This is a genomic window from Martelella sp. AMO21009 (assembly GCF_053484295.1).
On sequence record NZ_JBAKFR010000015.1, the window covers coordinates 1 to 57,671 of the forward strand.

Consider the following 57,671-nt stretch of genomic DNA (forward strand, 5'->3'; position numbering starts at 1 on the left):
CTCAAAGCGGTTGGGAATCAACCAACGGACTCCTTTGATCCGATCAATCCACTAGATCCATGCGAATTTTCCAGGGCGCGTTTTCCGGGCAGGAGCAGACGTACCCAGCCTCCTTGATATTTGTTGGCTCCTCCGCGGAACCGTTCTTTGCGGGAAAGTGAAGGCTGCGGCCCTGAGGGCCGCAGCGCATGCCGTGGAAAGAGAAACAGACAGCGTGACTACTGCCCCACGAATTGATCGCGATTGTCTTCGATTACCTGACGAACTTGCGCGAAATCCTTGTTGAGATAGGACTCGATGGCGGCCTGGCCGCGATAGAGCGGAACCTCGTTGATCTTGCGCAACGCTTCCGGAAGCGGTCCCTCAGCGATCGCATCAAAAGCCGCGACATATTTCTGGACGACGTCGTCCGGAACACCCTTGGGAAGGAAGAAAATCCGGGTGATCTCACCGGAAAAATCGAAACCCTGCTCCTTGAAGGTCGGCACATCGGGGATCGATTCGATCCGTTCGTCGCTCGCCACGCCCAGGACGGGCATGTTCTGGTCGGCCGCCGTTTCCGCGAACTGTGCGGTCAGTACGCCGGTATTGATGGTGTCGCCAAGGACGGCGGTGAGCGTTTCGCTGCCGCCCTTGAAACGCAGCGGCGTCAGATTGACGTCGAGCGCATTCTGCGCGAGCACGTAGGTCACCAGCGGACCAATGCCCGGCACGCCGACGAGCACCTCGCCGGGATGTTCCTGGGCGTAGCCGACGAGTTCCTTCGCATTGGTGAACGGGCTTCCTGGCGAGGCGATCAGCAGATCGGCGGTGACATTCACGCCGGCCAGATACTCGAACGAGTTCTCGTCGAACTTTACCCCCTGGCCGAGCATGACGCTGGTGATCATGCCGCGATTGCTCCATATTCCCATCGTGTAGCCGTCGGGTTTGGCTTCCGCGATCTGGTTGAGGCCGATCGTGCCGGAACCACCGGGCACGTTTTCGATCACGATCGAGACGCCGAGTTCCTTCTCCAGCAATTGCGCGACCGTGCGGGCGACCAGATCGGTGCCACCGCCGGCGCTGACCGGAACAATCATCTTGATATCGTGGTCGGGAAACGCATCGGCCGCTACAGCGTCAAGCTGGCTGGTCGCCAAAAGCAGCGCCGGCAAGGTGGAAAGCAGCACTGTACGTCGGGAAATCTTTGACATTTTCTCCTCCTAGATATGGTCAAGATTGAATGCGTGTTCGCGGGGCCCTCCATTCTCAGGGCAGGTGGATCCTCAGGATCAGCACGAACACCAGATAGACAAGAGCGAACACGACGGTCGCCACAAAGGCAGCCCCGAGAGCGCTGCGAAGCGTGAACTGCGACGTCCCAAGCCAAACCCGATAGGCATAAAGGGCAAAAACGAACAACCAGGACGCCGCGAGAAACCCGATGAACGGCGTTATCGCAAGCATCAGCAGGACCATCGCGCCGAAAACCCATTCCGGATTGGAAATCACGATCGATTTGCGGGCGTTCGCTATGGGGCCGATCAGGCCGTAAAGCACCGAGCAGACCGCCATCAGGATTCCGACGGCGAGCGGCAGGCGGGAACTGTTGCCGCCCATCTGGATCGAAAGCGCGATGACGATGAGTGACGCGATGCCCATCAGGGCGACAACGAGCGGTTCGCTCCTGATTGGTCGCAATTGTTTGTCGGCCATTTTACCTCCCAGTGACTAGCCCCAGCCTCCTCAGATCGCCTCGATCACCGAAATGCTCGTTCTCGGTGAGTCTGACCAAGAGCAACATATATCGAACCTTGCCGAAGCAGGCCGAGTTCCGTGACAGTGGCGTTCTCGCCAGCAGTTCCGCGCCGCCTTCAGTGTAAGGTCGGCAGGCTTCTTCCGTCGCATCCGACGTTATACCGCCACAGACGCGGCCCTAAGTAAAATGAATATTTAAGCCCCTTGATAGTCACTGAAGGACTATATTTTCGCGCTAGAAACCCTCGCCGCCTCCTCATGGGCTGTCATTCGGCATGGCACCGGGCCCCGTAGGCTTGTCTTATGAAGGAATCGGCTTTTCTGCGAAGAAAGGCCACTGACTGCCGCTTCCACGCGGCGGTCAGCGGCGGTGGTCGGATTGGTACGGGCTTGGTCATGAACCGCAAGAAACATGGACCGTTTTAGAGTGTGATCGGCCACCGTCTTCGCATGAGGTCTGAACGGATACGCAGCAGCTTCTGGCTCTGCACGACAAGCATAGGACGCGCGAAGATGATCGACGATAGCATCGGCATCGATATTTCAAAAGACCGGCTCGATGTCCTCGGGCGGGCAAGGCCCGACCCGGGGGACCTCGGTGCGCCGCTTGATCTCCTAATGGCTACACGTCGGCAAAAGTGCGTCAGAGCCATCGAGGCTTGAAAGGCGGGTGTCAAAGGGAGAGAGGCAATCGGTCCGACTGCCCTTCATGCGCCGTGCCGAACGGACCTTGCGCGTGGGAAATAACCTCGCGAAACTCGACGGATTCGGTGGTGAAAGACATAAGAAAGGCAGGCCTTCAGGAGGACAGTGCGAGGAGCAGCGGCCAACCCAAGGGGCAAATCAACCGCCTGACGACGCTGAAGCGTTGCGGCTGCGAGATAAAGCCGTCGCGGTAGAAGAACCCGGCGACCGGTTGAACAGATCTTTGGCGGATCATCCGCCGAAGTCCGGAACGATGACGCCAGCGCGGGGCGATCATAGCAGTGCGCCCCGCACCGGCAACGCTTGGCCTCAGCCGAGCGAGATGGTGATTTCCTCGACCTCTGCCTTGGACGCACCACGATAGGCGGTGACTTCGATCTCGACCTTGAAGTCCGGCGCGCCGAGCGGCGAGCAGGTGACGGTGCGCTGCGGATCGATGCCGCGGAAGCGCTCGCCGACATATTCCATCACCGCCTTGGCATCCTCGACGTAAGGGATGAAGATTTTCGACTGAACGACATCGGCAAGGCAGGAGTCGACCGACTTCAGCGCGCCTTCGATATTGTCGAAGCACTGGCGGGCCTGCTCCACCGGATCGGTCGACATTTCACGGGTCTTGTAGTTGCGGCCGGCGGTGTTGGAAACAAAGATCCAGTCGTCCACGCAGACGATGCGCGAATAGCTTTCCTTGGTTTCAAAGATGGAGCCGGATTTGACTTTGGTGATCTTGACCATGGTGTTTTCCTGTTCTGTTGGGGTTTGAGAGAGACAAAGGAAGAGTGTCCGCAGGCGCTGCCGCCTGCGACGAGGATGGAAATTGGATGAAAGGCCGGACGGGCGGTTACTGCTTGTAGAAGCGCTCCGCCGTGGCCCGGCTGATGCGCCCTTCGACGAGGTCGCGCCGGACGGCTGCCGGGTCGCGGGCCGCCGGATCGCCGTAACCACCGCCGCCGGGCGTGGTGATCGAGACGATCTGGCCGGGCTTCAGGTCGACCATGCCCGAGAAATCATTGCGGCCGTCGCCGAAGTCGAGCACGGTGCCTCGGGCGGAGGTGCCGCCATCGAGGCCCCAGGGCTCCGAGGCCACCCGCGAGCCCTCGACGGTGAACCGGCAGGCCTTTTCCGCGCGGTAGACCCGACGCACGCCCATGCCGCCGCGATAGGTTCCGGCGCCGGCGGAATCATCTACCAGTTCGTAGCGCAGCAACGTCAGCGGATATTCGAGCTCCAGCGATTCCACCGGCAGGTTCGAGGTGTTGGTGAGGCTGACATGGATGCCCGAAAGCCCGTCGGAAGATGGTCGCGCGCCGCCGCCGCCGCCGATGGTTTCGAGATAGACCCAGATCGAGCCGTCCTCATGGGTACCGTTGAAGATCGCGCCGGTGCAGCAGCCGTTTCCGGCCGCCATGACCTTGCCGGGCAACGCTTTCGCCAGCGCGCCGTAGACGAGGTCGCAGACCCGCTGGGCGGCGGCGATGCGCCCGTCGACGGCCGCCGGATGCTCGCAGTTGAGGATCGAACCCTTCGGCGCGGTCACCGTCAGCGGGCGGGCAAGACCGGCATTGGGCAGGATCGTCGGATCGACAACCGATTTCACCGCGAAATAGCTTGCAGCCAGCAGCGAGGTGTAGATCAGGTTCAGCCCGGCGCGCAGCTGCGGCGGACCGTCGAAGGCGAGCGTCATTTCCTCGCCGGCGATGGTGATCTCGACCGAAAGCCTGATCCGGTCGCCGCGCTGGTTCGAATCGAACTGGTCGGAGAAGCTGTAGGTTCCATCCGGAATGGCGGCAATGCCGGCGCGCATCTTGCGCTCGGCATAGTCCTGCAGCGCCTCGCCTGCGGCCAGCACCTTCTCGGTCGTGTATTTGACGCAGAGATCCTGCATCCGCTGAACGGCGAGCCGGTTGGCAGACATCTGGGCGCGCAGGTCGGACAGACGCTCGCGCGGAACCTGGCAGTTGAGCAGGAACATCTCCTGCAGATCCTGGTTCAGCACGCCCTCGCGATAAAGCCGGACCGGCGGAATGCGCAGGCCTTCCTGATAGATATGTTCGTGGCCGCGATCGGCGAAATCCGAATGGTGGGCGGTGTTGACCGCCCAGGCGACCAGCGTGCCCTCGACGAAGATCGGCTCGGCGAGCACGATATCCGGCAGGTGGGTCGCCCCGCCGGCATAGGCGTCATTGGTCATGAAAACATCGCCCGGCTTGATGTCGTCCAGCTTGAAGCGGCCATAGATCGCGCCGATGACGCCGAGGAAGGAGCCGAGATGCATCGGGATATGTTCGGCCTGGCAGAGCGTGTTGCCGTGGCGGTCGAACAGCGCGGTCGAGCAGTCGCGGCGCTCCTTGATGTTGGTGGAATAGGAGGCGCGCACCAGCGCCTCGCCCATCTCCTCGACGATGGACTGCAGCGCCGAGCCGATGACTTCTACCGTGATGGGATCAATCGTGGTCATCGTTCAAACCTCCAGGATGAGATTGAGATAAGGGTCAACCGTGCCGGTCATTTCCGGCAGCAGCACGGTGGTTGTGTCCATCTGCTCGACGATCGCCGGGCCGGCGATGACATTGCCGGCCTTCAGCAGGCTGCGTTCATAGACCGGGCAGTTGACGAACCCACCGGCCTCCGACATCCAGACCTCGCGTTCGCCGATCTTGGCGCCCGAGGCATCGGGACCGTGATCGTCCTGTTTCTGGAACTCGGCCTTGTCGACGATGCCAGCGGCCTCGACGCGGAGGGTGACGAGCTGGATCGGCTCGCCCTCGGCGATGAAACCGAAACGCTGGCGGTGCGCCGCCTCGAAGCCCTTTTCGAGCGCCGCGAAGGTTTCCGCCGTGATCGGTCCGGCCGGAACCGTGACGGAAAGCTCGTAATTCTGCCCGGCATAGCGCATGTCAACCGTGCGGGTGATGACGCGGCGATCTTCAGCAATGTTTTCTGCCGCGAACCAGACATCGGCCTGTTCGGCAAGCGTGGCGAAACCTTCCTCCACGGCCGGGCGTGCCGCGTCCGAAAGTTCCATCAGCCGTGACAAGGCGAAATCGGAGCGCAGGTCGGTAAGGAGAAGGCCAAGCGCGCAGAGCGTTCCGGGCGTCAGCGGTACGATCACCTTCGCCATGTCCAGTTCGCGCGCAAGGCGGGCGGCATGAAGCGGACCGGCGCCGCCGAAGGCCATCAGCGCATAGTCGCGCGGATCGTGGCCGCGCTGGACAGAGATCACCCGGATCGCCTTCGCCATATTGGCGGTGACGACGGAAATGATCCCCTGCGCGGTTTCCATCACATCGACGCCGAGCCGGTCGGCGAGCCGCTGGATCGAGGCCAGCGCCAGATCATGCCGCACCTTCATGCGGCCACCGAGAATTTCGACCGGGTTCAGCGTCTGTAGCACGATATTGGCATCGGTCACCGTCGGCTCCTCATTGCCAAGCCCGTAGCAGACCGGGCCCGGATGCGCGCCGGCCGAACGCGGCCCGACCTTCAGGAGGCCGCCGGTATCGACATGGGCGATCGAGCCGCCGCCGGCGCCGACCGTGTGGATATCGAGCATCGGAGCCTTGATCGGATAGCCATGGACATCGGCCTCGCCGGTGAGCTGGCAGGCGCCGTTCTGCAGCAGCGCCACATCGGAGGAGGTGCCGCCGACATCGAAGGTGATGATATTGTCGAAACCGGCCATCTTGCCGATCGCCTGCGCGCCGACCACGCCGGTCGAGGGACCGGAGAGCACGGTGCGCACCGGCAGGCTGCTCGCCTGATCGAAACCGATAACGCCGCCATTCGACTGGGTAAGCTGCGGGGCGACCTTGAGGCCGATGTCGGAAAGTCGGTCCTTCAGCCGGCGGATATAGCGCTGCATCACCGGGCCGAGATAGGCGTTGACGACGGTGGTCGACAGCCGTTCATATTCGCGGAATTCGGGCGCGACGGCATGGGAGGCGGAGACGAAGACATCCGGCAGTTCTTCCGCCGCAATCGCCAGAGCCCGTTCCTCATGCGCGGTATTGAGGAAGCCATAGAGGAAGCAGATCGCCAGCGCCTTGATATCCTCGGCGGCGAGCGCGCGGAAGGCCTCGCGCAGCGCATCCTCGTCGAGCGGCACGGCGACGCTGCCGTCCGCCTTCAGCCGCTCCGGTACTTCCCGGCGCAGGTCGCGGGTGACGAGCTGTTCCGGCTTTTCGGCGAACATGTCATAGAGGTTCGGACGTTTCTGGCGACCGATCTCGAGCAGGTCGCGAAAACCGTCGGAGACGACGAGGCCGGTCTTGACTCCGCGCAGCTCGATCAGCGCGTTGGTCGCCACGGTCGTGCCGTGGCCGAGAAAGGCGAGATCGGCGGCTTTCGCGCCGACCTTTTCCAGCCCCTCGACCACGCCTTGCGCGATCGCGCGCGACGGATCGTCCGGGGTGGAGGAGACCTTCCAGATCTCGATTGCTCCGGTCTCATCATTGAAGAGGCAGACGTCGGTGAATGTTCCGCCGGAATCGACGCCGATTCTCCAGGCCATGTCATGTTCCCTTTGGTTATTGCCGTCGCGCCGCTCTTCAGGCGGCCTTGGCAGTCTTCGAAAAGCGTTCATACCGGAAAGGCGCCGGATCAACGCAGGTTTTTTCATTGCGGACAATCTCGGCCATCAGCCGGCCGGCGCCCGGTCCGCTGCCGAAGCCGTGGCCGGAAAAGCCGGAGGACAGATAGAGCCCTGGCACGGCCGCAATCGGGCCGATCACCGGAATGGCATCCGGCGTGGCATCGATCATGCCGGCCCAGCTGTGGGTCAGGCGAGCATCGGCGAAGGCCGGAAAGGCGCGCGTCAGGTTGCGCACCGCATTGCGGTTGAACGGCGCATGCGGCACCGGATCGAGCGTCCGGATCATCTCGAACGGCGTCGCCTGGTCGAGCGACCAGCGCCGCGGCATCTTCAGCTCACTGACCGTTTGCCCGTTGACGCGCAGTTTCAGCTCCCGCCAGCTCGTGAGCAGCGTCGGCAGGAAATCGAAGAACAGGCGGAAGCTGTCGGGCGTGACCGGCGCGACATTGGCATTGCGCTGGGCAATGGTGTAGCCGCCGTCGAGACGCTTGCGGAAGGAGAAGTCGCCGCCGCCGACCGGCATTTCCGGCACGACGCCATCGCTTTCGATCCGCGCGGCCGTGCCGAGCAGCTTCAACTGCGGGAAATCGAGGCCGAGATTTCCGAGAAAGAGGCGCGACCATGCGCCCGCCGCGACGACGACGCTCGATGCCGCGATCGTGCCCTTCTCCGTCACCACGCCGCTGATGCGCCCGCCAGCCGTCTCGATCCCGCGCACGGCGCAGTTTTCGATGATCGTCGCGCCGAGGCGCACGGCGGCGGATGCCATCTGCGGCACGGCCCGTTCCGGTTCGGCCCGCCCGTCATTGGCGGTATGCAGCCCCAGCGTATATTGCGCGGCAATGCCCGGCAGCAGTTTCTGCAGCCCGGCAGAATCGAGAAGCGTCGAGGGCATGCCGGCCTCGCGGCCATACTTCTCCCAGGCGGTGAATTCGGCGATCTCCGCCTTGGTGCGGCACACATAGGTGATGCCAGTTTCGCGGAAGCCGGTTTCGATGCCGAAGCGACGGTCGATGTCACGCCAGAGGTTGAGGCTTTCGATCGTCAGCGGCAATTCCTTGGGATCGCGCCCCATCTGCCGCACCCAACCCCAGTTGCGCGAGCTCTGTTCGGCAGCCACCGTGCCCTTTTCGCACAGGACGACATTCACCCCGGCCTCGGCCAGGAACAGGGCGGTTGTCACCCCGGCGATACCGCCGCCGATGACGACGACGTCGGCACTTGCAGGCAGGGAAGCGGAAAAGCCCGGACGTTGCAAATTCGGAACCGGCATGGCGCTCTCCTCAGAGCATGTCTTCGAGGCGACAATTGACCAGCATTTCCGCCATCGCCGCATTGTTGGGAAGCTCGATTGCGGTGCGCACGAGCTCTGCCATGGTCTCCGGCTGGATCATGTCCTCAGGCTTGACCTTGCTGGTGTAGGAACTCATCTCGGTGCGCACGAAGCTCGGGCAGATCGCAGTGGCCCGCACACCCTTTTCCCAGGCGACGTGACGGGTAGTGTGGGTGAGGCCCATGACCGCGAACTTGGTCATGTTGTAGCCGACGAAGCCGTTCCGCACCCGCTTGCCGGACATCGAAACGATGTTGACGATCCGGCCGCGACCGGTTTCTTCCAGATGCGGCAGACACAGCCGCGTCAGCCGGAGCGGCGCCTTGACGTTGACGGCCCAGAGCCGGTCCAGCGCCTCTTCATTTTCATCGGTCAGCAACACCTGCTCGCCGCTCCCGGCATTATTGACGAGGCCGTCGATGCGGCCGAATTCCGCAGCCGTGGCATCGACCCACGCTTTCGCCGTCTCCGGCTCGAAGGCATCAAAGCGATGATAGAACAGCCTCTCGCCGGGTGCGCCGAACGCGGCCTCGAGCTTGGCAACATCGCGCGCGCCGAGCGAAAGCCGGTAGCCATGCTGAAGCAGATCCCGGACGATCGCCGCGCCGATGCCGCGATTGGCGCCGGATACCATGATGACCGGCGCGTCCTGTGGTGAAGTATGCATGTATCGAATTCTCTTGAAGGGTTACCAGAAAGTCGTCCGCCGCTTTATGCGTCTATGTGACGTTTTATGATCGATTTGACGTGAAATGGCAACCGCCAATCGAAAACGGGGTGCAAAATCCTCCTAAAAACGAGTCGATACACCCATCAACGCGCGCTAATTCAGGGAAATAATGAACTTTTATGCGTTTTTGATTGACAGTTTTTGCTAGGGCTGCTTATTTTGACAAATCCGAAGAACGAAAACGTCTCGGTGCCCGGCCGAACAGCGGGCGGGCGCGAAGCCTTACGAAAGGGGAACCGAATGACCATCACTAGACGTATGCTGATGCGCAATGCAGCCCTGGCCGGCGCTATCGGCGCCCTTGGCAATCGTGCTTTTGCCGCCTCTACCATTCGCTGGGATATGGCGGACGAGTACAATGCCGACGCACTCTCGGGCAAGGCGTCGAAATATTTCCTGACCGAACTGCAGAAGAAGGTCGGCGACCAGATCGCCATCACCTATCAGGGCGGCGGCGCGCTCGGCTACAAGTCAGCGGACCAGTTCGACGCCGTGCAGGATGGCGCGGTGCAGACCGCCGTAACGCTGATGACCCAGCTCGGCGGCATCGATCCGCTGTTCAACCTTTCCTCCCTGCCCTTCATCGCGAAGACGCCCAAGGAAGCCTATCTCCTCTGGCAGGCGGCCCGGCCGGAATATGAGAAGATCTTTGCCGACAACAACATGGTGCTGCTCTGGGCCATGCCGAACCCGCCATCCGGCATTTTCGCCGACCGGGCGATCACATCCATGGACGCACTCAACGGCCTGCGCATTCGCACCTATGACGTCAACGGCACGCAGACACTGATGAAAGCCGGCGCGGCGCCGCTGCAGATCGCCTGGTCCGATCTGATCCCCCAGCTTTCGACCGGCGCGATCGACGCCGTGCTCACCTCCGCCGATGGCGGCGTGCAGCTTTCGCTCTGGGACTATCTCAGCGATTTCACCGAGTTGAACTACGCCATGGGCCTGTTCATTTGCCATGTGAACAAGGATGCCTTCGACGCCCTGCCGAAGGATGTCCAGGACGCCATGCTCGCCATCACGGATGCCTGCGACGCCTATAACTGGAAGATCATGACCGACAGCATCGAGGCTTCCTACAAAATTCTGCGCGACCACGGCATGACCGTCACCACCGCCGCCGATGTGCCGGATGATGTCTTCGCAACGCTCAATGCCGCCGGTGCTGCCGTGCGCGAGGACTGGGTAGCCAAAACCGGATCCCGCGGCGCCGACGTGCTGGCGCAGTTTGATGCCCTGAAGGCCGGCTGATATCTCTCCTCCTGCGGCCCGCCCCTACTGTGGGGGTGGGCTGCCTGATTCATTTCAATCAGCGGACAGGCAGCACGAAGACTGTGATTGCCCGCTGTAGCGGAGACGATCATGGCGCTTGAAGAACCGCATTCACATCACCTCTCCGAGGCGACCGATGATCCGCGATGGTTGCGGCTGATCGCCCATGCCTCGACGATCCTCAATCGGGCGGCGGCCTTCATTGCCGCCTGCATCCTCGTCTTGATGACCGCCTTCACGCTTCTGGAAATCTGCCTGCGCTTTTTTTCGAAGTCGACATTCATGGCCGACTCGCTGGTCGGCAACGGCGTCGCCGCCGTCGCCTTCCTGTCGGCCGCCTGGGCGCTTGAAGAAGGCTTCATGATCCGCGTCAAGGTACTGACCGACCGTGCCGGGCCGAAACTGTCCTGGATGTGCGAATTCTTCACGCTCGTCGCCGTCGAGGCGTTGATGGTTTTCCTGGCTTGGTACCAGTGGAAGTCCGTTTTCAAGAACTGGAGCCGGGGCACCGTCTCCGAAACCTACCTCCCCATCCCGATGTGGATTCCCGAGAGCTTTTTCCTGATCGGCCTGTCGCTGATCGCGTTTCAGGTTTTCGTGCGGATCCTCCGACTTCTGGCCGTCGGCCACGCCGACGAGCGCGCGCTGACGCTCTAGCTGAGGAACGCAAGCCATGTCCGTTTCAATGTCCGCCCTGACGCTGCTGCTGCTGCTCGTGATCTTCCTCGGCGCCGGAACGTGGATCTTTGCCGGCCTGATGCTGGTCGGCGCCGGTGCGATGTATTTTGCGCTCGATTTCAACTGGGTCCGGATCGGCTCGATCGCCACCAAGGTCATCTCGTCTTCCGCCGTGTCGTGGGAACTCGCCGCGATCCCGATTTTCATCTGGATGGGCGACATCATTTTCCGCACGGACATTTCCAACCGTCTGTTCCGCGGCCTCTCCCCGCTGGTTTCGCGCATTCCCGGCGGTCTGCTGCACACCAATGTCATCGGTTGCACGATCTTCGCCGCGATCTCGGGCTCGTCGACGGCGACAACCGCCACGGTCGGCAAGATCACCATTCCCGAATTGAAGGCGCGCGGCTATGACGTTTCGCTCGCATCCGGTTCTCTTGCCGGCGCCGGAAGCTTCGGACTGCTCATTCCGCCCTCTATCGCGATGATCGTTTATGGCGTTTTGGCCCAGGTTTCGATCGCAAAGCTTTTCGCCGCCGGGCTTTTGCCGGGGCTGATGATGGCGGCACTCTATTCCGGCTATATCGGGCTGGTCTCGCTCATCCGTCCCTCGGTTGCGCCGCCTCATGGCGAGCCTGTCTCGTGGGGCGTGATCTGGAGAGGCCTTCTTGATCTCGTGCCCATCCTGGTTTTGATGACGATCGTGCTGGGCGCGATCTACACCGGCGTCGCAACGCCTTCCGAGGCAGCCGCCGTAGGCGTTTTCGGCGCGATCGTGATCACGCTCGTCACAGGGCAGTTCGCATGGCAACTGATGATCGACAGCCTGAAAAGCACGATCCGGGTCTCCTCGATGATCCTGATGCTGATCGCGGCCTCGGCCTTCCTGTCATCTGCCATCGCCTATATGCACCTGCCGACGATGATTACCGAAAGCATCGCCGCGATGAACCTGTCTCCCTATGGCGTTCTGCTGATCCTCGCCGTCCTCTATATCGTCCTCGGCATGTTCCTCGACGGCACGTCGATGACCGTGATGACCGTTCCGATCGCCGTGCCCCTGATCGTGCATGCCGGGTTTGATCCGTTGTGGTTCGGCGTCTACCTCGTCATCATGATCGAGATGAGCGCGCTGACGCCGCCGGTCGGCCTCAACCTCTTCATCCTGCAGGCGCTGACAGGCGAAACCATCGGCAAGACCGTGCGCGCCGCCTTGCCGTTCTTTCTGCTGTTGTGTATCGGTACCGCCCTGCTTGCGATATTCCCGCAGATTGTGCTTTGGTTGCCCAACGCCCTTTGATGGCGGCGTTGCACGCATCTCCACTATCGACGACCCGAAGGCCGGACATTGAACGAAGAGACCAACAGCGAAGAACTTCTGCCGGCCGAGCGCCGCCAGCAACTGGTGGACTGGTTCAAGAGCAACCAGGCCGGCACCAGCCAGGATCTGGCCCGCATGTTCGGCATCTCCGTGTCGACGATCCGGCGCGACCTCGACCTTCTGGCCTCCGAAGGGCTGGTGAAACGCACCCATGGCGGCGCCGTCAGCATCCGCTCGCGCGCGACCTACGAGCCTTCGACAGATCTCGCGCGCCGCACGGCGCTGGAGGAAAAACAGGGGATCGTGCGCGAGGCCCTGCGCTTCATCGAGCCCGATCAGGCCCTGCTGATCGACACCGGCGCTGTGATCTGTCATCTGCTCGCCGAAGAAATCGCCGGCCTCGACATTCCGCTGACCATCATCACCAACGACCTCCATGTCGCCCAGGTGCTGACCTACAAGCCGAACATCAAGCTGATCGTGCCCGGCGGAGCATGCAGGTTCGGCTCGTTCAGCCTTCTCGGTGAGCCGGGCCTGAGTTTCCTCGCCGATATACGCTGCGACCTGTTCTTCATGTCCGCCGCCGCGATTGACGAGCAATGCGTCTCCGAAACCCTGCTCGAGTTGGTCCAGTTGAAGCGCGCCATGATCGCCGCCGCCAACAAGGTGATCCTGATGGCCGATTCCAGCCGCTTCATGGAACGCGCCCTGCACAAGACAGCCGCAATCGACGCCATCGACACCATCATCACCGATGAAGGCCTGGCACGCGAGCAGATCGACAAATTCCCCTCCCCCGGTCCGCAGTTCATCACGGCATTGATGTCCTAGATGTGCGCTTTGAGCTGATGTCGATTGAAACCGGCATTCGCACGAGGGCGAATGCCCTTTGGTAGATCGATCATACTGTTGTCGATGCCGTCATTGTCGATGAGCAATATCGCCAACCCATCGGACGGTCGGACTGGCACACGGCATCGTGCTGTCGGCGAGCGGCGCGCTGGAAGGCGACGACATCCACAAGGGCGGCATTTCGGTCGCTTCGCAAAGCGGCGGCATTCCGGGCGCGCTGCTGTCGCGGGGCGCGGCATCGGTTTCAGCAAGCTGGCTTCGACCGGCATCGAGGAGGCCGAGATCAACCCACTTTTCGTGCTGGCGAACGGACAAGGCGTTGCCGCGGCGGACAGTCTCGTGGTGCTGAAGGACTGAAGCGCCGGCAGATCCGATCCTCCGGCGCGCCAACTCCGGCGATGGCGGGGCCGCTCGTGGTCATAGCGCCATAGCCATTCGTGCCACACTGTCGCTGGCACATGCCGCCTGAAAACTGGTGCGGATAATCATCGAAACGGGCCGCGGCTGCGGGAATGCACACCTAGCTCGTATGTTTTGGCAATGTTCTTTCGCTGAAGCGCGCGGTCTTCGAGCAGGAAGAAATCCGCGACCGCGCCTTTGACCGTCAGCCGTTCCTGGCCTCCGGCCTCAACCTGCTCGGGAACTATGCCGGGGATCATGAAAATGAAGTTGTAAAGAGGATTTCCGTTCTCGGGCTGCCAACGAACCGAAGCGGATTTTACATGGACGAAACCCGATTGCAGTCACCAACTCGTTGATCGGGATCCAGGACTTGCGGACGTGGCGGCGGATGGCCATACAGCCTGCATGACCATCCGCCGCCACACTATTGCGACACGTCAGTCCCGAACGCCGCCTTCGTCGTCCAGTCTCATTCTCTTCATCTGCCGCAGACGGCCGAGGAAGATCGGCAGGACGAAGCCGACGATAGCGATGACCCACAGCGTGATCGACAGGGGTGAAGCGAAGAGCGTCAAGTAGTCGCCATTGGCGATATTCACGGCGCGGCGGAAGTTCACCTCCATCTCGTTTCCGAGAAGCGTGCCGAGAATGACCGGCACAAGCGGCACGTCCAGCTTGCGCAGGACCCAGCCCATGATGCCGAAACCGACCATGACGAGCAGGTCGAAGCTTGAGCCGGATATGCCGTAGATCCCGACGAAGGAGATCATGGCGACGATCGGCATGAGGATGCGCGGCGGCACCAGCAACAGGCGCGTGAAGAACCCGACCATGGGTATGTTCATGGCGAGCAGCATGAAGTTGGCGATAAACAGCGCCGCAATCAGGCCCCAGACAACGTCCGGGTTCTGCGTGAACAGCAGAGGACCGGGCGTAATGTTGAGCGCCAGCAGAACCGCCAGCAGCACAGCGGTTGTTCCGGAGCCCGGGACGCCCAGCGCCAGCATCGGCACCAGCGCGCCACCGGCGGCCGCGTTGTTGCCTGCTTCCGGCGCGGCCACGCCGCGCGGATCGCCCTTGCCAAACGTGCCCTTGCGGTCGACCAGCCGCTTTTCCATCGAATAGGAGATAAACGATCCGAGCGAGGCGCCCGCGCCCGGCAAGACGCCGGCTATGAAGCCGAGCCCGGTGGTGCGTAACATGGTCGGCGTGCATGAACGGATCAGTTTCCACGACGGCGTAATCCGGCCGATTTTCATCTTTGGCTTCGCGGAGATGTCGCTATCGGTGCCCCGATGTTCCAGGAAGACGAAGACCTCCGACAAGGCGAACAGGCCGACGATGGCGACGAGGAAGTCGATCCCGTCATAGAGATGCACCTCGCCGAAGGTAAAGCGGGGCACGCCGGTCTGGGTGTCGACGCCGATCATCGCCAGCGCAAGCCCCAGCGCCGCCGCAAATGCGGACTTCGCCTGATTTGTCGACGAGATGCCGCCGAGTGTCGCGAAGGCCAGCGTGAACAGCGCGAAATATTCTGCCGGGCCGAAAAGCAGCGCCACCTTGACCAGCTGCGGCGCCAGAAGGACGAGGCCCCATGTGGCGAAAAACGAACCCACGAAGGAGGCGATGCCGGACAGCGCCAGCGCCTCGCCGGCCCGACCCTGCTGGGCCATCGGATAACCGTCGAGACAGGTCATCATCGCGGGCTCGTCGCCAGGAATGTTCAGCAGGATCGACGAGATTCGGCCGCCATACATGGCGCCGTAATAGACCGAGGTCAGCAAGATCAGCGACGGCGTGGCGCCGAGGCCGAGCGTGAATGCGAGCGGGATAAGAATGGCGACGCCATTCGACGGTCCCAGACCGGGAAGCGCCCCCATGATCGTGCCGAGAAAGCAGCCGAGCAGCGCAAGCGCGAGGTTCTGCCAGGTCAGGGCGACCACGAAGCCGTCGGCGAGGGAAGAAATCGTGTCCATCGGTTCCTCCTCAGAATCCGAACGGGCCGCGGGCCAGGGAAAGACCGAGAACCAGGTGGAAGATCATGTAGATGCCGACCGATGTGGCGATGCCGATGATGAGACTTTCAATCGGGCGCGAGCCGAGACGCCAGGTCAGGTAGGCCGCGGCGATTGCCGTGGCGACCACGAATCCGGCAACCGGCAGCAGCTCGGCATAGGCGGCGAGAACCAGCACGGCCAGGCCGATCTCCGCAAGTCGTCCGGCGCGCGGCCAGTGCGGCTCGGGGTCCGGCTTGACCAGGAAATAGACCGAGGAAATGCCCATCACGGCAGCGATGATGTAGGGAAAGACTTTCGGGCCGACGGCGTCGGTCAGGAAGCTTTCCTGGATGATCGAGGCCTGCCAGGCGAAGAAGATGGCGATAACGAAGCCGATCCCGCCAAAAATGCGATCGCTCATTCTATCCTCACAATAAACATTGATACTGTCAGGCCCCCGCAGCGGCGTGCGAGGGCGCTTTTCCGGTATTGCGGACGGTTACTGCAGGATGCCGATCTGTTTCGACAGGTCGGTAATGTTCTGCACCGATTCAGCCACGAACTGCTGGAATTCCTCGCCCTGCAGGTCGAGCGGGGCAAGCCCGTTCCGTTCCATCACGGCTTTCCATTCATCGGAGCCGTAGAGCGTGCCCACTGCCTCGACCCAGTAATTGTACGCTGCGTCGCTCATCTTGCCCGGGCCGTAAAAACCGCGCCAGTTGGCGCCGATCGCGTCGATGCCCTGCTCCCTTGCGGTCGGGAATTCGGCGAATTCGCCGCTGAGGCGTTCGGGGGCCAGGACGGCAAGCACCTTGATGTCGCCGGATTCGACGAAGCCCTTGGCTTCGGACAGATCACCGGTAAAGGCCTGAAGCGAACCGGCAAGGAGCTGCGTGACGGCTTCGCCGCCACCGGCAAACGCGATGTACTTGACCTTGCGCACGTCCTCGATGCCGGCCTTCTGCGCCGCGATCAGCACCTTGAGGTGATCCCAGCCGCCCACGGCCGAACCGCCGCCGATCGCGACCGAGGTCGGATCTTCCTTGATCTGATCCATCAGTTGCGGAAGCGTATCGATGTCGCTGTCGGCAGCGACCGCAATGACGCCGTAGTCGGCGCCGACGGCGCCGATCCAGCGCACCTGGTCCATCGTGTTGCCCGGAAACGCATTCTGCGCGAGGCGCGTGGCCGTCGCGGATGAGGCAGCGACAATGAGGTCGTTGTCGTCATTCCGCTTGTTCACGACTTCGGCAAAGGCCACGCCGCCACCGCCGCCCGAAAGGTTCACAACCTGCATGGTGGACGGGATGATATCGAGATCCTGCATGGTCTTGCCCACCTGCCGGCAGGTGAAATCCCAGCCGCCGCCGGGATTGGCGGGAGCGATACATTCGGGATTTTCGGGTGTGAAATCCTGCGCGGTCGCCACGAAGGGTGCAAGGGTAAGTGCGGCGGCAACCAGTAGGCTGCGCCCGGGAATCAAAAAGTTCATGATTTCTCCTCCAAAAAGCATACCCGGACATCGTTTATGTCTGCCCGATCGTCTCACCCTACCAGCACAAGCTGTCATCAACCTGTCATTGCTGGCCAGTGAGACTTTCGCCTCGGCGGAGGCGGGTATAGTGTAACTCCGGGAGGAGCAGCGAAACGAAATGCGGGTACTGATCGTGGAGGATGCGGCGGATGTCGCCGAGGCCATAGCGGCGAGCCTGGCGCGGGCGGGCTTTGTCTGCGACATCGCTGGCGACATCGCCCATGCTTCGGCCTTTCTCAAGGCGCAGGCTTTCGACGTGCTCGTGCTCGACATCAACCTGCCGGACGGAGACGGTCGTGGCTTCCTGCGCAGCCTGCGCCGTGGCGGCAACCACACGCCTGTGCTGATGCTGACGGCGCGCTTCGACGTTTCGTCCCGCGTCGGCGCGCTGGATGAAGGGGCGGACGACTATCTGGTCAAGCCATTCGACCTGCGCGAACTGGAGGCGCGACTGCGGGTGCTGACGCGCCGCAATCGTGGCCTGGCCGACAGCCAGCTTTCGCTGGGCCGGCTGGTGATCGACACGGCCGGACAGACCGTGCGATGCGATGGCGATCTCGTCAGCATGACCCGCCGCGAAATGGCGCTGCTCAATCTTCTCGCGGCCCATCGCGGTCAGATCATGTCGAAGGAACGTCTTTTCGATGGTCTGTTTTCGCTCGACAACGCGGATGTCGGCCTGAATACGGTGGAGCTTTACATCGCCCGGCTGCGCAAAAAGCTGGCGGGCGCCGGCGTTGCGATAGAGACGCATCGCGGTCTTGGATACCGGCTGGATGTCCGGGATGAATAAGACGGCCGGTTTGCGCGGAACACTGTCACTCAAGAGCCGTGTCGCGCTCGCGATGGCCGCTGTCCTGGCCGTCGGCGGCGCGATGGTGCTGGTGGCAGCACTTGCCTATGGTCGCCAGGCCGCGCGCGAGGCCTATGATCGGCTGCTTGTCGGCGCGGCGAGCGACATCGCGGAATCCATCACGGTTCGCGACGGCGCAGCACTGGTCGATATGCCGGTCTCGGCGTTCGAACTGCTGGCACTCGCGCCCGATGACCGCATCAGCTACCGCATCGTCGGCCCGGACGGTCAGACAATAACCGGTTATGATACCGCGCCCTTGCCCCGGGAGGAGGGCGATCTCGTATTTTATGACGGGGCGTTCGGGAGCGAGAAAGCGCGCTATGTCAGTCTTGTGCGCCGGTTTGCGGAACGCAGTTTTTCAGGACCGGTGCAGGTCATCGTTGGTCAGACGTTGAAGGCGCGCACGGAACTGGCCCGTGATATCGCGCAGAACGCGCTCATCGTTCTGGGCGCGGCCGGCGCGGCCATGGCGTTCTTTGCGTGGCTGGTGATGCGCTCCGCGCTTCTGCCTCTGCCGCGGATCGGCTTCGCGCTCAGGCGACGCGACCCGACAGACCTGACCCCCATCGATCTGTCCGCCCCGTCCGAGGTCGCAACGCTCGTCGAGTCGCTGAACGGATTCATGGCGCGCCTCGACCATCAGATGACAACCAACCGAAACCTGATCGGCGATGCCGCGCACCAGCTTCGCACGCCCGTTGCGGCCATTCGCGCGCAAGCCCAGTTGGCGACGGAAGAGCCCGATGCCGCGCGCCGGGAAAAAATGGTGGCCCGCATTCATGATCGCGCCGTGAGCCTCAGCCATCTGCTGGACCAGATGCTGAACCACGCAATGATCATACATCGCGCGGATACGGCCCCCCGCGCACTCGTTGATCTCCGCGATGTCGCGATCGAGGCCTTCGAGGCGAACGAGCCGGGTGCTTTCGGGAAAGAGTATGCGGTCTCCCTTGACCTTCCGGATTCTCCTGTGACGGTCCGCGGCGACATGATGTCGCTTGCCGAGGCGGCCAAGAACCTGCTCGGCAATGCCCTCAATCACGGGCGCCCGCCGGTGCGGATCGGTGTGCGCAGCGGCGACCGCGCGATCCTGTTCGTCTATGACCGGGGCGACGGTCCGCCCGCGGAGATTCTCGACGAGCCTGGCAAGCGTTTTGCCGGCGATCAAAGCAAGGCAAGCGGCGGTCTCGGGCTGGCGATTGCCCATGCGGTCGCCGCAAGCCACGCCGGATGGATAACGTTTCATGCCATCGGCGGCGGCTTCGAGGCCGCCCTCGACCTGCCCAAAGACGGATAACGACATGCGCTATCTCGCTTGTGTTCTTTTCCTGGTCTGGTCTTCTTCCGCCGCAGCGCAGGAACTGTCCGAATCATTCGGTCCGCCCACCGCAAAACCGCTCATCATACACTCGACCACGGACCTTACGGTCATGAAGCCGGTGCTCGAGGGCTACCTGGCGGGAAAGCCGAACCTCAGGATCGAATACGAACAGTGGGGCTCCAACGATCTCTACGAGCTTGCGGCCAGGGACTGCGCCGAGGCAAGCGCCGGCGCCGACATCGTCATCAGCTCTGCGGTCGACCAGATGGTGCGGCTGGTCAATGACGGCTGCGCCGCGACTTACCGCTCCGAACTGACCGCATCGCTTCCAAGCGAACTCAGATGGCGCGACCAACTCTGGGGTATCTCGCGCGAGCCTGCGGTGATGGTCTATAACGCCGAACTTGTGCCCGCCATGGATGTCCCGCGATCGCGTTTCGACCTTCTCGATCTGCTGCGCCCCGAAAACAGCCGCTATCGGGAGCGGTTGGCGACCTATGATATCGAGACATCAGGGCTCGGCTATCTCCTGGCTTTTGCCGATTCGCTCGAGGCAACCACCTTCGGCGGCCTCATGGAATCCTTCGGCCGCAGCGGCGCGGTCGCGACCTGCTGTTCCGCCGAAATCATCGATGCGGTGATTGAGGGCAAGTACCTCATTGCCTACAATATTCTTGGGTCCTATGCGCTGGCACGCGCCGAGAAAGACCCGCGGCTCGGCATCGTCGCGCCCAGCGACTACACGCTCATGCTTTCGCGCGGCGCGATGATACCGCGTGATGCCGCCTCGAAACAGCTCGCCGCAGAATTTCTCGATTACCTTCTTTCGCGCGCTGGCCGCGAAGCGCTCGAGAAGGCGCTGCTCCTCGTCCGGCTGGACGATGACGATGGTTCGCCGCTCGAACGACCGGAAACCGCGCAGTCCAACGAACGCCTGATCCCGCTTTCTCCGACGCTTCTGATCGCGCTCGACAGGCAGAAGCGGGAAATTTTCCGCGAACGCTGGCGCGCCGCATTTCCACGCGAAGAGTGACAAGCTCGTCCCCTTCCAGACCAGATGTCATCGAGCGGGCGTCCCGTTGCCGAGCAACCGATCCAGCCCGCGACGACCGGAATGGGGCACAAACCGCCTTTGGAACCATCGCCCGGATATCGACGTGGCGAAGCCCGTTTTGATGAACAGCATCAAGGTCTTAAAGGAAGTGGGACCGCCGACCTCTTAGGTCTCACGTATTTCGTAAACAAAACAGGGGCTCAGAGGATCGCGGCGGTTAGTAATTCCTTGGTCGGAAGGCCACCCCCTCATCGTCGTCCATCGCATTGCGTTTCGCCGACGGGAAATGTCTGGTTGGATCAAATCACTCTGAAATGTTCGGCGATGGCTTTACGCCTTCAGCTGTCGCCGCGGCAATCTGAAAACCTGCAGTCGCCGGAAGAGGAAAAGGCCCTACGTTCACCAGACCTGCATCACTGAACTTGACCTTCCAGTTGCTGGAAGGACCATATTGTGGAAGACCGGCATCATCAGGAGGCCACACAATGCAGCATTCACACACGAACCACTGGTCCGGATCCGGCAACGGATGCGTTGTTCTCACTAGCCGGGCTTTTCGCAATTGCGTTCGTCGCTGCAACAATCCTGCCTGCCCAGTGGGAGGCCGCCTTGGTCGGCTTGCTGGTTCTCGGCAAGCAATCGCCTGTCCTGCTGATTGTCGTCGCCACGATCGGCAACGTGCTCGGCTCCGCCGTCAACTGGGCACTCGGACGCTGGATCGAGCGATACCGGCGACGGCGATGGTTCCCGGTTAGCGAAAAGCCTCTCGACCGGGCATCGGGCTGGTATCATCGATGGGGCCGCTGGAGCCTCCTTCTCAGTTGGGCTCCGCTCGTTGGCGACGCCCTGACCATGGCAGCCGGCGTACTTCGCGAGCCGATCTGGAGCGTCCTGATTCTCGTGACGATCGCCAAGGTCGGCCGCTACATCCTGTTGTCGGTCATTGCATTGGGGTGCTGTGATGGGGAAATTCCGCCAGCACATCCCCGCGCTGCAGCGGGACACCGACCTTGCCGTGTGACTGTATCAGGTCGACTGAAAGCGCCTTTGATCGAGCATTTTCACTGCGTTTCCGCAAGATCGACCTCGAAGCGGCGGGTAATTGAGCTTTTCCAGCCGCACCGATCGGCTGAGAAATGATTGAGGCTTTGATCGCCGAAGTCCCGGTTTTCCGGGCCGGCGGCGATGGAGGCGCGGCGCGCCGGAGGAAACCCAGTGGTCGGCCATCACGTTTTGTCGGTCACATCCACGAGCAGGCGCCCCACCGCGCCAATCAGCATGAAAAAGGAGCCGACGATAAAGAGCCAGACGCCCAGCGTTTTGTATTGCTCCAACGAAGGCAGGAAGAAGATGCTCCCGACGAAGAAGCCGATATTGCCGAGAAGGCCGAGGGAAAGGTGGATCCATCCATATTCCCCGACCAGCGTGCGAATGGGGCTGTTCATTGTGCTCGCTTCCTTCAGTTGCATGTAAGAAAATCAACGCGCATTCGCCAAGCCGGTTCCAGCAAGGATGCGCCAAGTCGGCAGCCCTGGCATGGCGAAACCACCAGCCTCCTGTCAGTCGCTAGCTGGCCCATCTTTGCAAGTGGACAGCTTCAGTGATGACACCAAATACAGAAAACCCGGCGCCTGAGGGCTTCGTGTTCGGTTCACCGGAATGGTCCTCATCTCATGAGGCAAGGCGCCCTGCACAATTGTCGTGACGCCTTGCAGTTGGAGAAAGCGGGACAAGCCCGCCTCCTCGCGCATCAATCGGTCTCGATGCCACGCTGACGCAGCCAAGCGCGCATGGCCTCGATCTCCTTCTGCTGCTCGGCTATGATATGCTGCGCCAGCGCCATGTTGGTGCGATCCGACCCGGCGGCAAGCTGGATGCGGGCCATGTCGATGGCGCCCTGGTGGTGCGGGATCATCCCGAGCACGAAGGCAACGTCGGGATCGTCGTGGCGCAGGCCATCCATCATCTCTTCATGCATGCCCATCATCGACTGTTCATAGGCTTCGGTAACCGTCAGCGTGCCGGCTTCCGAGGCGTCTGTCCCCTGCCCGCTATCGTCTCCGCTCATATCCGGGGAAGCGATCGGCCCGTGTGGGTACTCAAGCGAGAAGGTGTGGGTCGCCATCTCGGTCTGTTCGGTGCGCAGCTCCGCCATTGTCTGCGCATCCGGGCCGAAGAAGGCGGCATGAAGGCCCCAATAGGCGGTTGCGAAAATCACCAGCGCCGAGGCAAGGCCGAGCGGAACGCCGACAAGCGAGCGCCGGATCCAGCCCCAGAAATGCAGCTCCCGAGTATGGTCGACTGCGATGGCGACGATGATGGCCATGATCAGCGCGTGGCCGATAAGGTCGATCCGCCCGAAGGGGTAAACGGCGGCATTGAAGATCACGAAAAGCGCGATGGCCGAAAGCCTGCGAATGAGCGGCGTCGCCAGCAGGCCGAAGCCCATTGTGAATTCGGCGATGCCCGCCATCGGGATGAACATGTCGCGGGGAATGCCGAAGGTCAGGAAGGGCTTTTCGACCACCAGCGGATAGAACCATTCCGGATAGGCGAATTTTTCGAGGCTCGACCACATCAGCGCAATCGCCACGCCCCAGCGCAAGAGCTCGAAGCGATGCTTGCGCCATTCCGGCCGGTTGGAGCTTTCAAGCACCAGATAGCCCGCGACCGCGACGCCAAGCGCCAGGTAGTCGAGCAGATGGAAAAACTCGTAATCGCGCAGCGCCAGAACCCACAGGAAGATGATGCCGGCCGCCGAAAGCGGCATGGTCTTGCGCGACACGATGCCGGCGGCGATCAGCAGCTGCAGCCAACTGACCCATTCGGCGGGCGTCTGCAGATCGGGCGTCAGGTAAATACCGCCAACGGCAAAAATCGCCACGAAGAACCCGGCAACCACGATGCGCATAAAGGCGTCTAGATGCCGCCACAGCGGATCGGTCACCCGGTCCATGACATCCAGCGTGGCGGTACCGGCGGCGCTGCGCTCGATCAGCCGCGCGGCGATGAAAAAGACCAGGACCAGGACGATCCCGGTCCAGAAATAGGGATCGCTCAGCGTGCGCATGAGCGGTGCTGGCGCCGCGTCGACGATATAGGGCGCGAACCACTTCACATGGGCGGAGGCCGAGATCGGGACCAGGGCGGTCCCCAAGCCGAGGAACCCGGCGAGGGCGTGGTTCATTCTTTGGTTGAAGGAAAACATGAGGCGCCTCCTTTGGTCAGGCAATTGCCGGCTTTTCTGCCGGCAGGGCAATGTCGGCGAGCGTCTTGCGATCACACTCGGCCAGAAAGGCCGCTTCGGCAGCGGCAAGTGTATGTTTGAGGCGACAGACCGGCGTGACGCTGCAATCACCGTCCGGCGAAAAACACTCAACGAGAGACTGACCCTCTTCGAGAAGCCGAATGATCTCGCCAAGGCCAATCTCGGATGAGGCGCGCGCGAGGATCGCCCCGCCGCCCGCTCCTCTGCGGGTATCGACGATGCCGTGATGGGCAAGCCGCTGCATGATCTTGTTCAGGTGATTGCGGGAGACCTTGAACTCCTCGGCGATCTCCGCCGTAGAGAACACCCGTTCGGGATCGCTTGCCATCCGCATGAGGGCGCGCAGCCCGTAATCCGTAAAGCTCGTCAGTCGCATGATCCGCCATAACCTTTAATTGGCATTTAAAATACCAATTAAAGGTTATTCTGCTTGCTGGCAACAAGGCTCTGCGACAGTTCTGCTATGTGTTTTAGACATGCCTCTGCAAGGAGATGACAACGCACCTAAGAACCTTGAACTCATATTACCGGTTCACATAAAGTGGGCACCGCGAACGCCTGCTCGATGCACTGCGGCGCATCGGGCATCATGCAAAAACTTAATGTCCGGCCTTGTGCTTCCCGCTTGGCCGGTTCTCATCCCGCTCACAACAAGCGGGGTCCAACCCTTCCTCAGGCCGGAATCCAGGCTCCGTGGAGCCCTTGCGGCACGCGCTGCGGCAGGCGCAGGCGAAGGACGGGCCCATCCTCGATGCCTTCGGCGTCGAGCAGGACGAATTCACTGCTTTCGGTTTCAGGATCATAGAGATAGGTGGCGAGCCAGCCCGATATCTCGCTTTCGCCCCTGGGAATGAAAACCGCTTCGCCCGCAATCCGATTGCCGAAATCATGGCTGGTCACATCGCCGGTTTCGGTGTCGATCCTCAGAAGACAGTTGAATGTGCCGGAAGCGCCATTACCGCCGGTCAGCGCTTCCGTCAGCGTCGGCGCATAGACATAGCGCGACGCAAGGGCCGTGCGGCGATCATCAATACGAGGAAACTCCGCAACCTTGTCGAACCATGCCTGACCGCGTACGCGACCGGAGGCGGTGTCGAGCACGAGCCGCCGCAGCGTCGGCGGCTTAGTGTTGCGCTTTCCATACCCGACATAAAGCTTCTCATGCTGAACATAGTCGATCACGATGTCGCTGCCGCGCTCGAAACCATTGGCGAAGTGAAACACGAAAAAGGGTTCGGCCTCGAACCATTTCACGCTGCCGCCGTCGAGCGGCATCACCGCAATGCGCGTGCCAAGCTGCTCGCGCCATTGCAGGAAGGATTTGCCCTGCATCATCGCATCCATATCGAACACAGCGGGCCCGATCAAAAGCACGATATGACGTTCGGTCAGCACAAAATCGTGGATCATGCTGGGCGCGGCCAGTGCAATATCAAAACTACGGCGAAGAATGCCATCCGGTCCGATATGGTGAATCCTCACCGTCGGGGAGATCAGATCGTAGCTGAGCGCGAACATATCGCCGGTGACCGGATGGACCCGATTATGGGCGCCAAGCGTAATCGGCTCGTCCGTGCCGGCGGTCCATGGGCCGAGCGTTTCCAGATTAGACCCGATCTCCCATGCCGGTTCGACTTCGCCAAGCGCTAGAAGGTGATCGCCATGCTGCATCACGCCGATAAAGGCGGAGGCCTTGAACGGGTTATCCGGATCGTCATGCGGGCCCAACAGACCAGGTTCGATCGGGCGCGGCGTCATGATCCCGCCGTAAACGCCACGCCCTGCCTTATCCTCGATCTCGAAGCTGCGGGTGCGCACATAACGGTTGTGATAGCTTGCCCGCCCGCCCGAAAACCGGACCGCATGCAGCATGCCATCGCCCTCGAGCGGATAGTTGTATGACACCGGCTCGTAGCGGGGATTGGGCCCGTTGCGTATATAAGCGCCGGAAAGCTCTTCGGGTATCCGCCCCTCGATCACCTCAAGCGCGCTTGCGTCGATTTCCCGGCCGACCGGCGCGAAATTGCCGCTGAGGTGAGGGTTGTCCGACTGCCATGCAATTGTCTCTTCAATGCGATCGACAGGCATGCGCAACTCCCTTCTTTTCGCGATATAGCTCGTCGTGTCTCCGGTATTTTAGCGAGTCTGCGTGTTTCATACGAATTTGACAAGATTGGACACGGTCGCGGGAAGCAACTATCACGACAGCGTTCGCAGGCTCATGGTACGTAATGGCGATGATGATCGTCCACACCGCATTTCGTTGGCGGTGCGAACCCGAGAGCTCTTCGAGGCCAATGACGGCGAAAGCGCCGACGAGAGAGGACGAGCGGAGCCCAGGCGGCATCCGTCCTAGCCGGTGTGCGACACCAACTCGGCAGAGCGAGTTTCTTGACCAGCTCCGACTGCGCGGTTGCATCCGGCTGGTGCCTTGGCCGCAGCTCTACGCTTGCTCTCAGCTAGGCGAGCCGGCGGGAGAGGAAACGTGCTCAATGTCACGAAGAGGAACCGGCTTCGAATAGAGAAAGCCCTGCAGGCTGTCACAGCCAATCTTGACAAGGCCTGCGTCCTGTAGCGAGGTTTCAACGCCTTCGGCGGTCGTCTTGAGGCCTCTCGCGTGGGCCAGTTCGACAATAGCCCGGATTATGGCTTCATCACCGGCCTTCTCGCCGAACCCCTGGACGAAACTTCTGTCGATCTTGATGCGATCGACATTCAGGGTTCGCAGTCGACCAAGCGACGAGAAGCCAGTCCCGAAATCATCAATCGCGATCTTCACACCTATTGCACGCAGGGCGTCGAGATTGGCGACAACGGCCGAAGCCTCATCGGTGGCGGCTGTTTCAGTCACCTCCAGTTCAAGAGCTTGCGGCGACAATCCGGTGGATGACAGTATTTTTTTGACTTTGGCGGCGTAATCTTCGTCGCGGAGCTCGACGCCGGACACGTTGACCGCAATGCTCTTGCCTGGCCATTGAGTTGCCGCTTTGCAGGCTTCCCGCAAAACAAACTCACCGACGGCTTCAATCATTCCGGTTTCTTCAGCTATCGGTATAAACAGCTCAGGCGAGATCGAGCCGAATTTAGGGTGCTCCCAGCGAAGGAGCGCCTCGTATCCTTTGACCCGATGGTCACGTGCGGAAATAATGGGTTGGTAGTGAACCTGAAACTCGTTGCCAGCCTTCAGGGCCACACGCATATCCCCCTCCATCTCCTGACGCCTGATGAGCAACTGGTCCATGTCCTCTGAAAAGAACGTATACCGACTGCGGCCGGAATTCTTGGAAAAGTACAAGGCGACATCAGCTCTGCGAAGCAGGCTCACCCGGTCGCTGCCATCGCGCGGCGCCAGCGCTACCCCAACACTGACTCCAACAAAGACCTCCTGGCCGCCGAGTACAAAAGGACGGCGAGCAGAATCAACGATGCGCTGACAGATAACGTCGACGTCCCTCACGCTGGCCTTTCCCCTGAGCATCACGGTAAACTCGTCTCCGCCGACGCGGGCAACGACATCACCCTGGCGTACGATAGCCTTCAAACGTTGGCCAAACTCGCGAATCAAAGCGTCGCCCGAGGGATGTCCGAGCGTATCATTGACCTGCTTGAACCGATCCAGATCGAGAAACAGAAGAGCGCTGCCCCCTCCCTTGGCCAACTCGACATCGACATACTCGTTGAAGTAATTTCTGTTGGGAAGTTCGGTCAACGGATCGTGGAGCGCCAGGTAGCGGATCTGCTCCTCACTGGCCTCCAGCTCTTTCGAGCGGTTGTGGTACAAGAGCAAAGAGAAGGCGATCGCGCAAAGCGCCAAGCCGATCACAGCGGACAAAACCGGAATAAGCCTTGATAGCATCGTTTCCCCCGGGTGATGGGGATGCCAGACCATGTAGCCCAAAACGGATCCGTCAGCCTTGTAGAACGGCAGGCTGGAATAGTGCGGTTCATCGCTCGCCGACCATGAAAAACGCAGGTCTTCGAACAGGTAGTCAGTCTTCAACTCCTCGATCAGGCTTCCGTCGAGAAAGCGGACAGCGACGTGAACGGCTTCCTCGCCGGGCGTTTGCTGGATATCACCGGTGTCGGAAACAATTGGCTTGACGCTGACGACAGCGGGACGCCCCTGGATGACCGCCAGATCGGATACGCCCGGCGTGAGCACGGTATCGCTGATCTGGCTGTCATCGCCGGCCCGAAGCTTGTCGCGAAGAGCAAGAACCAAAGGCAGGGCTTCGTCTTCGGCTACGCTGAACGCATCCGGAGCGGCCGTTCCGCCATCGGCAAAGGCGTAAACAGCCTGGTTCGCCGGATCGAGAACATAAGCCTGATCGAGGCCGAAATATTCATGCATCCAGGCCCCGAGGTTACCATCCATCCAGGCGCTGTCACGCGCGCGCACCCGCTCGACGGCATCGTCCCAGACAGTGACACTTTCCTGATTGTGCGCGACTTTGGAACGCAGCTGAGAAACAACGAGTTGAGCCAGATTTGCCTGCCGATCGTACGAGACGCGATCAGCCTCGTGGCCGGCCCAAATCAAGAGCCCCAAAACGCCAAGGCCGATACAACCGGTCAAAGCTAATATTGGCAGGGCGCGCGTCAGTAGGAAGCCGGAGAATTTGAAAGACTGTTTTTTGCTGCGCATTTCCGAAACCTGCCATGTATTTAAAACTATGGAGAAACATAAGCTTCCGCACAAGCGAATATCTCGAACCCTTTCTGTCTGGAGTAACGCGCAAAGGGCGAGGCAGGCATTGCGGAAAATTCCTGTCGAGGACTGTCTCCTGCTCAGAGACAGCCCGCACTTGGAAGCACCGAAGGCAACACTTTTCGCTTTGCGGGAGGTGTCGATGCCGTGGAGAGAGAGTTCGGTTATCCCAATCGACGAGGATAGCTTAATCCGCCACTCTTCGTTGTCATTGGCGGATCGCCTGGGGATCGAGCTGCGGAGACGTAATCACAACCGGCTCGGCTTTGCCATCCAGCTATGTCTAATGCGACACCAGGATCGAGCGCTTCGAGCAGAAGAAACTCCGCCTCGTGCCATGCTGAAGTATGTTGCTGATCAGATCGGCGCCGCTCCAGACGAATTTGCCCGCTATGCACGCCGTGAAGAAACCCGTCGGCGATCATATGACGCTGCTAATGGTGTATCTGGGTACGAGAAGCGCGACGCTGCAAGATCGCCGCGCCGCGCTATTGACGGCAATTCAAGCGGCGACCATGTCCGACGACGGTGCTGCGATAGCCAGTTCGACTGTCGCCGCGTTTCGCGAACGCGGAGCTCTTCTGCCTGCGATCGACACGATCGAACGCCTAGGCCTTGCCGGCCGAGCCTTAGCCCGGCGCCGGGCAGAAAAAACTCTGTTTCCAAATAATAAAACATTAATGCCGCCGATATAGCGGCCTACGACGCGGCCAGCGGGAAACGGGTTACGGCGTTTCTTCGGCCAGCAGCAGTTTGGCGAGCTCCATGTCGGTCACAAGATGATCGGCGAACCCGCCGCGAAGCGCGGCCCGGGTGGCATCGCGCTTGAAGCTGCCGCTGACCACCAGCAGACCTTCCATGTGCCGCAGGAGGCTATGATCGGCGCCTATCAGACGCTCGTCGAGTTCGCCCAGCACGGCTTGACCGTCCGCATCGATGAAACGTCCGGCGATGATGCCGACGGCGCCGCGCAACCGATAGTCCTCGACCTCGTCGACGGTGGCGATCTTGAACTGCACGACATGGGTATCTGGGGTGCACGGGCTGAGGGAAAACAAGGACTTGTTACACTTGTGCAGGCCTTCGAGCTGCTCGCGAATGATCGGCTCCTCCCGCAATGCCGCAGCCAGCCCGACGCTCGATACTACCGCCGGCGCATTGAAGGTGATGCACTCCGCGTCCAGCCGGCGGGCGATTTCAGTGCTGCAGCTCTCCGATGTACTGAGCAAAGGATTGGCGAGAGACCCCAGAAGCTGGCGCACGGTCACGTTGGCGATCGGCCAGTTCGGCACGAGTTCCGACACGAAATGGACCGTCTGCCCCCAGGAAACGCCGAGAACATCGCCCTCGGTGAGGAAATTCGGCAGATGATAGGCGGCGACCTCGCAGACGGCGCGCGTCAGCGTCTCGCCGTTCAATCCGTCGGATGGCACCACGTGCACGGTTTTCAGCCCGTATTTTTCCTTGAGCGCATCCGCGGTCTGGTTCATCCGGTAGTGCTCGGGCGCCACCTGGATACAGACGATGTTACGTTCCTTGGCAAGCTTCAAATAGCTTATCACCGTGGGCCGCGAGAGGGAAAGCGCCTCCGCGATCTCCCCTTGGTTGAGGTTTCGGACATAATACATCCACGCGACTTCGGCGATGATCTTGTTCGAGGGATGCTGGTGTCGCTGCATTGGTTTACCTGCCTGCGGTCTTCAATTGACGATTGCCGCGTTCAATACCTCTTCAGTGATAACCAGATCGTCGTCAAGAGCCCTGTCTGGCCTGAGACCGAGCGCCAGGAGATCGCCGTGATAGCCGCGCACCGCCTCGCTTGAAGAGGCATCACCATCGGCGACTCGACGCAACCAGGAGATGATCGAGGGCTGGTGCTCCGCCGAATTGATCTTGCGGCCGAAAAGCGCGAGTCGCGCACCATATTTCTCCGCTTGGGCAACCAACTCGAAGGTATCACGGTGAGTTCCCGAACCTCCACCTAGCACCCCGACAACGATCGACGGATCATAGGTGGCAAGCTCTTCCATCGCGCGCGCACCGTTATAGGCGACTTTCAGGAACTCCGGTCGTTCGCCGGTTGTCAGCCCAGCCAGCGAGCGCACGATGCAATCGTTAACGAAGGCACCGGTCTCGGCGCTGGAAAAGCCAGCCTGCGCATTGGGATTGAACACTTCGAGGAAGTATTTCTTGCCGGCCGCGCGAGCCTCCCGCCGGAAGTCCGCGAAGGCGCGAAGCGCTGCGAGATCGGCGTCCGCGTCATTGTTGAAGGTGATTGAATAGAGGCAAAGTTCCGCCTGGGCGAGAGCAAGTTCGACCGAACGGAAAGGCCTGGAAGGCGTGTCGCGATAGCGCCCACCCCGGATTACGCCCCAGACATCGGTCGCGTCATTGGCTCGGATGGCCGGCTTGACCAGGCTTCCGGCAAAGGCGCCACGCTGTCGCAGCAGCTCCATGTTGGAGGCGGAGGTCAGCATGATATCGACAATATCCTGACGGATCAGCGTCTCGATCTCGGCGATGAATTCCAGCCGGGTGCGGCTGCCGGTCGGCACGCCGTCATCATCTCGGCGCAAACCAGTCGTCATGATACCGCCGGACATGTCGGCATCCTTGGCGTCGGCGATCACGAAATCGCCCTTGCCGTAGCGCCCGGCCCGGATGCGGCCGATCTTGTCGTCGTAGCGTGTCATCGTCATTCCCTTCACATCAGGCGCGGCGCAGCGAGCGTCCGTTCTCCTTCGAGAACACGTGGATGCTCGCCGACTCGATCGAGAAACGGACGGGTTGGCCGGGCTGCAGCGTCCGGAAAGCCTTGGTAACGAAGGACATTTCCTGTCCGTCGACATCGGCGATGACCTGCCCGTCGCTACCCATGTTTTCCACCAAGATCACCGTTCCGCTGATCACGTTGGCGTCGCCATCTCCGGCGATATCCATCTTGGATGGCCTTAACCCGACTTCCACCAGCCGCCCGTCGTCCAGTCCGTCGAAATCGCCGGCCGGCAGCTTGAGTCGCATCGAACCCGAGACGAGTTCGGCGGCCTCGCCCGTCCGGCGTACCTCGAAGTCGCGGAAGTTCATCGTCGGAGAACCGATGAAATCGGCGACGAAACGCGTTGCCGGCCGATCGAAGATCTCCGACGGCGTACCCTGCTGTTCGATCGCGCCGGCCCGCATCAGCACGATCCGGTCGGCGATCGTCATGGCCTCGAGCTGGTCATGGGTCACGAAGATCGTCGTCGTCTTCAAGTCGAGATGTATCCGCCGGATCTCGGTCCTGAGCTTCTCGCGCAGCTTGGCGTCGAGATTGGACAGCGGCTCGTCGAACAGGAACAGCTTCGGTGTCTTGATCATCGCACGCGCCATAGCTACCCGCTGCTGCTGCCCACCCGAAAGGTTCTTGGGCTTGCGGTCGAGATAGGGTTCAAGGCCGAGAAGTGCCGTGACCTGGACCAAACGTCGGTCGATCTCCGCCTCGGGAACCTTTTGCCGGCGAAGGCCGAAGGCAATGTTATCGCGCACGGACATGTGCGGATAGAGCGCATAGGACTGGAACACCATCGCCACGCCGCGCTCGCCCGGCGGCAGGTGTGTCACGTCCCGGTCGCCGATGCTGACCGTACCGTCGGAAATCTCCTCCAGGCCCGCAATCATGCGCAGCATGGTCGACTTGCCGCAGCCGGACGGCCCCAGGAACACGACGAATTCGTGATCATTGATGTCAAGGTTCAGGTTCTCGATGACGCGGAGACCGCCATACGACTTGCAGATATTGACGCATCTAATGTTCGCCATGATGACCTTTCTTATCGCCGTCCGGGTTTCATCATGCGGTTGATGAAACTCATCAACAGACCGATGAAGACCAGCGGGGGCAGAACGAGAATGACTGTGGAGGCATTGATGACCCCCCACGGAACTTCTTTGCCGAGCGAGGTGATGGAGGCCGCCACAACGGGAAGCGTCGCGTTGTCGGCGGCGAGCGTGAGCGCGAGGAGCAGTTCGTTCCAGACGAGCACGAAAGTGAAGACCAGCGCGCCAAACAGCGAGGGCGCTGCGATCGGCAGGGCGAATTTCACGAAGATCTCGCCCGGACCGCAACCCTCCATCGCGGCCGCCTCCTCGATCTCCTTCGGGACGCGCTCGAAGGCGGGGACCGACAGCCAGATGACGGTCGAGATCGTTGTCATCAGGTAGACCAGGATAAGACCTGCCAGCGTGTCATAAAGTCCGAGATCGAGATAGATCACGATAAAAGGGATCGCGATTGCAACTGGCGGCATGAAGCGCAGCGAGAGCACGAAGAACTGAAAGTCGCCTTTCAGCCGCTGGACATGCCGCGCCAGCGAATAGGCGGCCGGGACCCCGAGCACGGCGCCGAGCAGCACAGAGGCACCGACGACGATGACAGAGTGACCTAGCCCCTCGCGGATCGAGGGATTCTGCAGGATGATCGCGAAATTCTCGAGCGTAGGCGAGAAGAACAGCTTCGGCACCGGCGTCACGATATCCCGCAGCCGCTTGAATGAGCCGAGCACCGTCCACAGGATCGGCGTCAGGGCGACGAAGACCATCGCGGCGAGGAGCAGGCCGGAGAGCCAACGGCGGATCAAACTGACCATTTGCGGATTCCTCTCCAGACGAGCGTGAAGACGATCGTCGTCAACAGCAGCAACAGGATCGACATCGCCGAGGCATAAGAAATGCGACCGCCAAGATTGATGCCGGCCTGATAGGCGTAGAGATCAAGGGTTTCGGTGGTCGTTCCGGGGCCGCCGCCGGTCATGACATAGATCAGGTCGAACGAGCGCAGCGATTCCACCGCCTTGACCAAGGCGAGGCTGATGATCGGCCCCTTGAGCATCGGCAAGGTCACGAAGGCGTGGATCTCCCAAGTCCGGGCATTGTCTAGTTGGGCGGCCTCGACCGGATCCTTCGGCAGGGTTTCGAGCAGCTTCAACATGATGACCGTGAAGAACAGCCCCCATTGCCAGATGTCGACAACGGCGACCGAAATCAGCGCCAGCGAAGGATCGGCGAGGAATTCGATCGGCCCGATCCCGACAAGGCTGGCGAGATAGTTGATGAGGCCGAGCGAAGGCGAATAGAGAAACCGCCAGATGAAAGCCGCAGCGACGCGCGGCAACAGCACCGGCGCCAGAAAGGCCAGGCAGATCAGGTTGCGCAACCACAAGGACCTCACGGTCTCGAAAATCATCACCGACAGCAAGGTCGCGACCGCGAGCGCTCCGACGACGGTCACGACCTCCCAGATCACGGAGATGCGCAATGCATTGAGGAACCGCCGGTCGGCGAGTAGCCGGTGATAGTTGTAAAGCCCCGCGAAGTCGTAGTCCGCGTACCGCAGGGACCGATCCATGACCGAGAAATACAGCGCCCCGGCGATGGAGACGAGCGCCAGCATCGCGAGGATCGCAAGCCCCGGCGTCAGGGTCCAGAATACGAAACGTCGATTGTTCATAAGCTGTTCTTCCGTGCGAGATCGAGCGGCCGGCGGCGTCGAGCCCCGGCCGCTCCAGTCGGCTCACTTCACGCGGCGCAACGCGTCCTCCGCCTGGAAGGCGGCTTCATCGAGACCTTCCTGGACATCCTTGCGGGTTCCGGTGAATATCTCTTCCAGTACCAGACCGAGATTGTCGCCGATTTCCGGCCAGGCGGGGCTGGCCATGATCAGCAGCTTGGTCCGCGATCCCGTCGCCAGCAGTGCCTCGATATATTCGGCCGGCACTGCCTTCTTGAAGGCGTCGCTCTTCAACGTCGACTGACGGCCGATATCGGAGGCGATGCCGTCGGCGAGACGATGGGCCTCCATTTCCTTGGAGGTCGCCCAGCCGACGAAATCACCGGCGATCTTCTTCGTGCAGTCGTCCTTCGCACCCGATTTGGAGACGGCGAGGCCATGCGCCCAACCAGCCGAGCCGAGCGGTTCCGGCGGCGGCATGTAGCCGACGTTCCCCTTCACCGTGGACTTTTCTGGATCTTCCATCCACGGACCGAAGACGTCGGACTCGATCAGATAGGCGACCTGGCCTCCCCGGAAAGCTTCGACGGAGTCCGACCAGTTGAAGGTACCCACACCCGGCGGCGAATATTGCATCAGGTCTAGATAGAGCTCGGTCGCTTCCACGCCCTTTTCGGAATTGAAGGCCGGCTGGCCAGCGTCATCCAGCCACTCGCCGCCCATGCCGCGGAAGAACGGGGTCCAGCGCCAGACATTCATGCCGGAGCCGCGCTGACCGCGCGCCGCCCAGCCATAGAGCTTATTAGTGGGATCGTTGACCTTCTTGATGCCGGCAACCAGTTCGTCCAGAGTCTTCGGTGGCTCTAGGCCGGCTTTCTCGAGGACATCCTTGCGGTACATCAGGATATCGCCGCCGCCGACCAGCGGCGCGAAATACTGCGTGCCGTCATAGGTCGCGACATTGCTCAGGTCGACGCGGAAATCCGACATGTCGTATTCCGTCGGCAGAACCTCGGCGAGCGGATAGATCCAGCCGGCGGATGCATATTCCGGCGTATTGGCTTCGTCGACATAATAGACCTGGTAGGCGCCCGCGCCGGTCGACGCATCGAGACGGGCCTTGGCGCGGCGCTCGTTCTCGCCGAGAAGATTGATCTTCACGGTGGTCTTCCACTTTTCATTGAACTCGCCGAGGTATTTGTCGAGCTCGGTCACCGAGGGCATGCCCTGGGCGATGACATTGATCTGCGCCACCTTGCCGACGCAGGCGTCGTCGTCCGCGCGCACCATGCCCGGCAGGGCGATCAGGCTGGCAGATATGAGAAGCATGTGTTTCAGTCGCATGTTTGTTCCTCCTCCAAGGACTGTTGGGCTTCCGCTTTGGCCGACCCATCGAACAGATGGGCCAACCGGTGATCGAGGCGAAGATATTCGCCGTATCTGTCGTCGTAGTAGGATCGCAGGCCGCCACGCGGCTCCGCGGTTCGTTCCACGCGGCACATGGCTCGGGCCGCGAAGGCGAGATCGGGGTGATGGCCGGTGGCGACGGCAGCGCACATGGCAGCCCCCAGCGCGCCGATTTCGTCCCCCTCCGGCACCTCGACCGGAAGGCCGCAAACATCGGCGAAGATCCGGGTCCAGACCGCGCTCTTCGAGGCTCCGCCGGCGAGACGGATCCTGCTCGGAGCCTGCGGCGCGACATAGTTCACGACATTGGCGCCGTGCCGCCGATGCTGGAAGGCAACCCCTTCGAAGATCGCCCGCAGCATGGAGCCCTGGTCATCGACATTGGTCATGCCGACAAATGCGCCTCGACGCGGCGCGGGACCGCTGACAAAGGGCATGAAATGGCAGCGCGGCGCCTCAACCGGGCTGTTCTCCACCAGGCCATTCGCCTGCGAGAGATTGACCTGGCCGCCCATCGCCCGCGATAGGAACCAGTTGAGATTGGCCGCCGATGTCGGGCTGCCGTCGGCGAGCAATCGACAGGTCCGGTCGCGATGGATCATGTTCAGAATCGGCGGTCGACGGCTGATCGGCCGGTCGGTCTCCAGACCATTGATCGACCAGGTACCGGCAATCATGGTCAGCGTCTCCGCGCCGACCGAACCAGCGCCGAGCACGCAGGCGCTCACATCCATCATCGCCGCAGCGACAGGCGTTCCCTCCCGAAGCCCGGTCTCCTCGGCCGCCACGCGGCTGACAAGGCCGGCAATACCGGAATTCTGAATCACCGGCGGCATTCGGTCGGCGAACACGCCAATGCCGGCAACCTCAAACAGCGTGTTGCTGTAACCGCCCTGCTCGAGGTCGAAGAGGCCACCGCCGCTCGCATCCGTCGGATCGGTCGAAGCGACTCCGGTGAGGCGCATGCGCAGATAGTCCTTGCAGGCCAAAGCCCAGCGGGTGCGCGCGACAACAGCCGGCTCGTTGCGGGTGAGCCAGACCAGTTGCATCAGCGTCTGCCCGCCCCAGATCTGATGTCCCGTAATCGCCTCGATCCGGCCAGCGGTACCGTCGCGCAGGAACTCGGCAACAATCGGCTGTGCCCGGTGATCGACCGAGACGATACCGTCGCGCGTTGCCCTGCCGTTCCCGTCGACGAGGAACACGCCATTGCCGAAACCCGTGCAGGCAACGGCGGCGATGCGCTCGGCATCGATATCTCGGGCGGTCAGTTCGCGGATCGCCTTCGCTGTACCGCGCCAGAACGCCTCCGGCTCGCGTTCCACCCAGCCGTTGTCCCGGTGGATCGTGACGATGTCGATCGCTCGCGAGGCGACAAGCCGCCCTTCGGCGTCGAAAACCGCCGCCTTGACGGCCGTACCGCCGGCATCGATGGAAAGAAAGAGATCAGCCACGACGCCTCTCCTTGAGAGAGGCCGGTCGGCCAGCGCTGCAAAGAAGCGAGGGCATCGCCAGACAACGCTCGATCTCACAATCCGCCCACGATGCCGGTTTCCCGCGCACTTGCGCAAGAAGGAAGGCCAGTTCGCGCAGCAGCGGTTCGCTGCAATCGCCGTCGAGGGCGATCTGCGTGCGCCGAAGGATGAGGTCGTCGAGGCCCAGCGCCGCCCGTTCCTCGATGAGCCAGCGGATTTCGTTACGGGTGAATTCCGCAAGGTGTTCCAACGGCGCGTCGGTCGTTTCGGCGCAGAAGGCCGCGACCTGCTCGGCGACGGCCCCGTAGCGGTGCACCAACTCCTCAGCGCGCGTCGACGTCAGGGCGAAACAGGCCTCAAGCTGTTTGACAAGCGCACCGGCATTGGCCTTTCCGGCTCCAAAACCCGTCGCTCCCGGATAGTCCCGTTCGCGGGTGCCGACGCTTCGCGTCCGCTGCAAATGCGCGAGGATGCGATCCGCCACCTGCTCCCCGAAGGCGCGGAACGTCGTCCACTTCCCGCCGATCAGGGAGAGCAGTGGCACGTCCCCAGCAAGACGATCCTCGGCGATACGATGGTCCCGGTTAGCGCGATTGGCATCGCCGGCGCCACCACTCTGCAAGGGGCGCATGCCGGTCGTCATAGCCACGATATGCTCGCGCCGGACCTCGATATCCTCGAACAGACTGGAGATCGCGGAGGTCAAATAGGTGATCTCGTCGCCGGCGATCGTATCGTCGGACGGGTCCGGCGTTGGGATCTCGGTCGTGCCAAGCAGAATGGTGCGGTCCAGCGGATAGGAAATCACCATGCGCCCGGTGCCATCGTCGAAATAGAAAGCGCGGCCCGCCATGCGCTCGAACAACGCGTCGTGACGAAGCACCAGATGCGCGCCCTTGACCGGCCGCACATAGCTGGTGTTACGGCCAAGAAGCGCATTCACCTCGTCGACCCAGGCGCCCGACGCATTGACCACCAGCTTCGGCCGCATGGCGAAAGTTTGGCCGGTCTCCCCATCACTAATCGAGAAAGTGTCGCTGCCGGATTGGTGGCTCCATGAAACGTGATTGAGCGCAGCGCACACCGGGCAGACCGCCATCGCCTCCTCAAGCATTTCCAATACAAGGGCTTCGGGGTTGCGGATGCGCGCGTCGAAGTAGCTGATGACCGCCTTGTAGCGCCGGGCAAGGTGCCGGGGAAAATCGACGCGACGCAGGTTCGTCCGATGCGAAGGCAGCACCCGGCCGACCCGACCCAGATGTTCGTAGAGCGTAAGCGCCGCCTTTAGGCCCGCCGCGCTGAGCGTGCTGCCTTTGACTCCAACACCCAGAAAACGCAGGATCGAACCCGGCAAACCTTGCAGATAGGAGGTCAGCGGCACCACCACCTCAAGCGGTTGGGTGAAGTGCGCGGCATGGCGTAGCAGCAGGTTGCGCTCGCGCGCGGACTCGGCGACCAGCTTGAATTCGCGGTTCTCGAGATAGCGGAGCCCACCATGAGCCATGCGCGACGAGGCGCCACTCGCGCCCCGGCAAAAATCCGACCGTTCGACGAGCAGGGCGGACACGCCGTTCAGCGCCAACTCCCTGAACACGGCGACGCCATTGACGCCACCGCCCAGAATAAGCACATCGAAGCCCGCGCCGGACGCTAGCCGCATCAGGCTCTCCTCCCGAATTCGCATGTTTTCTCCCGTCACGCAGCCGTGCGCACACCCGCGCTCGCTGCCTCCATGAATAGATACTGATCTAAATCTTTATAAATGTCAAGTAGCATATACTTTTATAAATTTCAGCATCCTCCAAGCTGGTCTCTACAAGGGCAAAGCCGCACATAAGCTGAAGCGCGCCGGTGCGTGAGATGATCGATGCAGCCAGGCGCAGGAGCTCGTCCCAATGTTCTATGATGAGGACAGTGTTGATTGGCGTGCCGATATGATTTGCCAGCGCCGGATAGGCATCGGCTCTCTCAAACGTGTGAAATTAGTCGTTCGACGACGCCGAACTTGCTCTGTACGTCTTTGAACAATCAGAAGCACGTGGGGTGCCGGTACCGTCCCGAATGACAGGCTGATTCTTCTGCAGAAAAGCGACCTTGATTGACACAGGCGAACACAATCGTCGACAAACGCTGTATCGCGGCGACAAACTCGCAGTGCATCGAAGGTCATTGCAACGGCATGACCCCGATCGTGAGCGCCGCCGGCGCTGGCTTCGCAATTGAAAGCAAGGTGGACATGGACGGCGAGACGGCGAATGTGGCTCACATCGACATGCTCACAGACCGGGTGATTGCCAGCGCCTGCAGGTTCGTCGTCATCACCGCCGTTGCCGGCATGGGCAAGAGCCTGCTTCTGAAGAAACTCGCAAAGACCTTCGGTGTCGCCGTGTGTAAAACCCTGAAGCCGGATGAAACGGCGGCCGGGCAGACATTTCTGTGGGATATCCCCTCCGGGGCCGAAACCATCGCCTTCGACGAAGCGTTCTTCGAACGTTTCGAGCGGGTCGTCATTGCCCGCCGACCCGGAACCGATGTGCCGGGGATAGAGCGCTTTATCCTCCACGGCGAAGCCCTTTTTCTCGACGAGCCTGACCTGCTGCTGCCCGAAAGCGATCCGGCGCGGCGCTATCACTGTGGCTGGCCGGTTCTTTGCGGCGTCGATCTTGGAGATCCGGCCAGGCGGGCTCAACTCAAGTCCTACATCGGTTTCGAAATCCTGCGTGCGCTGACGGCGGCGCAACTTGTGACCCTCTGGCGCCTGTTCAACGGCCATGCGATGGCGGGGAGCGTCGACGCGTTGCCGTTCCTGCCTTTCGTCGAGAGGACGGCCGAGGGCGCGCCCACCGCCTGCGCCAGTGGCGAACTCCGCGGGATCGTGCGCGCGGCGGCCAATGAGGAGATCGGGCGGCGCATGGAGCGGTTCGAGGCGGCGACGTCGCTTGCCCGCGCGCTTCACCAATCAGGCCACACGGAGAAGGCCATATCCGCACTCCAGTCCGCCGGAATGGAGGAACCGGCCGTCCGCCTTTTTGCCGAGGCGGGCGGGGTTTTCTACATACATATCGATGGCCCGGAGGCGTATGCCCGGGTACTTTCGGGCTTCAGCCCCGAAATTTCGGCCGATAACGAGACCGTGGTGATCGCCAATGCCATGCGGGCGCTCAAGGCCGGCGAGACGGGACGGGCGAAGAAGCTGATCGCGGACCGTTTCGGCCGGCAGAGCCTCGATCCCATGGCCGTCTTTGCGGGCGGCGCGCCTTACTCCCTGTCGTTCAAGGGCTTCCGGCTGGTGATGCTGATCTATGAGGACATCGTCATCACCGACGCCATGTTCGAGCGGCTTTACGACTATCTCGACGAATTGCCGCTGGAGGCGGCGCTGCTGCGCGGTTCATTCTATAACGCCGTGCTTGAATTCTATATCCGCCAGCGCCGCTTCAACGAGGCCGAAATGGCTGCGGCGCAGGCGTTTTCGAGCTATCGCGCGGCCGGCGTTCCGCTGCTTGTCTTCTATATCTGTGTCCATCAGGCGGTGATCCGGCTGCTCTCGGGCGACGCCACCGGCGCCGGCAGCCGGATCGCCGAAGCCCGGCGGCATATGGCCGAGGTCGGCTTCGATAGCCCTGCCGACGCGCGGATCCTGCGGCTGATCGAGGCCTGTCATGCCTATGAGGATGGCCGCCCGCACGTGCTGATCGCCTTCATCAACCATGAATTCGATACCTTCGCGCAATCCGAAACCTGGCCAAGCCTTGTGGAATTTGCGCTTCACTACGGCAGCCAGGCGCTCAGCGAACATTTTTCAACGATATCCGCACTCGGCTTTCTGGATCGCTGGCGCCTCCACCAGTCGCACGACCGCCAACTGCGCTTCATGATCGAAATCCGCGCCGCGCTGGTGATGCAGAACGGCAATCGCTGGAACGATGCCGCCGCGACCCTTTCCGCCATGCAGATGCGGATCAACCGCACCTGGGTCGAGGCAGCACTTGACGATCTCGCCCGGCTTTCGATGCACGATGAGATCGAGGTGGCCTTCGCCTGGCTCCGGCAGATCGTCCATGAGCGGCCGGAACGGGCCTATCTCGACCGCCAGATCAGCGCCATGATTGCCAATGAAAGGGTGACCGGCCGCCAGCGGCGCGCGCTTCAGATATGGTTGGCCTTCGTGCTGAAACGGACCGGCCGGGCGACGGAAGCCCGCGCGGTGCTGCAGCGCATGTTCGACGATGCCGCGCGCACCGGCACGATCGCGCCGCTTCAGGAAGAACGCCGGTTTCTCGGCGAGCTGATGGGCGACAGCCGCATCGAAGGCTTTGTCTCGGCGGCCGGCCCCGCCCGCCGCATCATGAAACGGCTTTCCGAAACCGGCATCAAGGGCCGCACGATCGAGCAGGAATCCGGGCTGTCGCGTCGCGAGGTTCGCATTCTGCTGATGATCTGCGAGGGCGCCTCCAACAAGTTCATCGCCGGCCGGCTCGGTATCTCGGAATCGACGGTCAAATTCCACCTGACCAATCTCTACCGCAAGCTCGGCTGCAGCAGACGCCGCGAGGCCATCGCGGTGGCGCGAGCGCGCAACTGGCTGCACTGACCCGCCGCCAAGCCGGTCGCGCATCGGAAAACCTGTCCCTTATTCTCAGAAACCTAGACCTTTTCTATCTTGTCGCATCTTTTCCACGCCCTCAGACTGAACCCATAAGATCACCGCCGGCGCTCCCACGATTGTCGGCGGCATAAAGGGAACAGTGGCCCCGACAGGGCCCAGGCTATGGAGCGGCGCATTCTATGCACCTGCGCTATCTGGAGATTTTTGTCAGGCGGCTTGCCGGCTTCATGCTGGTTCTTTTCGTGCTGTCACTGATGATCTTCGTGCTGGCCCGCGTGGTGCCGGGTGATCCCGCCCGCATGACGCTCGGCCCGAGCGCGACGCAGGAGCAGGTCGACCAGCTGCGAGAGCGCATGGGGCTCGACCAGCCCATCCTCGTGCAATATGGCCGCTATATCGGCAAGGCGCTTCAGGGCGATCTTGGGGACTCGATCGTCTCCGGCAATCCGGTGAGCCGGGACATCCGGGAATTCCTGCCGGCAACGCTTGAGCTGATCATCGCCACGGTGATCATCGAACTGATCTTCGCCATACCGCTCGGCGTCATCACGGCCCGCTATCGCAACAGCTGGATCGACAATGCCGGGCGGTTGTTCTCGCTTGTCGGCGTCACCATTCCGGCCTTTCTGTTCGCGATCGCGCTGCAGCTTGTCGCGGCTCGTTTCTTTCCGTCGTGGCCCATTCTCGGCCGGGTCGACTACAATCTCGGCGCGCCCTCGGGGCCGACGGGCTTTCTGCTGATCGACGCCGTGCTCGCCGGACGGGGCGATGTTTTCCTGAGCGCGCTCGCCCATCTTGCACTGCCCGCGACAGCGCTGGCCATGGCCGGTATCGGCCAGATCACCCGCATCACCCGTTCGGCCATGATCGACAATCTCAGGCGCGACCATGTGCTGACGCTGAAATCCTTCGGCGTGCCGGAGCCGGTGATCGTCTTCCGCTATCTGCTGAAGCTGTCCTCGATCGCGCCGCTGACGATCATGGGGCTCGAATTCGCCTCGCTGATCGGCAACGCCTTCGTGGTCGAGATGGTGTTTTCCTGGGGCGGTTTTGCCTCGTACGGCCTGACGGCGATCCTGCAGAAGGATCTCAATGCGCTGATGGCCGTGGTGCTCGTCTCCGGCGTGTTCTTCATCGTCGCCAATCTCGTCATTGACATCGTCGTCAGCATCATCGACCCGCGCCTGCGCCTTGGGGAGGCTGGAAAATGAGTGAACAGACAGGCCTTTCCGCAGGCTACATGACCTGGTATCGCTTCAGCCGCAATCCGGCCGCCGTCATCGGCGGGCTGATCGTGCTGTCGGTGCTGCTGATGGCGGCCGTCGCGCCCTGGATCACGCCGTTTCCCGACCATGTCGGCGCCGTCGTCGATTTCCGCAACCGTCATGTGGCCCCGAATGCCGTCAACTGGTTCGGCACCGACAAGGCCGGCCGCGACATCTTCTCGCGCACGATCTTCGGTTTTCGCGTCTCGCTGCTGCTGGTCGTCGGTGTCCTCGGCATTTCCGTGCCGGTCGGCGCGGTGCTCGGCATGGTCTCCGGTTATTTCGGCGGCTGGTGGGAACGGATCATCACCGGGCTCACCAATGTCATGCTCGCCATGCCGCCGCTGGTCATGGCGCTTGCCATCGGCAACATCCTCCAGCCGAACCTGATCAACGCGATGATCGCGATCACCCTGCTCTGGTGGACCTGGCACGCCCGCCTCGTCTATCGCGTCACCCGGTCGATCGCGACCGAGGATTTCATCGAGGCGTCGCGGCTTGCCGGTGCCGGTCCGCTGCATATCCTGTTTCGCGAAATCCTGCCCAATTGCGTCTCGGTCATTTCGGTCAAGACGACGCTCGACGCCGCCTTCGTCATCCTGTTCGGCGCAACGCTTTCCTTCCTCGGCTTCGGCGTGAAGCCGCCGACGCCCGATCTCGGCTCGATGGTGGCCGATGGTCGCCAGTTTCTGCCGGAAAAATGGTGGGAGGTGCTCGCACCCGGCTTCGCCATCTTCTACGCCACGCTCGGCTTCAACCTTCTGGGCGACGGGCTGCGCGACATGTTCGACGTGGAGGCGTAAGACATGGCCACACCCCTTCTCAAGGTCGAAAACCTCAATATCGCCTTCACCGGTTATGGCCGACGCAACCACGTGCTGAAGGATGTCGGCTTCGAGATCGCCCCCGGCGAGCGGGTGGCGCTGATCGGCGAGACCGGCTCGGGCAAGTCCGTGACCTCGAAGGCGATCCTCGGCACGCTCCCCGACAATGCCGTGATCGAAAGCGGCGATATCGCCTATCGCGGCGCGAGCGTGTTCGCGATGCCGCCCCGGGAGCGGGAAGGGCTGAAGGGCAACGCCTTTTCGATCATCATGCAGGACCCACTGTCCTCATTCAATCCGGTCTTCAAGGTCGGCCGGCTGCTCGATGACGTGCTTTATTATGCCGACCGGCGCAACGCCGTGGTCAGCAGTGCCGCCGAGCGCCGGAAGCGGATATTCGACGTTCTTCGCCGCGTTCAGCTTGCCGATCCGGAGCGGATTTTCGCGGCCTGGCCGAACGAGCTTTCCGGCGGCATGCGCCAGCGCGTGCTGATCGCGCTTTCCCTGCTGCACCAGCCGGAACTGCTGATCGCCGACGAACCGGGGACCGCGCTCGACGTCACCACCCAGGACGAAATTCTCAAGCTGATCAATCATCTTGTCGGCGACGAAGGCCTGTCACTGCTGATGATCACCCACAATCTCGGCGTCGTCCGCCAGACGGCCGACCGGGTGCTGGTGATGCGCCACGGCGAAATCGTCGAGCAGGGCACGCTGTCGGAGGTCTTCACCCAGCCGAAGGAGGCCTATACAAGCGACCTGATGGATGCCGTCCCGCCGCTTTACGGGCCGCGTGTCGTCAATCAGCCGGCGAGCGCAAAGGCACCGATCGTCACACTTGAAAACGTCGACAAGATCTACCAACCCAAGGGCCTGCTGTTCTCGCGTGGACCGGGGCATCATGCCGCAAAGGCGGTCAATCTCGCGGTCGCCGAGGGCGAGGTCTTCGGGCTTGCGGGCGAAAGCGGGTCTGGCAAGACGACGGTCGCCCGCATGGTCATGCGTCTCGTCAAACCAACCTCCGGAACCATCCGTGTCGGTTCGGCGGCGGAAGGGGCCGATCCCCGCCGCCTGACCCAGATCGTCTATCAGAACCCTGGAACCTCGCTCAACCCGAAGCGCACGGTGTCGCAGACGCTCTCCGTGCCGCTTCGCTATGGCGGCTATGACCGCACGGCGGCGGAGGCGCGCAAGAAGGAACTGATGGCGCTGGTGCGGCTGCCGGAGAGTTTTCTCTCCAAATATCCGCACGAGCTTTCCGGCGGGCAGAAGCAGCGCGTCGCCATCGCCCGTGCGCTAGCCGCCGATCCGCGCATCATCATTCTCGACGAGCCGACATCGGCGCTCGACGTTTCGGTGCAGAAGACGGTGATCGACCTGCTTCTGACGCTCCGCGAAGAACTCGGCCTCACCTATGTGATCATCAGCCATGACCTCTCGCTGATGCGCAATTTCTGCTCGCGCATCGCCATCATGCTGAAGGGCGAAATCATCGAACAGGGCCTGACGGCCGATGTCTTCGCCCATCCCGAACACCCCTATACCCGCGCGCTGATCGCGGCAATTCCGGTCCTGAGCGACGCGGAAGAGGCCGCGAAACCCAAGGTCAGCGCCGAAGAACGCGCCCGCTTCCTGGTGCAGAGCACCGGCGAGCAGGACGGATAAGACAATGGCAGGACCGCGCGCCCGAGGCGCCGGCAAGACAAGGAGACGATCCCGTGTATCGACTGGGAATTGATGTCGGCGGCACGAATACCGACGCCGTGGTGATGGAAGGCAACAAGGTGCTCTCGGGCGTCAAGGCAGCGACCACGGAGGATGTCACGAGCGGCGTGATCGCGGCGCTGGAAGGCGCGATCGGCAAGGCGGGCATCGACCGTGCCAGGATCGGCAACGTCATGATCGGCACCACCCACTTTACCAATGCCGTGATCGAACGCCGGCACCTCAACAAGGTGGCCGCGATCCGCCTCGGCCTGCCGGCAACGGCCTGCCTGCCGCCGATGGTCGACTGGCCGGAAGACCTGAAGGGCGTCGTTGGCAATCTCGGCTATCTGGTCAAGGGCGGCTACGAGTTCGACGGCCGCGAAATCTCGCCCCTCGATGAGGCCGAGATTGCCCGCATTGCCGGCGAAATCCGCGACAACGACATCAAGGCCGCCGCCATCACCTGCGTCTTTGCGCCGATCAACGACACGATGGAAAAGCAGGCGAAGGCGCTGATCGAAAAGCACTGCCCCGGCCTGCCGGTGGTGCTTTCCACCGATATCGGCCGCATTGGTCTTCTTGAGCGCGAAAGTGCCGCAATCATGAATGCCAGCCTGTTGTCGCTCGCCGACCGCACCGTCAGCGCCTTTGCCAAGGCGCTTGCCGATGCGGGCCTGACCTGCCCGTTCTTCATCACCCAGAACGACGGCACGCTGATGGCCGCCGACACCGTGCGCAACTTCCCCGTCCTCACCTTCGCCTCCGGGCCGACCAATTCGATGCGGGGTGCTGCCTTCCTCACCGGCGTGCGCGAGGCGATTGTGGTCGATATCGGCGGCACCACCAGCGATGTCGGATCGCTGCATCTCGGCTTCCCGCGTCAGGCCGCGACCGTTGTCGACGTCGGCGGTGTCCGCACCAATTTCCGCATGCCGGATGTGTTCTCGATCGGTCTTGGCGGCGGCTCGCTCGTCAGGAAGGATCACACCGGCAAGGTCACTGTCGGCCCGCAATCGACCGGCTACCGCATCACCAGGGAGGCAAAGGTCTTCGGCGGCGAGACGCTGACCGCCACCGATGTCGCCGTCGCGCTCGGCAAGGCCAGCGTTGGCGATGCCGCGAAGGTCGAAGACGTTGATCCTGAATTTGCGAAGGCCGCCGAGGCCGAAATCGTCGCGCTTCTCGAAAACGCCGTTGAGCGCAGCCGCATGTCGCCGGAACCGATCCCGGTGATCGCGGTGGGCGGCGGCTCGATCCTGATGCCGGACCGGCTCGGCGATCTCGAGGTCATCCGGCCGGAAAACTTCGCCGTCGCCAATGCCGTCGGCGCGGCCATCGCCCAGATCTCCGGCGAGGTCGACCGCGTCTATGCGCTCGAAAACGGCCTGACCCGCGAACTCTGCCTTGCCGAGGCGGAGAAGGAAGCGACCGAGAAGGCGATTGCCGCAGGCGCCGTCGCCGGCACGATCGAGGTGATTGAGCGCGAGGACGTGCCGCTCGCCTATTTGCCGGGCAATGCGACGCGCATTCACGTCAAGGTCGTCGGAGAGATGGGAGGCATGAATGCCTGAGACCGTCACACGCTCGAAATTCGAATATGATCCCGCCGATATCTGGGTTCTGGACCGCGAGGATATCGAGGCGCTGGAAATCGGCTCGGCCATTCTCGGCACGGGCGGCGGGGGCAATCCCTATGTCGGCAAGCTCAGGGCGCGTCAGGCGATCGACGACGGGTTCACCCTTTCCGTGCTGCCGCTCGACAAGGTGCCGGACGAGGCCTGCTGCGTGTCGCTCGGCGGCATCGGCGCGCCGGTGGTCGGCTATGAGCGCATCCGCGAGGGCCGCGAGGGTCTGCGCTGCGTGCGTGCCATCGAGGAGATGCAGGGTTTTCCGGTCGACCTGATCGTCTGCGAGGAAATTGGCGGCTCCAACGCCATGGAACCGCTGATCGTCGGCGGCATGACCGGGCTTCCGGTGGTCGATTGCGACGGCATGGGTCGCGCCTTCCCCGAAATGCAGATGACCACCTATTCGATCTACGGCCACACCTCAACGCCGAGCGTGATGTGCGACGTGCACGGCAATATCGTCATCTTCCAGCATGCCGTGACGGAACTCTTCCACGAGCGCATGGCGCGGGCCTGCGTGGTGGCCCAGGGCGGCGGTTCGGACCTGGCCGCCGCGCCGATGGCCGGGTCGTTCCTGAAGAAGTTCGCGATCCCGAACTCCTATACCCAGGCGGTCTCGCTCGGTCGCGCGGTGATCGATGCCAAGCGCCGGCACAGCGATCCGATTGCCGCGATCTGCGAACGGGAGAACGGACGGCATGTGTTCTCGGGAAAGATCACCGATCTGAAACGCCATCTGCGCGGCGGCTTCGTGGTTGGCGAAGCCATGCTCTCCGGCATCGACAGCCACCACGGCGAGGACGCATCGGTTCTGATCCAGAACGAAAATCTGGTCTTCACCCATGAGGGCGAGGTGGAAGTCTCCGTCCCCGACCTGATCGTCGTGCTCGATATCGACAGCGGCCACGCCATCACCACCGAAATGCTGCGCTACGGCCAGCGCGTGGCGATCCTCGCCTTGCCCTGCCATCCGCTCTTGCAGTCGCCGGCAGCGCTCGAAGTCGTCGGACCGAAGGCCTTCGGCTTTCCCGACATCGTCTACAGACCGGTCGCGGGGGGCTGAGGATATGGCGAAGACACTGATCACGGCCGGCGATCTCGACGCCATCGCGCTCGGCGGCGCGTTCCTCGGAACCGGCGGCGGCGGCGATCCCTATATCGGCAAGCTGATGGCGCGCGCGGCGCTCACCGAAAACGGTCCGGTGACGCTGATCGATCCGGCCGATGTCGGCGACGACGACCTCTGCGTGCCGGTGTTTATGATGGGCGCGCCGACCGTGATGCTGGAGAAGCTTCCGAGCGGCGCGGAGATCATGGCGGCGCTCGACCAGCTCGAAACCTATCTCGGCAAAAAGGCGACCGCGCTGATGTGCGTGGAAGCGGGCGGGCTCAACTCGACGATCCCCTTCGCCGTGGCGGCCGCGACCGGCCTGCCGCTGATCGATGGCGATGGCATGGGCCGCGCCTTTCCCGAGCTGCAGATGGTCTCCTTCACCATGTCGGGCATCAGCGCGACACCGCTGGTGCTTGCCGATGACAAGGGCAATTCCGTGCTGATCAACGCCGTCGACAACCTCTGGACCGAGCGTCTGGCGCGCGCCGATGCCGTGCAGATGGGCGGCGCGGCGCTGGTGGCCGCCTATTCGATGACCGGCGCGCAGATGCGCGACAGCATCCTGCCCGGCACGATGACGATGATCCGCGAAATCGGCGAAACGCTGATGGCCGAGCGCAAGGCCCATCGCCACCCGGGCGCGGCGCTCCGCGCCCGGTTCTCCGGCCATCATCTGTTCACCGGCCGGGTGAGCGATATCGAGCGCAAGACGGTCGGCGGCTTTGCCCGCGGCCGCGCCATCATCAAGGGCACGGACGCCTTTGCCGGACGCCAGTTCAGCATCGATTTCCAGAACGAGTTTCTCGTCGCCCGCGATGACACCGGCGCCGTTCTGGCGACGACGCCGGACCTGATCTGCGCGCTCGACGCCGATGCCGGCATGCCGGTCACCACCGAACAGATGCGCTACGGCCTGTTGATCGAAATCACCGGCCTGCCGGCCGACCCGAAATGGCGCAGCGATGCGGGGCTGAGCCTCGTTGGCCCTTCCTATTTCGGCTACGACCATGCTTACGCACCCGTCGAAGAGATTAACAATAACAAAAGCTTAAACCAGAACTGATCAAATCTCATAAAAGAGAGGAACTTGCAATGACACGGAAAATGCTTGCAATCGCAGGGCTGGCTCTGGCGGCCACGGCAACCACGGCCCTGACGCCAGCCCGCGCTCAAGACGACAAGGTCTCGATCGTGGTGAACGCCACCCAGGTGTTCGGCACCATCGATCCGGCCCGCGTCAACGACTACACCGAATACATGGCGGCCGTGAACCTCTATGACGGCCTGACGACGGTGGCCGGCGACGGCTCCGTCATTCCCCAGCTCGCCGAAAGCTGGACCGTTTCCGACGACAATCTCGCCTACACCTTCAAGCTGAAGGACGGCGCCACCTTCCAGGACGGCTCACCGGTCGAGGCTTCCGATGTCGTCTACACGCTGAAACGGCTGCTCGCCATCAACGAAGGCCCGTCCTATCTGTTCTCCAAGCTGATCGATCCCGAAAAGCTGAAGGCCGTCGACAGCCACACGGTGGAGATCGGCCTGACCAAGGTCTACGCCCCGTTCGTGACCACCACCCCGCTCATTCTCGTGATCAACGAGGACGCAGCCAAGGCCAACAGCGATGAGGAATGGGCGAGCGACTATATCGCCAACCACAGCATCGGCGCCGGTCCCTACATGCTCGCGGACTGGAATCGCGGTTCGCAAATGGTGGTTGCCCGCTATGACGACTACCATGCCGGTTGGGACCGCGGCCGCCCGATCGACGAAATCCGCTTCGTCATCACCAATGATGAAGCGACCGTGAAGGCGCTTGCGACCAAGGGCGAACTTGGCATGTCGTCGAACGCTCAGGCATCCGAGACCTACAACGCAATCGGCGCGATGGATGGCTACAAGATCATCGAGACGCCGACGGCGACCGCGCTCTACATCAAGATGAACACCAAGCTTCCGCCGACCGACGATATCCATGTCCGCCGCGCGATCGCCTATGCAACGGATTACGACACGATCCGCGAGGCCATCTATCCCGGTTCGCCGCTGTCCGGCCCGATGGCGCCGGCCTTTGCCGATGCCTATCCCGATGACCTTCCCGCACCCGAATACAATCTCGAAAAGGCCAAGGAAGAACTGGCCAAGTCGAAATATGCCGGGCAGGACATCACGCTGACCCATTCCTATGTCGCCGGCCTCTCCTTCGAGGAAGACATTGCGCTGCTGATGCAGGCCAATCTCGAGCAGATCGGCATCACGCTCGATGTTCGCCCGGAACCGTGGAACCGGATCACCGAGCTTGCCAGTGAGCCGGATACCACCCCGAACACGACCCAGGTCTTCAACGGCCCGAGCTATCCCTCGCCCGACAGCGTGTTCTACGTCCAGTATGACTCGGAGGCCGCCGGAACCTGGGCGTCGATGGAGTGGTTGCAGAACCCGGAGATCGACACGCTCATCGACGGCGCCCGGACCACGACCGATGTCGACAAGCAGAACGACATTTACAAGGAGCTTCAGCGCAAGATCGTCGATCTGCAGCCCGATGTCTTCCTGCTCGTCGAAAACCGCCGCTATGCCGCAAGCGACTGCCTCCAGGGCTATGAATTCGTTCCGATGATGAGCTGGGATACCGACTTCTCGCGCTTCACCTGGGACTGCAGCGCCGAATAGCCTGAATGCATGGAGTGCGTTATCTCCGCAGTCCGAACCGTCCGTATCGAGCGGGGCTGGCCAGATGGCTGGTCCCGCGTGGTTTTGTCAAAAGCCTTTCGTTCTTCAGCGAAGTGGTCCCGATATTGCGGAAGGCAAAGGGAATGTCGAACACGCCGACCAACGGATAGTGCTCGGCCATGCCGCCGGCGGACGAAATGGTGCTTTCCACGAGACCGGAGCGCACCTGGTCGATGACCTCCGAATCCTTGCCGAGCTGACCGTTCGGAAAGAGCTGGACTTCGATTTCGCCATTGGAATTGCTTTCCACCAGCGACTTGAACACGGCAGCCATGGCGCCCGAATGGCTTTCGAAGGGGTCTTCGGGGTTGAGATGGGCAAGGCGGATGGTGATGTCTGCGGCAACGGCCTGACCTGCGAGGCAGGCGGCGGCGACGCCGAGGGTCACTGTTTTGATAAGCTTCACGGTATTGCTCCTGTTTCAGCTCCACTCCTTTGGTTGATTTCTGCTAGAGCCCCAGAAGATGGGGCACGAACAGGGTCATTTTCTCCCAGTAGGCCACGCCGAGAAGGACGATCACTTCGGCCAGGATAAACGGCCACAGTTCGCGCGCGATGGCCTCGACCTTCTCGCCCGTCACCGAGGCAAGGACAAAGAGGCAGGCCCCCACCGGCGGCGTCATCAGCGAGATGTTGAGAGCGAGGATGATCATGATGCCGGCATGCACCGGTTCCATGCCGAGCTTGGTCATCAGCGGCGCCAGGATGATCAGCGTGGCATTGATATCCATCACCAGACCGATCATCAGCAATAGCGCAACGATAAGCCCGATGACGACATAGCGGTTGTCCGAGACCGCGAGCAGCGTTTCGGCGATCGCCTGCGGCACGCGGTTGTAGGTCATCCACCAGCCGAGGATGGTCGCCGAGGCGATGATGAGAAAGATGACGCCGGTGATGCGCGCGGTGCGCACGTCGATCTGATAGAGATCGGCCCATGAAAGCGAACGGTAGATCACGCCGCCGACGAAGAGCGCATAGGCGACGGCAACGGCGGCCGCTTCCGTCGGCGTGGCAAAGCCGCCGAGGATCGACCCAGAATGAAGACCGGCAGAAGGGCCGCGAGGAAGCCTTCCCGGAAGGCGCTGATGACGGCCCTGAACGAGGGGCCGCCCTCCCCCTTCGGCAGGTTCTTGCGTCGGGCCGTCAGCGCGATCACGCCCATGCAGACCGCGCAGATGAGAAGTCCGGGCAGGATGCCGGCGGCGAAAAGCCCGGCAATCGACACGCCCATGATCGAACCGTAGATGATCGCAAGCGTCGAGGGCGGGATCGTCGGGCCGATGATCGAACCTGCCGCCGTCACCGCACAGGCATAGGGCCGCGAATAGCCGCCCTTGACCATGGCCGGTACCAGCGTATTGCCAAAGGCAGCCGCATCGGCGGTCGCAGACCCGGTGATGCCGGCAAACATGACGGAGGCCACCATGTTGGAATGGGCCATGCCGCCGCGCATCCAGCCGACCAGCGCATCAGCCAGACGCACCAGCCCGTGGGTGATGCCGGACCGGTTCATGATCTCGCCAGCAAGAATGAAGAAGGGCATGGCCAGAAACGGAAACAGGTCGAGACCGGCAAACATGCGGTCCGGCGCCATGGCGAGAAAGCGCGGACCGATATCGAACATGCCGATGAGCCGGCAACGCCGATGGTGATGCCGACCGGAAGCCCAAGCGCCAGAAGGTCGAAAACGCGACGGGAATAAGGATCATCGCCATCAGTCAAGCTCCCCGCCAACGCTCATCGCGCCGGTTGATTGCGGTGCGCGTGCGGCAAGCGCATCGCTGATACCGTTTAATGCAATCTGGATTGCGGCTATGGCCGCGGCCGCCGGTACCGCCGAGAAGGCATAACCCTTCGGCATGGCGTAGATCATCGTCACCCGCGAAAAGCCCTTCTCGGCAAAACCGAGCCCGTACCAGAACAGGATGTAGAAGAAGACGAAGCTCAAAACATCAAAGGCGATCGCCAGAAACCGACGTGTCCCCGCCGGCATGCGCACGAAAAGAAACTGGGGCGGCTACAGGGATATGAAAAATAAATTGCATTTTAATTGCAACTATGAAAATTTGTTTTCATAGTTGCTTTTGACGCATGGGAGCGATCGAGAGACGAATGACAGCAGAAAACAACAACCCACCGCTGACGGAACGCCTGCATATGCTTTATGCCGACCTGCCGGCGCGCGAACGCCAGATCGCCGACTTCATTCTCGAAAGCCCGGGAGAACTGGCGCTGATCAATGCGAATGAGATGGCCGAACGCACCGGCGTCTCCAATGCCACGGTGACGCGGCTTTTCCAGCGGCTCGGCTATCAGAGTTTTGACGAGGCTCGCCGGGCGGTGCGCGAATTGCGGGCGCAGGGATCGCCCTTCTATCTGGCGGAAAAGGAGGCCGGCCCGCGCGGCCAAGGGATTTCGCAAACCCTTGCCGGCGAGATCCAGCGGCTCGAGGCATCGCTTGCCATGCAGTCTCCGCTCACTGTCAGCGCGGTCTGCGAAGCCATTGCCAAGGCCCGCACGGTACGGGTCACGGGCTTTCGCAACAGCTATTTTCCGGCGGCCTATTTCTGCACGACGCTTTCGTCCATGCGACCGGATGCATCCATGCTCAACAGTGCCGGACAGACGCTGGCAGAGACAGCAGCCGGCCTTGGCAAGGACGACGTGGTTGTGCTTGTGGCGCTCCGCCGGCGCCCTGCTGGTTTTCTCAACCTCATGAAGACGCTTGCCGCCTCCGGCTGCCGGATCGTGCTGATTGCTGACCGCAGCATTCGCGAGGCCCCGGCACATGCGACGTGGACGCTTTATTGCGCGGTCGAAACCCCGCAATTGCTCGATTCATACGCGGGCGCCATGGCCGTGCTCAGGCTGCTGGCGCTGGAGACCATGCGCAAGCTCGGCCCCGATGCCCGCCGAAGGCTGGCGGACATCGAGCAATTGCATGACACGCTGAACGATCTTGAAAGTTAGGCTTTATTTCGCCGCATAGGGCGAGACTTTGCGCGGCAGGAATTCGCCGTCGCCGAGCGAGCCTGTGATCTTGCCGTCCTCGCACACGGTCTTGCCGCGCAGGATGGTCATCACCGGCCAGCCCTTCGCCTTCAGGCCCTCGTAGGGCGTATAATCGGCTCCGTGGTGCATGCCGGTTTGCGTAATAGTCTCCTCGCGGTTTGCATCCCAAAGCACGAGGTCTGCGTCGAAGCCGGGCGCGATGGAGCCCTTCTTCGGGTAGAGGCCATACATCTTCGCGTGATTGGTCGAGGTCAGCGCGACAAACTCGTTCAATGAAATCCGCCCCTCGCTGACGCCCTTGGAGAAGAACACCTGCATGCGGTTTTCAACACCCGGAATGCCGTTCGGCACCCAGCGGAAGGAGGTCTTGCCCTTGCCCGACATCTTGCCGTCCGGCCCGTCGAAGAAGAAGGGGCAATGGTCGGAGGAAAAGGTCGAGAACACGCCGCCGCGAATGCCTTCCCAGATGGCATCCCAGCTGTCACGATCGCGCGGCGGCGGCGAGCAGACATATTTGCCGCCGGTTTCATCCATGTTGAAACCCTTCATGTCGTCTGCCGTGAGCGCGATATACTGGGTGCAGGTCTCGCCATAGATCTTAAGCCCCTTCTGCTGCGCCCAGCGGATCTGCTCCATCGTCTCGCGACCGGAAACATGAACGATCATGATCGGCACGTCGACAAGCTGCGCATGGCTGATGGCGCGGTGGGCGGCTTCGCGCTCAACCACTTCCGGGCGGGAAACGCCGTGATAATAGGGCGCGGTCTTGCCGGCCTTTTCCAGCTTCTCGGTCATGAAGCGGATGGCGTCATAGCCCTCGCAATGAACCATCACCAGCGCCTTGCAATCACGCGCGCAGTCGAAGACGTCGAGAAGCTCGCGGTCGTTCAACACCATGTCGTCATAGGTCATGAACACCTTGAAGGAGGTGTAGCCGCTTTCCACCAGCCCCGGCAGGTCCTGGCCGAGCGCCTGCGGCGTCGGGTCCGTGATGATCAGGTGGAAGCCGTAATCGCAATAGGACTGGCCGCGCGCCTTCTCGTGATAGGCGGCAACGGCCTCGCGCAGGTTTTCGCCGCGCGACTGAAGCGCGAAGGGAATGACCGTCGTGGTGCCGCCGGCGATCGCAGAGCGCGTGCCGGTTTCAAAACCGTCGGCCATTTGCGGGCTTCCGGGCGCGGAAGGTTGGGCAATATGCACATGGCTGTCGATGCCGCCGGGCATGACCAGCAGGCCCGATGCGTCGATCTCCTTGGCCGCCGTGCCGAGATCCGTTCCCGTCGCGACAATCTTGCCGCCCTTCACCGCGATATCGGCATTGAACGTATCCGCTGCGGTCACACAGGTGCCGTTGCGGATCAGAAGGTCAAAATCAGCCATGAAAAGCTCCTTGGTACTCAAATCATTTCTGCGATCTGAGCCGGATGAATTCGCCAAGCCCGATCAGGGCGATATTGGCAACCACCAGCATCAGCGCGATCGCATCAAGCGCGGGGGAAATATTGAAGCGGAAGTCCGAAGCCACGAGGATGGATAGCGGCTGGGCCCGCCCGCTCAGGAAAGATGTGAGCACATATTCTGCCGAAGAGAGCACAAATGCAATAAACCAGGAGGCCATCAGACCGTTTTTCATCAGCGGCAGCGTGACCCGGCGAAAGGCGGAGAAATGGCTTGCGCCGAGATCGAAGGCTGCTTCCTCAAGACGGCTGTCGATCCGCATCAGCACCGAGGCGTTCACCAGCGTCGTGAAGGGAAGGATGATCACCGTCTGGCCGGCGATGATGGTCCAGATCGAGCGGTCGATGCCGAGATCGGAAAGCAGGATGAGCTGCGCCACCGCCAGAATGAGCTTCGGGATGAGGAAGGGCAGCAGGATCACGACCAGAAGCAGCATGCGCCGCTTGATCGGAAACCGTGTGAGCGCCAGTGCGGCCATTGCGCCCAGCACGGTGGCAAACAGCGCTGTCGGAATGGCCACCAGGAAGGTGAGCTTCAGCCCACCGAGAAGCCTGAGATCGGTGAAGGTCTCGTCATACCACTGAAGCGTAAACCCCTGCAGCGGGAAGGCGATGATCTCCGAATTGTTGAAGGAGAAGATCGCGATCATCGCCACCGGCAGATACATGAAGATGTAGACAAGCCATACCCACACGGTGGCAGCCTGTGTCGCGCGGCTTTTCATCAGGCTTCTCCCCCGACCATGGCCCTGCCAAGCGACGACTTCGATATGGCGACGACGGCGGCGGCAAAGAAGCAGAACAGGATGGCCAGCATGGTCCATGCAATCGCGGAACCGAGCGGCCAGTCAAACGCCGTGCCGAAGAGATCATTGATTGCCGAGATGATGCTGACGCCGGACGCCCCGCCCACCAGTTGCGGTGTGAGGTAGTCCCCGACCACCATGACGAACACCATCAGACCGCCGGCAATAAGCCCTGGAGCCGTCAGCGGCAGCGTGACGCGCCGGAAGGCCGACCATGTCCCCGCGCCGAGATCTGTCGCCGCCTCGACCAGCCGGTCGTCCAGTGCCTCGAAGGCGAGCCACAGACCGATGACCATGAAGGGCAGGTAGTTATAGGTCAGCACGATATGGGTGGCGAGCGGCGAAAACAGCAGGCTGTCGAGCGGCCGGGCAATTGCGCCCGTCCACATCAAAAGCGAATTCAGCACGCCCTCCGCACCCAGCAGCACCCGCCAGGCGAAGATGCGCACCATGTCGCCGGTATAGAGCGGCACCAGAAGCAGAGTCAGCAGCGCCGACTTGTAGTGAACCACGCGCTTGGCGATGAACCAGGCGACCGGATAGCCGATGACGGCCGTCAGCGCGGTGATCGCAAGGCCGGACAGAAAGGCCTTGGCAATCAGCCAGCGATAGGTGCCGCTCCCGGCAATGCGCGCATAATTCTTCAATGTCGGATCGGTGACGATGGCCACGAAATCGACCTGAAAGAAGGAATAGGCAAAAAGAATGGCCAGTGGCGCGATGCAAAGTGCCAGAACCGCGACAAAGACCGGAGCGGCCAGCCATCCGCCGATACGGGCTTTTTCCATCGGCCTAGCCCCCGTTTCCCGCAGCCGCGATCCAGCCGCGCCTCGCCTCGAAGGAAAGGCCGACCGTCGCACCGATTTCGGGCGGTTCCTCGTCGCGAGTAATCAGGGAAATCTCAGTCCCATCCTCAAGCGTGGTCTCGACCAGCCATTCCGAGCCCTTGAACACGGTGTGGGTGACCTTCGCCGGAATGCCTTCTCCCGCGGAAAGTTCGATCTGCTCGGCCCGCAGCGTCAGCACCGCCTCGTCGCCCGTGCCGAGACCGCTGACGGCGGGACACGCAAACGCACCCGCCGCTGTGGCAATCGTGGCCATGTCTTCCGCCACGGAGACGATCCGGCCGGCAATCAGGTTGGCGCCGCCGATGAAATCCGCGACATAGGCCGTTGCCGGCTTGCGATAGATATCCGCCGGCGCGCCCTGTTGCTCGATCCGCCCGTCGTTCATCACGATGATCCGGTCCGACAGCGCAAAGGCCTCCTCCTGGTCGTGGGTGACATGCAGGAAGGTCATGCCGAGGCGGCGTTGCAGGTCCTTGAGCTCGATCTGCATATCCTTACGCATGCGCCGGTCGAGCGCCGACAGCGGCTCGTCCAGCAGAAGAATGCGCGGCTCGTTGACGATGGCGCGCGCCAGCGCCACGCGCTGCTGCTGCCCGCCGGAAAGCTGACGCGGCCGCCGATCGGCCATCGCTTCCATCTGCACCATGGAAAGGGCTGCATCCGCCTTCCCCGACAGTTCGGATTTTGAAAGGTTGCGATAGGCCAGCCCGAAGCCGACATTTTCACGCACGCTCAAATGCGGAAACAGTGCGTAATTCTGGAAGACCGTGTTGACCGGTCGTTTTGCCGCGCCAAGGCCTGCAAGCGAACGGCCGTCAAGCTCGATCAGGCCCGACGAGATTTCCTCGAACCCGCCGATCATCCTTAAGAGTGAGGTTTTCCCGCACCCCGACGGGCCCAGAAGCGTGACATAGGAATTGGCCTCGATGG

At 61.9% G+C, this 57,671-nt stretch carries 46 protein-coding genes and 4 pseudogenes (1 of these 50 running past the window's edge); 19 read left to right on the plus strand and 31 right to left on the minus strand.

Annotated features, from left to right (window positions below):
- Positions 1–218 precede the first annotated feature (218 nt).
- The 7 genes from V6766_RS15840 to V6766_RS15870 all read right to left on the minus strand — a co-directional run bounded on the left by V6766_RS15840 (position 219) and on the right by V6766_RS15870 (position 9,036).
- Positions 219–1,196 carry a Bug family tripartite tricarboxylate transporter substrate binding protein gene (locus V6766_RS15840; RefSeq protein ID WP_448468038.1) on the minus strand — a complete coding sequence of 326 codons (978 nt, stop codon included), beginning with the start codon at positions 1,194–1,196 and terminating at the stop codon, positions 219–221.
- Positions 1,197–1,251: 55 nt separating this feature from the next.
- Positions 1,252–1,698 carry a tripartite tricarboxylate transporter TctB family protein gene (locus V6766_RS15845; protein ID WP_448468040.1) on the minus strand — a complete coding sequence of 149 codons (447 nt, stop codon included), beginning with the start codon at positions 1,696–1,698 and terminating at the stop codon, positions 1,252–1,254.
- Positions 1,699–2,754: 1,056 nt separating this feature from the next.
- Positions 2,755–3,180 carry a RidA family protein gene (locus V6766_RS15850; protein ID WP_448468042.1) on the minus strand — a complete coding sequence of 142 codons (426 nt, stop codon included), beginning with the start codon at positions 3,178–3,180 and terminating at the stop codon, positions 2,755–2,757.
- Positions 3,181–3,286: 106 nt separating this feature from the next.
- Positions 3,287–4,903 (minus strand): hydantoinase B/oxoprolinase family protein, encoded by a 1,617-nt coding sequence (locus tag V6766_RS15855; RefSeq protein ID WP_448468044.1) that lies wholly within the window; start codon positions 4,901–4,903, stop codon positions 3,287–3,289.
- 3 nt (positions 4,904–4,906) lie between these two features.
- Positions 4,907–6,955, minus strand: coding sequence for a hydantoinase/oxoprolinase family protein (locus V6766_RS15860; protein WP_448468046.1), 2,049 nt, complete (start codon positions 6,953–6,955; stop codon positions 4,907–4,909).
- A 37-nt stretch (positions 6,956–6,992) separates the two neighbouring features.
- Positions 6,993–8,309, minus strand: coding sequence for an NAD(P)/FAD-dependent oxidoreductase (locus V6766_RS15865; protein ID WP_448468048.1), 1,317 nt, complete (start codon positions 8,307–8,309; stop codon positions 6,993–6,995).
- A gap of 10 nt (positions 8,310–8,319) precedes the next feature.
- The gene (locus tag V6766_RS15870) at positions 8,320–9,036 is read right to left on the minus strand and encodes an SDR family NAD(P)-dependent oxidoreductase (protein ID WP_448468050.1); all 717 of its coding nucleotides are present in this window, start codon (positions 9,034–9,036) and stop codon (positions 8,320–8,322) included.
- A 303-nt stretch (positions 9,037–9,339) separates the two neighbouring features.
- On the opposite strand from V6766_RS15870, the gene V6766_RS15875 reads away from it, so the two are divergent.
- The 5 genes from V6766_RS15875 to V6766_RS15895 all read left to right on the plus strand — a co-directional run bounded on the left by V6766_RS15875 (position 9,340) and on the right by V6766_RS15895 (position 13,585).
- Entirely contained in the window at positions 9,340–10,356 is a 1,017-nt protein-coding gene (locus V6766_RS15875; protein WP_448468052.1) for a TRAP transporter substrate-binding protein, read from the plus strand.
- Between the two features lie 111 nt (positions 10,357–10,467).
- Positions 10,468–11,034: a TRAP transporter small permease gene (locus tag V6766_RS15880; protein ID WP_448468054.1), complete on the plus strand. Its 567-nt coding sequence runs from the start codon at positions 10,468–10,470 to the stop codon at positions 11,032–11,034.
- A 16-nt stretch (positions 11,035–11,050) separates the two neighbouring features.
- On the plus strand, positions 11,051–12,355 hold the full coding sequence (locus V6766_RS15885) for a TRAP transporter large permease (protein WP_448468056.1): 1,305 nt from the start codon (positions 11,051–11,053) through the stop codon (positions 12,353–12,355).
- Between the two features lie 48 nt (positions 12,356–12,403).
- A complete protein-coding gene (locus tag V6766_RS15890; protein WP_448468058.1) occupies positions 12,404–13,207 on the plus strand; it encodes a DeoR/GlpR family DNA-binding transcription regulator in 804 nt (267 codons plus the stop codon).
- Between the two features lie 51 nt (positions 13,208–13,258).
- On the plus strand, positions 13,259–13,585 hold the full coding sequence (locus V6766_RS15895) for a hypothetical protein (protein WP_448468060.1): 327 nt from the start codon (positions 13,259–13,261) through the stop codon (positions 13,583–13,585).
- A 482-nt stretch (positions 13,586–14,067) separates the two neighbouring features.
- Here the strand turns inward: V6766_RS15895 and V6766_RS15900 are convergent, their stop codons facing one another.
- The 3 genes from V6766_RS15900 to V6766_RS15910 form a co-directional block, all read right to left on the minus strand.
- Positions 14,068–15,606 carry a tripartite tricarboxylate transporter permease gene (locus tag V6766_RS15900; protein ID WP_448468062.1) on the minus strand — a complete coding sequence of 513 codons (1,539 nt, stop codon included), beginning with the start codon at positions 15,604–15,606 and terminating at the stop codon, positions 14,068–14,070.
- Between the two features lie 10 nt (positions 15,607–15,616).
- Entirely contained in the window at positions 15,617–16,048 is a 432-nt protein-coding gene (locus V6766_RS15905) for a tripartite tricarboxylate transporter TctB family protein (protein ID WP_448468064.1), read from the minus strand.
- Positions 16,049–16,126: 78 nt separating this feature from the next.
- Complete coding sequence (locus V6766_RS15910; protein ID WP_448468066.1) at positions 16,127–17,119, minus strand: Bug family tripartite tricarboxylate transporter substrate binding protein; 993 nt, start codon at positions 17,117–17,119, stop codon at positions 16,127–16,129.
- A gap of 160 nt (positions 17,120–17,279) precedes the next feature.
- On the opposite strand from V6766_RS15910, the gene V6766_RS15915 reads away from it, so the two are divergent.
- The 4 genes and pseudogenes from V6766_RS15915 to V6766_RS15930 all read left to right on the plus strand — a co-directional run.
- Positions 17,280–17,954: a response regulator gene (locus V6766_RS15915; protein WP_448468068.1), complete on the plus strand. Its 675-nt coding sequence runs from the start codon at positions 17,280–17,282 to the stop codon at positions 17,952–17,954.
- Positions 17,947–19,314, plus strand: coding sequence for a sensor histidine kinase N-terminal domain-containing protein (locus tag V6766_RS15920; protein ID WP_448468070.1), 1,368 nt, complete (start codon positions 17,947–17,949; stop codon positions 19,312–19,314). The genes V6766_RS15915 and V6766_RS15920 overlap by 8 nt, the downstream gene beginning before the upstream one ends.
- A gap of 4 nt (positions 19,315–19,318) precedes the next feature.
- Positions 19,319–20,371, plus strand: a complete 1,053-nt coding sequence (locus V6766_RS15925) for an ABC transporter substrate-binding protein (RefSeq protein ID WP_448468072.1) — start codon at positions 19,319–19,321, stop codon at positions 20,369–20,371.
- 555 nt (positions 20,372–20,926) lie between these two features.
- Positions 20,927–21,343, plus strand: a pseudogene (locus V6766_RS15930) (YqaA family protein); the annotation flags it as partial.
- A gap of 275 nt (positions 21,344–21,618) precedes the next feature.
- Here the strand turns inward: V6766_RS15930 and V6766_RS15935 are convergent.
- From V6766_RS15935 to V6766_RS15955, 5 genes are all read right to left on the minus strand, one after another.
- On the minus strand, positions 21,619–21,837 hold the full coding sequence (locus V6766_RS15935; protein ID WP_448468074.1) for a YrhK family protein: 219 nt from the start codon (positions 21,835–21,837) through the stop codon (positions 21,619–21,621).
- A 305-nt stretch (positions 21,838–22,142) separates the two neighbouring features.
- Entirely contained in the window at positions 22,143–23,600 is a 1,458-nt protein-coding gene (gene copM, locus V6766_RS15940; protein ID WP_448468076.1) for a CopM family metallochaperone, read from the minus strand.
- 16 nt (positions 23,601–23,616) lie between these two features.
- Positions 23,617–24,036, minus strand: a complete 420-nt coding sequence (locus tag V6766_RS15945; RefSeq protein ID WP_448468078.1) for an RrF2 family transcriptional regulator — start codon at positions 24,034–24,036, stop codon at positions 23,617–23,619.
- A 296-nt stretch (positions 24,037–24,332) separates the two neighbouring features.
- Positions 24,333–25,748, minus strand: coding sequence for a carotenoid oxygenase family protein (locus V6766_RS15950; protein WP_448468080.1), 1,416 nt, complete (start codon positions 25,746–25,748; stop codon positions 24,333–24,335).
- A 367-nt stretch (positions 25,749–26,115) separates the two neighbouring features.
- Positions 26,116–28,305 carry a putative bifunctional diguanylate cyclase/phosphodiesterase gene (locus V6766_RS15955; protein WP_448468082.1) on the minus strand — a complete coding sequence of 730 codons (2,190 nt, stop codon included), beginning with the start codon at positions 28,303–28,305 and terminating at the stop codon, positions 26,116–26,118.
- A 205-nt stretch (positions 28,306–28,510) separates the two neighbouring features.
- On the opposite strand from V6766_RS15955, the pseudogene V6766_RS15960 reads away from it, so the two are divergent.
- A pseudogene (locus tag V6766_RS15960) lies at positions 28,511–29,027 on the plus strand (DUF4158 domain-containing protein); the annotation flags it as partial.
- 66 nt (positions 29,028–29,093) lie between these two features.
- Here the strand turns inward: V6766_RS15960 and V6766_RS15965 are convergent.
- The 9 genes and pseudogenes from V6766_RS15965 to V6766_RS16005 all read right to left on the minus strand — a co-directional run.
- Positions 29,094–30,047, minus strand: coding sequence for a sugar-binding transcriptional regulator (locus V6766_RS15965; RefSeq protein WP_448468084.1), 954 nt, complete (start codon positions 30,045–30,047; stop codon positions 29,094–29,096).
- Between the two features lie 21 nt (positions 30,048–30,068).
- Entirely contained in the window at positions 30,069–31,061 is a 993-nt protein-coding gene (locus tag V6766_RS15970) for a hypothetical protein (protein ID WP_448468086.1), read from the minus strand.
- A 16-nt stretch (positions 31,062–31,077) separates the two neighbouring features.
- Positions 31,078–32,166: an ABC transporter ATP-binding protein gene (locus V6766_RS15975; protein WP_448468088.1), complete on the minus strand. Its 1,089-nt coding sequence runs from the start codon at positions 32,164–32,166 to the stop codon at positions 31,078–31,080.
- An 11-nt stretch (positions 32,167–32,177) separates the two neighbouring features.
- Positions 32,178–32,993 (minus strand): carbohydrate ABC transporter permease, encoded by an 816-nt coding sequence (locus tag V6766_RS15980; protein ID WP_018067737.1) that lies wholly within the window; start codon positions 32,991–32,993, stop codon positions 32,178–32,180.
- Positions 32,981–33,853, minus strand: coding sequence for a carbohydrate ABC transporter permease (locus tag V6766_RS15985; RefSeq protein ID WP_448468090.1), 873 nt, complete (start codon positions 33,851–33,853; stop codon positions 32,981–32,983). Before V6766_RS15985 ends, V6766_RS15980 begins: the two co-directional genes overlap by 13 nt.
- Before the next feature lie 63 nt (positions 33,854–33,916).
- Positions 33,917–35,197 (minus strand): ABC transporter substrate-binding protein, encoded by a 1,281-nt coding sequence (locus tag V6766_RS15990; RefSeq protein ID WP_448468092.1) that lies wholly within the window; start codon positions 35,195–35,197, stop codon positions 33,917–33,919.
- Positions 35,188–36,714 (minus strand): FGGY-family carbohydrate kinase, encoded by a 1,527-nt coding sequence (locus V6766_RS15995; RefSeq protein ID WP_448468094.1) that lies wholly within the window; start codon positions 36,712–36,714, stop codon positions 35,188–35,190. The genes V6766_RS15990 and V6766_RS15995 overlap by 10 nt, the downstream gene beginning before the upstream one ends.
- Positions 36,707–38,419: a glycerol-3-phosphate dehydrogenase/oxidase gene (locus V6766_RS16000; RefSeq protein WP_448468096.1), complete on the minus strand. Its 1,713-nt coding sequence runs from the start codon at positions 38,417–38,419 to the stop codon at positions 36,707–36,709. Before V6766_RS16000 ends, V6766_RS15995 begins: the two co-directional genes overlap by 8 nt.
- A gap of 160 nt (positions 38,420–38,579) precedes the next feature.
- Positions 38,580–38,717, minus strand: a pseudogene (locus V6766_RS16005) (Tn3 family transposase); the annotation flags it as partial.
- Between the two features lie 197 nt (positions 38,718–38,914).
- Between V6766_RS16005 and V6766_RS16010 the strand changes: the two are divergent.
- The 8 genes from V6766_RS16010 to V6766_RS16045 all read left to right on the plus strand — a co-directional run bounded on the left by V6766_RS16010 (position 38,915) and on the right by V6766_RS16045 (position 50,555).
- Positions 38,915–41,329 carry a helix-turn-helix transcriptional regulator gene (locus tag V6766_RS16010; RefSeq protein WP_448468098.1) on the plus strand — a complete coding sequence of 805 codons (2,415 nt, stop codon included), beginning with the start codon at positions 38,915–38,917 and terminating at the stop codon, positions 41,327–41,329.
- 194 nt (positions 41,330–41,523) lie between these two features.
- Positions 41,524–42,555, plus strand: a complete 1,032-nt coding sequence (locus V6766_RS16015; protein ID WP_448468100.1) for an ABC transporter permease — start codon at positions 41,524–41,526, stop codon at positions 42,553–42,555.
- Entirely contained in the window at positions 42,552–43,412 is an 861-nt protein-coding gene (locus tag V6766_RS16020) for an ABC transporter permease (protein ID WP_448468102.1), read from the plus strand. Before V6766_RS16015 ends, V6766_RS16020 begins: the two co-directional genes overlap by 4 nt.
- Positions 43,413–43,415: 3 nt before the next feature.
- Positions 43,416–45,098, plus strand: coding sequence for an ATP-binding cassette domain-containing protein (locus tag V6766_RS16025; protein ID WP_448468104.1), 1,683 nt, complete (start codon positions 43,416–43,418; stop codon positions 45,096–45,098).
- 53 nt (positions 45,099–45,151) lie between these two features.
- The gene (locus V6766_RS16030) at positions 45,152–46,711 is read left to right on the plus strand and encodes a hydantoinase/oxoprolinase N-terminal domain-containing protein (RefSeq protein ID WP_448468106.1); all 1,560 of its coding nucleotides are present in this window, start codon (positions 45,152–45,154) and stop codon (positions 46,709–46,711) included.
- Positions 46,704–47,831, plus strand: coding sequence for a DUF917 domain-containing protein (locus tag V6766_RS16035; RefSeq protein ID WP_448468108.1), 1,128 nt, complete (start codon positions 46,704–46,706; stop codon positions 47,829–47,831). Before V6766_RS16030 ends, V6766_RS16035 begins: the two co-directional genes overlap by 8 nt.
- A 4-nt stretch (positions 47,832–47,835) precedes the next feature.
- A complete protein-coding gene (locus tag V6766_RS16040) occupies positions 47,836–48,945 on the plus strand; it encodes a DUF917 domain-containing protein (RefSeq protein WP_448468110.1) in 1,110 nt (369 codons plus the stop codon).
- Between the two features lie 29 nt (positions 48,946–48,974).
- Positions 48,975–50,555, plus strand: a complete 1,581-nt coding sequence (locus V6766_RS16045) for an ABC transporter substrate-binding protein (protein WP_448468112.1) — start codon at positions 48,975–48,977, stop codon at positions 50,553–50,555.
- A gap of 19 nt (positions 50,556–50,574) precedes the next feature.
- On the opposite strand, the gene dctP is transcribed toward V6766_RS16045, so the two are convergent.
- The 3 genes and pseudogenes from dctP to V6766_RS16060 form a co-directional block, all read right to left on the minus strand.
- Positions 50,575–51,021, minus strand: a complete 447-nt coding sequence (dctP, locus tag V6766_RS16050; RefSeq protein ID WP_448468114.1) for a TRAP transporter substrate-binding protein DctP — start codon at positions 51,019–51,021, stop codon at positions 50,575–50,577.
- 43 nt (positions 51,022–51,064) lie between these two features.
- Positions 51,065–52,242, minus strand: a pseudogene (locus V6766_RS16055) (TRAP transporter large permease).
- Positions 52,243–52,332: 90 nt separating this feature from the next.
- Complete coding sequence (locus tag V6766_RS16060; protein WP_448468116.1) at positions 52,333–52,617, minus strand: TRAP transporter small permease subunit; 285 nt, start codon at positions 52,615–52,617, stop codon at positions 52,333–52,335.
- 113 nt (positions 52,618–52,730) lie between these two features.
- Between V6766_RS16060 and V6766_RS16065 the strand changes: the two genes are divergently transcribed.
- Positions 52,731–53,588, plus strand: a complete 858-nt coding sequence (locus tag V6766_RS16065) for a MurR/RpiR family transcriptional regulator (protein WP_448468118.1) — start codon at positions 52,731–52,733, stop codon at positions 53,586–53,588.
- 3 nt (positions 53,589–53,591) lie between these two features.
- Here the strand turns inward: V6766_RS16065 and hydA are convergent, their stop codons facing one another.
- The 4 genes in view from hydA to V6766_RS16085 are tightly spaced (at most 22 nt apart) and all read right to left on the minus strand, a layout consistent with a single transcriptional unit that may run on beyond the window.
- Positions 53,592–55,010 (minus strand): dihydropyrimidinase, encoded by a 1,419-nt coding sequence (gene hydA, locus V6766_RS16070; protein ID WP_448468120.1) that lies wholly within the window; start codon positions 55,008–55,010, stop codon positions 53,592–53,594.
- Positions 55,011–55,032: 22 nt separating this feature from the next.
- Positions 55,033–55,812: an ABC transporter permease gene (locus V6766_RS16075; RefSeq protein WP_448468122.1), complete on the minus strand. Its 780-nt coding sequence runs from the start codon at positions 55,810–55,812 to the stop codon at positions 55,033–55,035.
- A complete protein-coding gene (locus V6766_RS16080) occupies positions 55,812–56,681 on the minus strand; it encodes an ABC transporter permease (protein WP_448468124.1) in 870 nt (289 codons plus the stop codon). The genes V6766_RS16075 and V6766_RS16080 overlap by 1 nt, the downstream gene beginning before the upstream one ends.
- Positions 56,682–56,685: 4 nt before the next feature.
- On the minus strand, positions 56,686–57,671 hold the 3' portion of the coding sequence (locus V6766_RS16085) for an ABC transporter ATP-binding protein (RefSeq protein WP_448468126.1). The gene runs 121 nt beyond the window's last position; 986 of the gene's 1,107 nt are visible here — the last part of the coding sequence; its start codon lies beyond the right edge, outside the window — the gene reads right to left on this strand; the stop codon is at positions 56,686–56,688.

Coding starts and splice junctions, on each gene's coding strand:
- V6766_RS15840 (WP_448468038.1), bottom strand. CDS start 1,196: ATGTCAAAGATTTCCCGACGTACAGTGCTGCTTTCCACCTTGCCGGCG.
- V6766_RS15845 (WP_448468040.1), bottom strand. CDS start 1,698: ATGGCCGACAAACAATTGCGACCAATCAGGAGCGAACCGCTCGTTGTC.
- V6766_RS15850 (WP_448468042.1), bottom strand. CDS start 3,180: ATGGTCAAGATCACCAAAGTCAAATCCGGCTCCATCTTTGAAACCAAG.
- V6766_RS15855 (WP_448468044.1), bottom strand. CDS start 4,903: ATGACCACGATTGATCCCATCACGGTAGAAGTCATCGGCTCGGCGCTG.
- V6766_RS15860 (WP_448468046.1), bottom strand. CDS start 6,955: ATGGCCTGGAGAATCGGCGTCGATTCCGGCGGAACATTCACCGACGTC.
- V6766_RS15865 (WP_448468048.1), bottom strand. CDS start 8,309: ATGCCGGTTCCGAATTTGCAACGTCCGGGCTTTTCCGCTTCCCTGCCT.
- V6766_RS15870 (WP_448468050.1), bottom strand. CDS start 9,036: ATGCATACTTCACCACAGGACGCGCCGGTCATCATGGTATCCGGCGCC.
- V6766_RS15875 (WP_448468052.1), top strand. CDS start 9,340: ATGACCATCACTAGACGTATGCTGATGCGCAATGCAGCCCTGGCCGGC.
- V6766_RS15880 (WP_448468054.1), top strand. CDS start 10,468: ATGGCGCTTGAAGAACCGCATTCACATCACCTCTCCGAGGCGACCGAT.
- V6766_RS15885 (WP_448468056.1), top strand. CDS start 11,051: ATGTCCGTTTCAATGTCCGCCCTGACGCTGCTGCTGCTGCTCGTGATC.
- V6766_RS15895 (WP_448468060.1), top strand. CDS start 13,259: ATGCCCTTTGGTAGATCGATCATACTGTTGTCGATGCCGTCATTGTCG.
- V6766_RS15900 (WP_448468062.1), bottom strand. CDS start 15,606: ATGGACACGATTTCTTCCCTCGCCGACGGCTTCGTGGTCGCCCTGACC.
- V6766_RS15905 (WP_448468064.1), bottom strand. CDS start 16,048: ATGAGCGATCGCATTTTTGGCGGGATCGGCTTCGTTATCGCCATCTTC.
- V6766_RS15910 (WP_448468066.1), bottom strand. CDS start 17,119: ATGAACTTTTTGATTCCCGGGCGCAGCCTACTGGTTGCCGCCGCACTT.
- V6766_RS15915 (WP_448468068.1), top strand. CDS start 17,280: ATGCGGGTACTGATCGTGGAGGATGCGGCGGATGTCGCCGAGGCCATA.
- V6766_RS15920 (WP_448468070.1), top strand. CDS start 17,947: ATGAATAAGACGGCCGGTTTGCGCGGAACACTGTCACTCAAGAGCCGT.
- V6766_RS15925 (WP_448468072.1), top strand. CDS start 19,319: ATGCGCTATCTCGCTTGTGTTCTTTTCCTGGTCTGGTCTTCTTCCGCC.
- V6766_RS15935 (WP_448468074.1), bottom strand. CDS start 21,837: ATGAACAGCCCCATTCGCACGCTGGTCGGGGAATATGGATGGATCCAC.
- copM (WP_448468076.1), bottom strand. CDS start 23,600: ATGTTTTCCTTCAACCAAAGAATGAACCACGCCCTCGCCGGGTTCCTC.
- V6766_RS15945 (WP_448468078.1), bottom strand. CDS start 24,036: ATGCGACTGACGAGCTTTACGGATTACGGGCTGCGCGCCCTCATGCGG.
- V6766_RS15950 (WP_448468080.1), bottom strand. CDS start 25,748: ATGCCTGTCGATCGCATTGAAGAGACAATTGCATGGCAGTCGGACAAC.
- V6766_RS15955 (WP_448468082.1), bottom strand. CDS start 28,305: ATGCGCAGCAAAAAACAGTCTTTCAAATTCTCCGGCTTCCTACTGACG.
- V6766_RS15965 (WP_448468084.1), bottom strand. CDS start 30,047: ATGCAGCGACACCAGCATCCCTCGAACAAGATCATCGCCGAAGTCGCG.
- V6766_RS15970 (WP_448468086.1), bottom strand. CDS start 31,061: ATGACACGCTACGACGACAAGATCGGCCGCATCCGGGCCGGGCGCTAC.
- V6766_RS15975 (WP_448468088.1), bottom strand. CDS start 32,166: ATGGCGAACATTAGATGCGTCAATATCTGCAAGTCGTATGGCGGTCTC.
- V6766_RS15980 (WP_018067737.1), bottom strand. CDS start 32,993: ATGGTCAGTTTGATCCGCCGTTGGCTCTCCGGCCTGCTCCTCGCCGCG.
- V6766_RS15985 (WP_448468090.1), bottom strand. CDS start 33,853: ATGAACAATCGACGTTTCGTATTCTGGACCCTGACGCCGGGGCTTGCG.
- V6766_RS15990 (WP_448468092.1), bottom strand. CDS start 35,197: ATGCGACTGAAACACATGCTTCTCATATCTGCCAGCCTGATCGCCCTG.
- V6766_RS16000 (WP_448468096.1), bottom strand. CDS start 38,419: ATGCGAATTCGGGAGGAGAGCCTGATGCGGCTAGCGTCCGGCGCGGGC.
- V6766_RS16010 (WP_448468098.1), top strand. CDS start 38,915: ATGACCCCGATCGTGAGCGCCGCCGGCGCTGGCTTCGCAATTGAAAGC.
- V6766_RS16015 (WP_448468100.1), top strand. CDS start 41,524: ATGCACCTGCGCTATCTGGAGATTTTTGTCAGGCGGCTTGCCGGCTTC.
- V6766_RS16020 (WP_448468102.1), top strand. CDS start 42,552: ATGAGTGAACAGACAGGCCTTTCCGCAGGCTACATGACCTGGTATCGC.
- V6766_RS16025 (WP_448468104.1), top strand. CDS start 43,416: ATGGCCACACCCCTTCTCAAGGTCGAAAACCTCAATATCGCCTTCACC.
- V6766_RS16035 (WP_448468108.1), top strand. CDS start 46,704: ATGCCTGAGACCGTCACACGCTCGAAATTCGAATATGATCCCGCCGAT.
- V6766_RS16040 (WP_448468110.1), top strand. CDS start 47,836: ATGGCGAAGACACTGATCACGGCCGGCGATCTCGACGCCATCGCGCTC.
- V6766_RS16045 (WP_448468112.1), top strand. CDS start 48,975: ATGACACGGAAAATGCTTGCAATCGCAGGGCTGGCTCTGGCGGCCACG.
- V6766_RS16065 (WP_448468118.1), top strand. CDS start 52,731: ATGACAGCAGAAAACAACAACCCACCGCTGACGGAACGCCTGCATATG.
- hydA (WP_448468120.1), bottom strand. CDS start 55,010: ATGGCTGATTTTGACCTTCTGATCCGCAACGGCACCTGTGTGACCGCA.
- V6766_RS16075 (WP_448468122.1), bottom strand. CDS start 55,812: ATGAAAAGCCGCGCGACACAGGCTGCCACCGTGTGGGTATGGCTTGTC.
- V6766_RS16080 (WP_448468124.1), bottom strand. CDS start 56,681: ATGGAAAAAGCCCGTATCGGCGGATGGCTGGCCGCTCCGGTCTTTGTC.